This window comes from Mycobacterium sp. NGS39 (assembly GCF_059812765.1).
This window is the reverse complement of sequence record NZ_JCALDH010000014.1, coordinates 55,605-111,551: the sequence shown is the minus strand read 5'-3', so window position 1 is coordinate 111,551 and position 55,947 is coordinate 55,605. Positions and strand designations below refer to the sequence as shown.

General features: G+C 65.8%; 60 protein-coding genes (2 of these 60 running past the window's edge). 29 read left to right on the top strand and 31 right to left on the bottom strand.

What is annotated here, in order from left to right; genetic code table 11:
* Positions 1-235 carry the 5' portion of an NAD(P)H-dependent flavin oxidoreductase gene (locus AC5Y39_RS18820; protein ID WP_500020646.1) on the bottom strand. Its footprint begins 887 nt before the window's first position, so only the first 235 of its 1,122 coding nucleotides appear in the window; it begins with the start codon at positions 233-235; its stop codon lies off the left edge, out of view.
* Entirely contained in the window at positions 235-1,884 is a 1,650-nt protein-coding gene (locus AC5Y39_RS18815; protein WP_500020647.1) for an acyl-CoA synthetase, read from the bottom strand. The genes AC5Y39_RS18820 and AC5Y39_RS18815 overlap by 1 nt, the downstream gene beginning before the upstream one ends.
* Before the next feature lie 49 nt (positions 1,885-1,933).
* On the opposite strand from AC5Y39_RS18815, the gene AC5Y39_RS18810 reads away from it, so the two are divergent.
* Positions 1,934-2,734 carry a crotonase/enoyl-CoA hydratase family protein gene (locus tag AC5Y39_RS18810; protein WP_500020649.1) on the top strand — a complete coding sequence of 267 codons (801 nt, stop codon included), beginning with the start codon at positions 1,934-1,936 and terminating at the stop codon, positions 2,732-2,734.
* A gap of 113 nt (positions 2,735-2,847) precedes the next feature.
* Positions 2,848-3,684, top strand: coding sequence for a type IV toxin-antitoxin system AbiEi family antitoxin (locus tag AC5Y39_RS18805; RefSeq protein ID WP_500020651.1), 837 nt, complete (start codon positions 2,848-2,850; stop codon positions 3,682-3,684).
* 56 nt (positions 3,685-3,740) lie between these two features.
* On the opposite strand, the gene AC5Y39_RS18800 is transcribed toward AC5Y39_RS18805, so the two are convergent.
* The 3 genes from AC5Y39_RS18800 to AC5Y39_RS18790 are packed head-to-tail and all read right to left on the bottom strand — an operon-like array spanning position 3,741 to position 6,756.
* A complete protein-coding gene (locus AC5Y39_RS18800; protein WP_500020653.1) occupies positions 3,741-4,964 on the bottom strand; it encodes a cytochrome P450 in 1,224 nt (407 codons plus the stop codon).
* Positions 4,961-5,680, bottom strand: a complete 720-nt coding sequence (locus AC5Y39_RS18795) for an acetoacetate decarboxylase family protein (protein WP_500020655.1) — start codon at positions 5,678-5,680, stop codon at positions 4,961-4,963. The genes AC5Y39_RS18800 and AC5Y39_RS18795 overlap by 4 nt, the downstream gene beginning before the upstream one ends.
* A 44-nt stretch (positions 5,681-5,724) precedes the next feature.
* Positions 5,725-6,756, bottom strand: a complete 1,032-nt coding sequence (locus AC5Y39_RS18790) for an LLM class F420-dependent oxidoreductase (protein ID WP_500020657.1) — start codon at positions 6,754-6,756, stop codon at positions 5,725-5,727.
* 68 nt (positions 6,757-6,824) lie between these two features.
* On the opposite strand from AC5Y39_RS18790, the gene AC5Y39_RS18785 reads away from it, so the two are divergent.
* The 8 genes from AC5Y39_RS18785 to AC5Y39_RS18750 all read left to right on the top strand — a co-directional run bounded on the left by AC5Y39_RS18785 (position 6,825) and on the right by AC5Y39_RS18750 (position 13,645).
* Positions 6,825-7,817 carry a Zn-ribbon domain-containing OB-fold protein gene (locus AC5Y39_RS18785; protein WP_500020658.1) on the top strand — a complete coding sequence of 331 codons (993 nt, stop codon included), beginning with the start codon at positions 6,825-6,827 and terminating at the stop codon, positions 7,815-7,817.
* 11 nt (positions 7,818-7,828) lie between these two features.
* Positions 7,829-8,893 carry a thiolase family protein gene (locus AC5Y39_RS18780; RefSeq protein WP_500020660.1) on the top strand — a complete coding sequence of 355 codons (1,065 nt, stop codon included), beginning with the start codon at positions 7,829-7,831 and terminating at the stop codon, positions 8,891-8,893.
* Entirely contained in the window at positions 8,893-10,086 is a 1,194-nt protein-coding gene (locus AC5Y39_RS18775; RefSeq protein WP_500020662.1) for a thiolase family protein, read from the top strand. The genes AC5Y39_RS18780 and AC5Y39_RS18775 overlap by 1 nt, the downstream gene beginning before the upstream one ends.
* 5 nt (positions 10,087-10,091) lie before the next feature.
* Positions 10,092-10,973 carry a TIGR03619 family F420-dependent LLM class oxidoreductase gene (locus tag AC5Y39_RS18770; RefSeq protein WP_500020860.1) on the top strand — a complete coding sequence of 294 codons (882 nt, stop codon included), beginning with the start codon at positions 10,092-10,094 and terminating at the stop codon, positions 10,971-10,973.
* Complete coding sequence (locus AC5Y39_RS18765; protein ID WP_500020664.1) at positions 10,970-11,371, top strand: nuclear transport factor 2 family protein; 402 nt, start codon at positions 10,970-10,972, stop codon at positions 11,369-11,371. Before AC5Y39_RS18770 ends, AC5Y39_RS18765 begins: the two co-directional genes overlap by 4 nt.
* 53 nt (positions 11,372-11,424) lie before the next feature.
* On the top strand, positions 11,425-11,919 hold the full coding sequence (locus tag AC5Y39_RS18760) for a hypothetical protein (RefSeq protein ID WP_500020666.1): 495 nt from the start codon (positions 11,425-11,427) through the stop codon (positions 11,917-11,919).
* A gap of 128 nt (positions 11,920-12,047) precedes the next feature.
* On the top strand, positions 12,048-13,196 hold the full coding sequence (locus tag AC5Y39_RS18755; protein ID WP_500020668.1) for a 3-ketosteroid-9-alpha-monooxygenase, oxygenase component: 1,149 nt from the start codon (positions 12,048-12,050) through the stop codon (positions 13,194-13,196).
* On the top strand, positions 13,193-13,645 hold the full coding sequence (locus AC5Y39_RS18750) for a hypothetical protein (RefSeq protein ID WP_500020670.1): 453 nt from the start codon (positions 13,193-13,195) through the stop codon (positions 13,643-13,645). The genes AC5Y39_RS18755 and AC5Y39_RS18750 overlap by 4 nt, the downstream gene beginning before the upstream one ends.
* On the opposite strand, the gene AC5Y39_RS18745 is transcribed toward AC5Y39_RS18750, so the two are convergent.
* The 3 genes from AC5Y39_RS18745 to AC5Y39_RS18735 are packed head-to-tail and all read right to left on the bottom strand — an operon-like array spanning position 13,642 to position 16,703.
* Entirely contained in the window at positions 13,642-14,790 is a 1,149-nt protein-coding gene (locus tag AC5Y39_RS18745) for a sulfotransferase family protein (protein ID WP_500020672.1), read from the bottom strand. The two genes, AC5Y39_RS18750 and AC5Y39_RS18745, sit on opposite strands and share 4 nt — an antisense overlap.
* Positions 14,787-15,572 carry an SDR family oxidoreductase gene (locus tag AC5Y39_RS18740; protein ID WP_500020674.1) on the bottom strand — a complete coding sequence of 262 codons (786 nt, stop codon included), beginning with the start codon at positions 15,570-15,572 and terminating at the stop codon, positions 14,787-14,789. Before AC5Y39_RS18740 ends, AC5Y39_RS18745 begins: the two co-directional genes overlap by 4 nt.
* Before the next feature lie 3 nt (positions 15,573-15,575).
* Complete coding sequence (locus AC5Y39_RS18735) at positions 15,576-16,703, bottom strand: hypothetical protein (RefSeq protein WP_500020676.1); 1,128 nt, start codon at positions 16,701-16,703, stop codon at positions 15,576-15,578.
* 62 nt (positions 16,704-16,765) lie between these two features.
* Between AC5Y39_RS18735 and AC5Y39_RS18730 the strand changes: the two genes are divergently transcribed.
* The gene (locus tag AC5Y39_RS18730; protein WP_500020678.1) at positions 16,766-17,674 is read left to right on the top strand and encodes an IclR family transcriptional regulator; all 909 of its coding nucleotides are present in this window, start codon (positions 16,766-16,768) and stop codon (positions 17,672-17,674) included.
* 62 nt (positions 17,675-17,736) lie between these two features.
* Complete coding sequence (locus tag AC5Y39_RS18725) at positions 17,737-18,264, top strand: hypothetical protein (protein ID WP_500020862.1); 528 nt, start codon at positions 17,737-17,739, stop codon at positions 18,262-18,264.
* A gap of 89 nt (positions 18,265-18,353) precedes the next feature.
* Here the strand turns inward: AC5Y39_RS18725 and dmpG are convergent, their stop codons facing one another.
* The 3 genes from dmpG to AC5Y39_RS18710 are packed head-to-tail and all read right to left on the bottom strand — an operon-like array spanning position 18,354 to position 21,102.
* Positions 18,354-19,394: a 4-hydroxy-2-oxovalerate aldolase gene (dmpG, locus tag AC5Y39_RS18720; RefSeq protein ID WP_500020680.1), complete on the bottom strand. Its 1,041-nt coding sequence runs from the start codon at positions 19,392-19,394 to the stop codon at positions 18,354-18,356.
* The gene (locus AC5Y39_RS18715) at positions 19,391-20,308 is read right to left on the bottom strand and encodes an acetaldehyde dehydrogenase (acetylating) (RefSeq protein ID WP_500020682.1); all 918 of its coding nucleotides are present in this window, start codon (positions 20,306-20,308) and stop codon (positions 19,391-19,393) included. The genes dmpG and AC5Y39_RS18715 overlap by 4 nt, the downstream gene beginning before the upstream one ends.
* An 8-nt stretch (positions 20,309-20,316) precedes the next feature.
* Positions 20,317-21,102 carry a 2-keto-4-pentenoate hydratase gene (locus tag AC5Y39_RS18710; RefSeq protein ID WP_500020684.1) on the bottom strand — a complete coding sequence of 262 codons (786 nt, stop codon included), beginning with the start codon at positions 21,100-21,102 and terminating at the stop codon, positions 20,317-20,319.
* Positions 21,103-21,176: 74 nt separating this feature from the next.
* Between AC5Y39_RS18710 and kstD the strand changes: the two genes are divergently transcribed.
* Together kstD and chsH3 are read left to right on the top strand one after the other, a co-directional pair.
* Positions 21,177-22,859 (top strand): 3-oxosteroid 1-dehydrogenase, encoded by a 1,683-nt coding sequence (kstD, locus tag AC5Y39_RS18705; RefSeq protein WP_500020686.1) that lies wholly within the window; start codon positions 21,177-21,179, stop codon positions 22,857-22,859.
* 1 nt (position 22,860) lies between these two features.
* Complete coding sequence (chsH3, locus tag AC5Y39_RS18700) at positions 22,861-23,721, top strand: enoyl-CoA hydratase ChsH3 (RefSeq protein ID WP_500020688.1); 861 nt, start codon at positions 22,861-22,863, stop codon at positions 23,719-23,721.
* A 140-nt stretch (positions 23,722-23,861) separates the two neighbouring features.
* Here the strand turns inward: chsH3 and AC5Y39_RS18695 are convergent, their stop codons facing one another.
* The 7 genes from AC5Y39_RS18695 to AC5Y39_RS18665 form a co-directional block, all read right to left on the bottom strand.
* Positions 23,862-24,413, bottom strand: a complete 552-nt coding sequence (locus tag AC5Y39_RS18695) for a hypothetical protein (protein ID WP_500020690.1) — start codon at positions 24,411-24,413, stop codon at positions 23,862-23,864.
* A 577-nt stretch (positions 24,414-24,990) separates the two neighbouring features.
* On the bottom strand, positions 24,991-26,175 hold the full coding sequence (gene ltp2, locus AC5Y39_RS18690) for a 17-hydroxy-3-oxo-4-pregnene-20-carboxyl-CoA lyase (RefSeq protein WP_500020692.1): 1,185 nt from the start codon (positions 26,173-26,175) through the stop codon (positions 24,991-24,993).
* Positions 26,175-26,576, bottom strand: coding sequence for a MaoC family dehydratase (locus AC5Y39_RS18685; RefSeq protein WP_500020694.1), 402 nt, complete (start codon positions 26,574-26,576; stop codon positions 26,175-26,177). Before AC5Y39_RS18685 ends, ltp2 begins: the two co-directional genes overlap by 1 nt.
* The gene (locus tag AC5Y39_RS18680) at positions 26,573-27,532 is read right to left on the bottom strand and encodes a bifunctional MaoC family dehydratase N-terminal/OB-fold nucleic acid binding domain-containing protein (RefSeq protein ID WP_500020696.1); all 960 of its coding nucleotides are present in this window, start codon (positions 27,530-27,532) and stop codon (positions 26,573-26,575) included. The genes AC5Y39_RS18685 and AC5Y39_RS18680 overlap by 4 nt, the downstream gene beginning before the upstream one ends.
* A complete protein-coding gene (gene fadE29, locus AC5Y39_RS18675) occupies positions 27,529-28,692 on the bottom strand; it encodes an acyl-CoA dehydrogenase FadE29 (protein WP_500020698.1) in 1,164 nt (387 codons plus the stop codon). Before fadE29 ends, AC5Y39_RS18680 begins: the two co-directional genes overlap by 4 nt.
* On the bottom strand, positions 28,692-29,714 hold the full coding sequence (locus tag AC5Y39_RS18670; RefSeq protein WP_500020700.1) for an acyl-CoA dehydrogenase family protein: 1,023 nt from the start codon (positions 29,712-29,714) through the stop codon (positions 28,692-28,694). Before AC5Y39_RS18670 ends, fadE29 begins: the two co-directional genes overlap by 1 nt.
* Positions 29,714-31,003, bottom strand: a complete 1,290-nt coding sequence (locus AC5Y39_RS18665; protein WP_500020702.1) for a cytochrome P450 — start codon at positions 31,001-31,003, stop codon at positions 29,714-29,716. The genes AC5Y39_RS18670 and AC5Y39_RS18665 overlap by 1 nt, the downstream gene beginning before the upstream one ends.
* 116 nt (positions 31,004-31,119) lie before the next feature.
* On the opposite strand from AC5Y39_RS18665, the gene AC5Y39_RS18660 reads away from it, so the two are divergent.
* The gene (locus tag AC5Y39_RS18660; RefSeq protein ID WP_500020704.1) at positions 31,120-32,283 is read left to right on the top strand and encodes a steroid 3-ketoacyl-CoA thiolase; all 1,164 of its coding nucleotides are present in this window, start codon (positions 31,120-31,122) and stop codon (positions 32,281-32,283) included.
* A gap of 58 nt (positions 32,284-32,341) precedes the next feature.
* On the opposite strand, the gene AC5Y39_RS18655 is transcribed toward AC5Y39_RS18660, so the two are convergent.
* Positions 32,342-32,722: a DUF8021 domain-containing protein gene (locus AC5Y39_RS18655; RefSeq protein WP_500020706.1), complete on the bottom strand. Its 381-nt coding sequence runs from the start codon at positions 32,720-32,722 to the stop codon at positions 32,342-32,344.
* A gap of 23 nt (positions 32,723-32,745) precedes the next feature.
* On the opposite strand from AC5Y39_RS18655, the gene AC5Y39_RS18650 reads away from it, so the two are divergent.
* The gene (locus AC5Y39_RS18650; protein ID WP_500020709.1) at positions 32,746-33,204 is read left to right on the top strand and encodes a nitroreductase family deazaflavin-dependent oxidoreductase; all 459 of its coding nucleotides are present in this window, start codon (positions 32,746-32,748) and stop codon (positions 33,202-33,204) included.
* Between the two features lie 7 nt (positions 33,205-33,211).
* Here AC5Y39_RS18650 and AC5Y39_RS18645 read toward each other — a convergent pair whose 3' ends face one another.
* Entirely contained in the window at positions 33,212-34,111 is a 900-nt protein-coding gene (locus tag AC5Y39_RS18645; RefSeq protein ID WP_500020711.1) for an SDR family oxidoreductase, read from the bottom strand.
* A 12-nt stretch (positions 34,112-34,123) separates the two neighbouring features.
* Positions 34,124-34,903, bottom strand: coding sequence for an SDR family oxidoreductase (locus tag AC5Y39_RS18640; RefSeq protein ID WP_500020713.1), 780 nt, complete (start codon positions 34,901-34,903; stop codon positions 34,124-34,126).
* Between the two features lie 56 nt (positions 34,904-34,959).
* Between AC5Y39_RS18640 and echA20 the strand changes: the two genes are divergently transcribed.
* The 8 genes from echA20 (at position 34,960) to AC5Y39_RS18600 (ending at position 41,790) form a co-directional block, all read left to right on the top strand.
* Complete coding sequence (gene echA20 / locus AC5Y39_RS18635) at positions 34,960-35,718, top strand: (7aS)-7a-methyl-1,5-dioxo-2,3,5,6,7,7a-hexahydro-1H-indene-carboxyl-CoA hydrolase (RefSeq protein ID WP_500020714.1); 759 nt, start codon at positions 34,960-34,962, stop codon at positions 35,716-35,718.
* Positions 35,715-36,596, top strand: coding sequence for a cholesterol ring-cleaving hydrolase subunit IpdA (gene ipdA / locus AC5Y39_RS18630; RefSeq protein WP_500020716.1), 882 nt, complete (start codon positions 35,715-35,717; stop codon positions 36,594-36,596). Before echA20 ends, ipdA begins: the two co-directional genes overlap by 4 nt.
* Entirely contained in the window at positions 36,596-37,342 is a 747-nt protein-coding gene (gene ipdB, locus AC5Y39_RS18625; protein WP_500020864.1) for a cholesterol ring-cleaving hydrolase subunit IpdB, read from the top strand. The genes ipdA and ipdB overlap by 1 nt, the downstream gene beginning before the upstream one ends.
* Complete coding sequence (gene ipdC / locus AC5Y39_RS18620) at positions 37,339-38,400, top strand: (3aS,4S,5R,7aS)-5-hydroxy-7a-methyl-1-oxo-octahydro-1H-indene-4-carboxyl-CoA dehydrogenase (RefSeq protein WP_500020718.1); 1,062 nt, start codon at positions 37,339-37,341, stop codon at positions 38,398-38,400. Before ipdB ends, ipdC begins: the two co-directional genes overlap by 4 nt.
* Positions 38,401-38,410: 10 nt before the next feature.
* Positions 38,411-39,424 (top strand): alcohol dehydrogenase catalytic domain-containing protein, encoded by a 1,014-nt coding sequence (locus AC5Y39_RS18615; protein WP_500020720.1) that lies wholly within the window; start codon positions 38,411-38,413, stop codon positions 39,422-39,424.
* Between the two features lie 68 nt (positions 39,425-39,492).
* Positions 39,493-40,140, top strand: coding sequence for a SatD family protein (locus tag AC5Y39_RS18610; protein ID WP_500020722.1), 648 nt, complete (start codon positions 39,493-39,495; stop codon positions 40,138-40,140).
* Positions 40,137-40,868, top strand: coding sequence for a hypothetical protein (locus AC5Y39_RS18605; RefSeq protein WP_500020724.1), 732 nt, complete (start codon positions 40,137-40,139; stop codon positions 40,866-40,868). The genes AC5Y39_RS18610 and AC5Y39_RS18605 overlap by 4 nt, the downstream gene beginning before the upstream one ends.
* A gap of 115 nt (positions 40,869-40,983) precedes the next feature.
* Positions 40,984-41,790: a cutinase family protein gene (locus AC5Y39_RS18600; RefSeq protein WP_500020726.1), complete on the top strand. Its 807-nt coding sequence runs from the start codon at positions 40,984-40,986 to the stop codon at positions 41,788-41,790.
* 96 nt (positions 41,791-41,886) lie between these two features.
* On the opposite strand, the gene fadA6 is transcribed toward AC5Y39_RS18600, so the two are convergent.
* The 4 genes from fadA6 to ipdE1 are packed head-to-tail and all read right to left on the bottom strand — an operon-like array spanning position 41,887 to position 45,607.
* A complete protein-coding gene (gene fadA6, locus AC5Y39_RS18595) occupies positions 41,887-43,035 on the bottom strand; it encodes a steroid 3-ketoacyl-CoA thiolase FadA6 (RefSeq protein WP_500020728.1) in 1,149 nt (382 codons plus the stop codon).
* A 17-nt stretch (positions 43,036-43,052) separates the two neighbouring features.
* Positions 43,053-43,643 carry a TetR family transcriptional regulator KstR2 gene (gene kstR2 / locus AC5Y39_RS18590; RefSeq protein WP_500020730.1) on the bottom strand — a complete coding sequence of 197 codons (591 nt, stop codon included), beginning with the start codon at positions 43,641-43,643 and terminating at the stop codon, positions 43,053-43,055.
* On the bottom strand, positions 43,640-44,428 hold the full coding sequence (ipdF, locus tag AC5Y39_RS18585) for a (5R,7aS)-5-hydroxy-7a-methyl-1-oxo-2,3,5,6,7,7a-hexahydro-1H-indene-carboxyl-CoA reductase (protein ID WP_500020732.1): 789 nt from the start codon (positions 44,426-44,428) through the stop codon (positions 43,640-43,642). Before ipdF ends, kstR2 begins: the two co-directional genes overlap by 4 nt.
* The gene (gene ipdE1 / locus AC5Y39_RS18580) at positions 44,429-45,607 is read right to left on the bottom strand and encodes an acyl-CoA dehydrogenase IpdE1 (protein ID WP_500020734.1); all 1,179 of its coding nucleotides are present in this window, start codon (positions 45,605-45,607) and stop codon (positions 44,429-44,431) included.
* A 47-nt stretch (positions 45,608-45,654) separates the two neighbouring features.
* Here ipdE1 and fadD3 point away from each other — a divergent pair, with 47 nt between their 5' ends.
* The 5 genes from fadD3 to AC5Y39_RS18555 are packed head-to-tail and all read left to right on the top strand — an operon-like array spanning position 45,655 to position 51,457.
* Positions 45,655-47,223 carry a 3-((3aS,4S,7aS)-7a-methyl-1,5-dioxo-octahydro-1H-inden-4-yl)propanoate--CoA ligase FadD3 gene (gene fadD3, locus AC5Y39_RS18575; protein ID WP_500020736.1) on the top strand — a complete coding sequence of 523 codons (1,569 nt, stop codon included), beginning with the start codon at positions 45,655-45,657 and terminating at the stop codon, positions 47,221-47,223.
* Entirely contained in the window at positions 47,223-48,356 is a 1,134-nt protein-coding gene (locus AC5Y39_RS18570; RefSeq protein ID WP_500020738.1) for an acyl-CoA dehydrogenase family protein, read from the top strand. Before fadD3 ends, AC5Y39_RS18570 begins: the two co-directional genes overlap by 1 nt.
* Entirely contained in the window at positions 48,353-49,306 is a 954-nt protein-coding gene (locus AC5Y39_RS18565; RefSeq protein WP_500020740.1) for an acyl-CoA dehydrogenase family protein, read from the top strand. Before AC5Y39_RS18570 ends, AC5Y39_RS18565 begins: the two co-directional genes overlap by 4 nt.
* 31 nt (positions 49,307-49,337) lie before the next feature.
* Positions 49,338-50,291, top strand: coding sequence for an acyl-CoA dehydrogenase IpdE2 (ipdE2, locus tag AC5Y39_RS18560; RefSeq protein ID WP_500020742.1), 954 nt, complete (start codon positions 49,338-49,340; stop codon positions 50,289-50,291).
* Positions 50,288-51,457, top strand: coding sequence for a pyridoxal phosphate-dependent aminotransferase (locus AC5Y39_RS18555; protein WP_500020744.1), 1,170 nt, complete (start codon positions 50,288-50,290; stop codon positions 51,455-51,457). Before ipdE2 ends, AC5Y39_RS18555 begins: the two co-directional genes overlap by 4 nt.
* 21 nt (positions 51,458-51,478) lie before the next feature.
* On the opposite strand, the gene AC5Y39_RS18550 is transcribed toward AC5Y39_RS18555, so the two are convergent.
* From AC5Y39_RS18550 to hsaD, 6 genes are all read right to left on the bottom strand, one after another.
* Positions 51,479-52,336, bottom strand: coding sequence for a DUF4344 domain-containing metallopeptidase (locus AC5Y39_RS18550; protein ID WP_500020746.1), 858 nt, complete (start codon positions 52,334-52,336; stop codon positions 51,479-51,481).
* 68 nt (positions 52,337-52,404) lie between these two features.
* Positions 52,405-52,833: a hypothetical protein gene (locus tag AC5Y39_RS18545; RefSeq protein ID WP_500020748.1), complete on the bottom strand. Its 429-nt coding sequence runs from the start codon at positions 52,831-52,833 to the stop codon at positions 52,405-52,407.
* A 26-nt stretch (positions 52,834-52,859) separates the two neighbouring features.
* Positions 52,860-53,651, bottom strand: a complete 792-nt coding sequence (locus AC5Y39_RS18540) for a PPOX class F420-dependent oxidoreductase (protein ID WP_500020750.1) — start codon at positions 53,649-53,651, stop codon at positions 52,860-52,862.
* Between the two features lie 90 nt (positions 53,652-53,741).
* Entirely contained in the window at positions 53,742-54,305 is a 564-nt protein-coding gene (gene hsaB, locus AC5Y39_RS18535) for a 3-hydroxy-9,10-secoandrosta-1,3,5(10)-triene-9,17-dione monooxygenase reductase subunit (protein WP_500020752.1), read from the bottom strand.
* A 2-nt stretch (positions 54,306-54,307) separates the two neighbouring features.
* Positions 54,308-55,210, bottom strand: coding sequence for an iron-dependent extradiol dioxygenase HsaC (gene hsaC / locus AC5Y39_RS18530; protein WP_500020754.1), 903 nt, complete (start codon positions 55,208-55,210; stop codon positions 54,308-54,310).
* A gap of 7 nt (positions 55,211-55,217) precedes the next feature.
* Positions 55,218-55,947, bottom strand: the 3' portion of a protein-coding gene (gene hsaD, locus AC5Y39_RS18525) for a 4,5:9,10-diseco-3-hydroxy-5,9,17-trioxoandrosta-1(10),2-diene-4-oate hydrolase (RefSeq protein ID WP_500020756.1). Its footprint extends 164 nt past the window's final position; only the last 730 of its 894 coding nucleotides appear in the window; its start codon lies beyond the right edge, outside the window; its stop codon occupies positions 55,218-55,220.

Here is a 55,947-nt window from a genome sequence, read left to right as displayed (position 1 = left end):
TGCCCTCCGTCGGCACCTTCGCCGGCATCACCACGTCCACGCCGTAGGGCAAGCCGTCGGTGTTGTCGTCCATCCACCGCAGGACGGCTTCGAGATCATCGGGGTCGTTGAACCGCACGCAGCCGAGCACGCCCAGCCCACCGGCTTTGCTCACCGCAGCTGCTACCCGCTCCGACGGGGTGAAGACGAAGATCGGGTATTCGATGCCGAAGCGGTCGCACAGTTCGGTGCGCATCAGGTTTTCGCCCCGACGTGTCGGGTGCTGACCTCGTCGGCCGGGCGGGCCTCGGTCTGCTCTTTGGCCCAGCGGTAATCGGGCTTGCCGGCCGGTGAGCGCTTTATCTCGTCGGTGTACCAAAGCGCCCGCGGCACTTTGTATCCCGCGATCTCGGAGCGTACGAACGCGTCGAGCTCGGCCAGTGTGGGCCGGGTTCCTTCTCGCGGCTGCACGACGGCCGCCACGCACTGCCCGTACCGATCGTCGGGAACGCCGACCACGAGCGCGTCGAACACATCCGGGTGGCCTTTGAGCGCGGCCTCGACCTCTTCGGGGTAGATCTTCTCGCCGCCGCTGTTGATCGACACCGATCCGCGCCCCAGCATGGTCACCGTGCCGTCGGCCTCGACCTGCGCGTAGTCGCCCGGAATGGCATAGCGCACACCGTTGATCACCCGGAACGTCTCAGCGGACTTCTTCTCGTCCTTGTAGTAGCCGACGGGCACGTGGCCTTTTTTGGCCAGTACGCCGCGCACTCCCGAGCCGGGCTTGACCTCGTTGCCGTCTTCGTCGAGCACGACGGTCCACTTGTCGATAGTGACTCGCGGTCCGCCGGTGTGCGCTTCGCCCTTGGCCACCAGGCTGGTGCCGCCGAAGCCGGTTTCCGAGGAGCCGATGGAGTCGGTGATCACCCGGTTGGGCAGTAGGTCCAGAAGCTTCTCTTTGATGCTCGGCGAGAACAACGCCGCGGTGCTGGCGAGCAGGAACAGCGACGACAGGTCGTAATCGTTGTCCTTGGTCAGCGCGTCGAGCAGCGGCCGGGCCATCGCGTCGCCGGTGAAGAACAGCAGGTTGACCTTGTGCTTGTGGACGGTGCGCCAGACCTCTTCGGCGTCGAATTCCGGTGCGAGAACGACGGTTCCGCCAGAGAACAGCGCCATCCAGGTGGCCGACTGGGTGGCACCGTGGATCATCGGCGGAATCGGGAACCGGACCATCGGCGGCCCGGCGGCGGCCTGCTTGGACAGGTCGTATTCGTCCTTGACGTACTCGCCGGTGGCGAAGTCGGTTCCGCCCAGCAGCACGCGGTAGATGTCTTCGTGACGCCACATCACACCTTTGGGGAAGCCGGTGGTGCCGCCGGTGTAGAGGAGGTAGATGTCGTCGGGGCTGCGCTCGCCGAAGTCGCGCTCCGGTGAGCCTTGCGAGAGCGCGTCGTAGAACTCGACGCCGCCGTAGCGCTGGTAGTCGTTGTCGCTGCCGTCTTCGACCACGAGGATCGTCTTGATGTTGGGAGTCTCCGGCAAGACGTTGGCCACGCGGTCGGAATATTGGCGTTCGTGGACCAGCGCCACCATGTCGGAGTTGTCGAAGAGGTAGCGAAGCTCGCTTTCGACGTAGCGGAAGTTGACGTTCACCAGGATCGCGCCGGCTTTGACGATGCCCAGCATCGCGATCACGATCTCGATGCGGTTGCGGCAGTACAGGCCGACCTTGTCGTCTTTCTTGACCCCGTGATCCAGCAGGTAGTGAGCGAGGCGGTTGGCCTTCTCCTCCAGCTCCGCGTACGTGATCTGCTCGTCACCGCAGATCAGCGCGACACGATCAGGCACGGCGTCGATGGCGTGCTCGGCAAGGTCTGCGATGTTCAAGGCCACGGAGCCCAAATTAGAACGTGTTACATTTCATGACAAGTCTGCAGGAAGGTGAGCGACTGTGAGCGAGTCCGACAAAGACGCCGACGCCCTCATTGAGCAGCGCGGACACACCCTGATCGTGACGCTGAACCGGCCCGAGGCACGCAACGCGCTGTCTACCGAGATGCTCTCGATAATGGTCGAGGCGTGGGACCGCGTCGACAATGATCCGGACATTCGCTCCTGCATCCTCACCGGCGCCGGCGGCTACTTCTGCTCGGGCATGGACCTCAAAGCTGCGTCGGCCCGGCCGCCGGGCGAGTCGTTCAAAGACGGCAGTTACGACCCATCCCGCATCGACGCGTTGTTGAAGGGCCGGCGGCTGACCAAGCCGTTGATCGCGGCGGTCGAAGGCCCGGCGATCGCGGGTGGCACCGAGATCCTGCAGGGCACCGACATCCGGGTGGCCGGTGAGAGCGCGAAATTCGGTGTGTCCGAAGCGAAGTGGAGCCTGTACCCGATGGGCGGGTCAGCCGTGCGGCTGCCGCGGCAAATCCCGTACACGCTGGCCGCCGACGTCCTGTTGACTGGGCGGCACCTTACAGCTGCGGAGGCCAAGGAGATCGGACTGATCGGGTACGTCGTGCCGGACGGTCAGGCGCTGGACAAGGCGTTGGAGATCGCCGAGACGATCAACAACAACGGCCCGCTGGCGGTGCAGGCGATCCTGAAGTCCATCCGGGAGACCGAGGGCATGCCCGAGAACGAGGCGTTCAAGATCGACACGCAGCTGGGTATCCAGGTCTTCTTGTCCGAGGACGCCAAGGAGGGCCCGCGCGCCTTCAAAGAGAAGCGCAAGCCGGAGTTCAAGGGCCGCTAGCTCGTCTGCTCTGGCTCTTTCGCCGAGCGTGAGCGCAGTGCGAATTCTCGAAGGTTTTCTCGCAACCAGCTCACGCTCGGCGACGTGTCGGTGGCTGACAGCACACTTCGGCCATGGACGAGCCATTCATTGGGAGCGAGGCCGTCGCATCCGGACGCCTCACGCCGTACCAATTGCGCAGCAGGTTCGTCGCGGTTCATAAAGATGTCTACCTCCCGCGCGGCACAAGGATGACCGCTGTCTCGCGAGCCACGGGGGCGTGGCTGTGGTCGAGGCGGGACGACGTGATCGCCGGCCGGTCCGCTGCCGCGCTGCACGGCGCGAAATGGGTCGACGCGCATCTGCCCGCGGAGGTGTTGTCGGACAACCGACGACCCCCCAAGGGAATCCGCACCTGGTCTGACCGCTGGGCCGATGACGAGGTGGAGTGGAAAAACGGCATCCGCTTGACGACGCCGGCCCGCACTGCTTTGGACATCGCCTGCCGCTATCCCGTGGCTGACGCCGTCGCGGCGATCGACGCGTTGGCCCGTGCCACCCGCCTCGAGATGGCCGACGTCGAACTGCTCGCGGCTCGGTATGCGGGTCGACGGGGGATGCGCAAGGCCCGCAAGGTAATCGAGCTCGTCGACGCCGGCGCCGAGTCACCGCGCGAAACCTGGTTGCGTTTGTTGCTCATTCGGGCCGGCTTTCCGCGGCCGCGAACGCAGATTCCCGTCTACGACGAGTACGGGGTCCTGATTGCAGTCATCGATATGGGCTGGGAGGACATCAAGGTCGGCGCCGATTACGAAGGTGACCATCACCTGGACCGCCGACGGGCCAACAAGGACATCCGTCGCGCCGAGGGCTTGGCCAACCAGGGGTGGATCGACGTTCGCGTGACCGTCGAGGACTGCGAGCAAGACATCATCCGCCAGATCAGGGACGCTCGCGCCCGCCGAGCGTGAGCTGGTTGCGAGAAATCAGCCGCGATTTCGCAGTGCGCTCACGCTCGGTGAAAAGGCTAGGCGCCGACGGGCTTGGTGGGAGTGAAGCGCACCGGCATTTTCTCCAGCCCGCTCACGAAGTTCGCCGGCCGCAGCGGCAGCGGGTCATCGGAGGCCAGCTGCAGATCGGGCAGCCGCTGCAGGAGCTTGGTCTGCATCACCGAAAGCTCAAGGCGTGCAAGCTGATTGCCCAAACAGAAGTGGGTCCCGAAGCCGAACGCCAGGTGGTTGTTGGGATAGCGGTCGATCCGGAAGTTCTCCGGGTCGCCGAACACCTTCTCGTCGAAGTTGGCCGACTCGAACAGCAGGATGACCTTCTCCCCCTGCTTCAACTGCGTGCCGTGGAACTCGACGTCTGCGGTGATGGTGCGCGCCATGTTCTTCACCGGGGAAGTCCAGCGCAACATCTCTTCGATGGCGTTGGGCAGCAGCGACAAATCGTCGACCAACCGCTGGTGCTGATCAGGGTGGCGGAGCAATTGCGCGGTGCCACCGGACAACGTGTGCCGGGTGGTCTCGTCGCCGCCGATCAGAAGCAGCAGCACCTCGGTGACGATCTCGTGGTCGGCAAGTTTCTCGCCGTCCACTTCGGCGTGCACCAGCACACTCACCAGGTCGTCGGTGGGCTCCTTCTTGCGGGCCTCGATCATGCCGGTCATGTACTCGGTGTAGGCCGCGAACGCGTCCATCGAGACCTGGAAGTCTTCTTCTGCGGTCGTGCTGCTCAAGAAGCTCACCATGTCGTCGGACCACTTGAGGAACATCTCGCGTTCCTCGGGCAGCACACCGAGCATGTCGCCGATCACCGCCATCGGCAGCGGCGCGGCGATGTCCCAGACGAAGTCGCATTCGCCGCGCTCGCAGACCGCGTCGATCAACCGGTCGCACAGCGCGGCGATCGCCGGCTCCCTGTCGCGCACCCGCTTTCGCGTGAAGCCGGCGTTGACGAGCTTGCGGCGCAACAGATGTGCGGGGTCGTCCATCGCGATCATCATCGGCGGCGCTTCTTGGTCCGGCCGAATGCCGCCGGCGTTGGAGAACAGCTCCGGCTGGCGCTCGGCGTCGATCACCGCCTGGTAGGAGGCGACGCCGGGCAGCCCGTTGCGATCGCGAAACACCGGCTCGTTTTCCCGCATCCACTTGTAGACCGATCGCGAGTCGCCGGCGTAAAACGCACCGTCGGTCAGATCTACGTCAGGCCTCGTCGCCTTCGGCGGAGCCGAAGAAACGAATTCCGTCACCGCACAACCTCCCGGGCGTCACCAAACGACATCTCGACGTTTTCAACGGAACTGGAGAACATCGCACGCTTTGGCAAACCCAACGAGGCGAGTTCCTTGGCATAGGGATGGTCCCCCAGCCACATTCGAACGCCGCCGACGCGACTGCGTACACCCGTACTCGACATCTCGAATGCTGTCTCGCGCGTGACGCCGTCGCGACACGAGTAGGTGCGTTGCGTTTGGGTCCGTGGAGTCAGCGCGATCGGCAGCCCTCGCCGGAACTCCATGCCGACGACGAACTGCCCGTCGATGTTCAGGTCGAAGCCGAATTGGCGGCCTTCGCGAATCGTGAGCTCGCCCATCACCTTTGGATAGCCCCAGATGGTGGTACCCGCTTCCAGCGTGAATTCCTGGTCGACGGGAAGGTGATGGATGAAAGCACCGGCGGACTGCAGGGCGCGCGGACCGCTTGCGGTCGAGCCGGGTGGGTTGACCATCACGTTGGTGCCGAACTCGTAGTACTGGCCCAGGTCGCCGTCGATGTAGTGCATCAGCATCAGGATCACGACGGCACGGCCGGGCAGCACGCGGCACACCTGAAGGCCGCTGTAGTCGATGAGCCGTTGCGCGGCGTCGGCGTCCACGAAGAACATCGCCATGTGCTGCCGGGCCTTGCGGATCTCGACTGGCATCGTGAGCACCTGGCCGGCGATCGTGTGCTGGGAGGCGGACATGGCGCTCACTGTAGAACGTGTTCTAAATCACCGACAAGCAATAGCTAGATCAACTCGGCGAGGCGCTTGATCTCGTCAGCGCTGCGCGCGGTCACCACCATCATCGTGACGCCGGCGGCTTCCCAGACGGCGACCTGCTTACGCACGTAGTCGGTGTCCCCGACGATCGCCGCGTCGTCGACCACCTCGTCGGGGATAATCTTGGCGGCTTCGTCCTTGCGGTTGGCGCGGAACAGCTTGGTGACCTCGTCCACCACCTCGCCGTAGCCCATGCGGCGGTAGACGTCGGCGTGGAAGTTGGTGTCCTCGGCACCCATGCCACCCATGTACAGGGCGAGGAAGGGTTTCATCGCCTCGAACGTTGCCGCGCGGTCGTCGGTGATCACGATGTTGGCGGTGGCGCACACCTCGAAGGTTTCGCGGGTGCGACGCGCGCCCGGTCTGGCGAACCCTTCGTCGAGCCACTCGTTGTACATGTCCGCCAGCCGCGGGGTGTAGAAGATCGGCAGCCAGCCGTCGCAGATCTCCGCGGCCAGCGCAATGTTCTTCGGTCCTTCGGCGCCCAGAAATATCGGGATATCGGCGCGCAGCGGATGGGTGATCGGCTTGAGCGCCTTGCCCAACCCGGTGGTGCCGTCACCTCGCAGCGGCAGGGGGTAGTGCGGGCCGTCGCTGGTCACGGGCGCTTCACGGGCCCAGACCTGCCGCACGATGTCGATGTACTCGCGGGTGCGGGCCAGCGGCTTGGGGAACTTCTGCCCGTACCAGCCCTCGACCACCTGCGGCCCGGACACGCCGAGGCCGAGGATGTGCCGGCCGCCGGACAGGTGGTCCAAGGTGAGCGCGGCCATGGCGCACGCCGTCGGGGTGCGGGCCGACAGCTGCACCACCGAGGTGCCCAGCCGGAGCCGCTGCGTCGACGAGCCCCACCAGGCCAGTGGCGTGTAGGCGTCAGAACCCCACGCTTCGGCGGTGAACACTGCGTCGAACCCAGCCTCCTCCGCCGCCGCGATCAGTTCGGGGGCGTTCGTCGGCGGCTGCGCACCCCAGTACCCCAGTTGCAAGCCGAGCTTCATGACCCACCTCTCTTGGCCGCCGCCACCGCTTCTTGCGACAGTTCTTAGAACCTGTTCTACTCGTTGGCGTGACTGTCAGCCAAAGTAGTCCGGCCTCGATTGACACATCGCAACCGCCCCTTTCGGCGCCATTGAAACTGGCCTTTGACTACACCCGTTCGGTCGGGCCGGTCCTCGGTCAGTTCTTCACCGCACTACGCGAGCGGCGCATCGTGGGGGTCCGCGGATCCGACGGACGCGTCTACGTGCCGCCGGCCGAGTACGACCCCGTCACGTACGAGCCGCTGCGCGAGATCGTACCGGTGGCAAGCGTCGGAACCGTGGTGTCGTGGACGTGGCAGCCGCAGCCGTTGGAGGGACAACCGCTGCAGCGGCCGTTCGCGTGGGCGCTGATCAAGCTCGACGGCGCCGACGTCCCGCTGGTGCATGCGGTCGACGCGGAATCGCCAGACAACATCGGCATCGGCACTCGAGTGCACGCGCACTGGGTCGACGAGCCGGTGGGCGCCATCACCGACATCGCGTACTTCGCACTGGGCGAGGAAGCCGAACCTGGCGGGCAGAACACCGACGACCGGGACCCGGTGAAGATCGTCGTGATCCCGTCCAGCATCGAGGTCCAACACAGCGCGTCGCATCCGGAAAGCGCATATCTGCGCGCGCTGCGAGAGGGCAAGCTGCTCGGCGCGCGGTCCGGCAAGAACGGCAAGGTGTATTTCCCTGCGCGAGAAGCGGACCCGGCCACCGGGGAGCCGCTCGACGAGTTCGTCGAACTGCCGGACAAGGGCACGGTGACTACATTCGCCGTCATCAACATCCCGTTCGCCGGACAGCGGATCAAGCCGCCGTACGTCGCGGCGTACGTGCTGCTCGACGGCGCCGACATCCCGTTTTTGCACCTGGTCACCGAGATCGACGCGTCGGAGGTCCGGATGGGCATGCGCGTCGAGGCCGTGTGGAAGCCCCGCGAGGAGTGGGATTTCGGCATCGACAACATCGACCACTTCCGGCCCTCCGGCGAGCCCGACGCCGACTACGACACCTACAAGCACCACCTCTAGAAGGACGGCCCGTGACTGAACGCGACATTGCGGTCGTCGGATTCGCGCACGCCCCGCACGTGCGCCGCACCGACGGCACCACCAACGGCGTCGAAATGCTGATGCCGTGTTTCCACCAGCTCTACGACGACCTGGGCATCACCAAGGCCGATATCGGGTTCTGGTGCTCCGGCTCTTCGGATTACCTTGCTGGACGGGCTTTTTCGTTCATCTCGGCAATCGACTCGATCGGCGCGGTGCCGCCGATCAACGAGTCGCACGTGGAGATGGACGCGGCATGGGCCCTCTACGAGGCCTACATCAAGCTGCTCACCGGCGAGGTCGACACCGCGCTGGTGTACGGGTTCGGCAAGTCGTCGGCCGGCACCTTGCGCCGGGTGTTGGCACTGCAGACCGATCCCTACACCGTCGCACCGCTGTGGCCGGACTCGGTGTCGATCGCGGGACTGCAGGCGCGGCTGGGCCTCGACGCCGGCAAGTGGACCCAAGAAGCGATGGCGCAGGTGGCGCTCGAGTCGTTCGCGGTGGCCCAGCGCACGGATTCCGAGAAGCCGGCGAAGTCGATCGACGAGTTGCTCGCGCGGCCGTTCTTCGCCGACCCGCTGCGTCGCCACGACATCGCCCCGATCACCGACGGCGCGTCGGCGATCGTGCTGGCCGCCGGCGACCGGGCCCGCGAGCTGCACGAAAACCCGGCCTGGATAACCGGATTCGAGCACCGCATCGAGACCCCGGTGCTCGGGGCTCGCGACCTCACCACGTCGCCGTCGACGGCGGCCGCGGCGAAGGCGGCGACGGGCGGTGACGCCGGCGCCATCGAGGTGGCCGAGATCTACGCGCCGTTCACCCATCAGCACCTGATCCTGGTGGAGGCGATCGGGTTGCCGTCGTCGACGAAGATCAACCCGTCGGGCGGGACGCTGGCGGCCAACCCGATGTTCTCCGCGGGTCTGGAGCGTATCGGCTTTGCCGCGCAACACATCTGGAATCGCTCGGCGCAGCGGGTACTGGCGCATGCCACCAGCGGGCCTGCGCTGCAACAGAATCTGGTCGCGGTACTGGAGGGAAGAAACTAGTGGCCGGACAACTGGCCGCGGTGCTGGGCACCGGGCAGACCAAGTACGTCGCCAAGCGTCAGGACGTGTCGATGAACGGCATAGTGCGCGAGGCGATCGACAGGGCGCTCGCCGACGCGGGTTCGACGTTCGACGACGTCGACGCCGTGGTCGTGGGCAAGGCGCCGGACTTCTTCGAGGGCGTCATGATGCCCGAACTGTTCATGGCCGACGCCGTCGGCGCCACGAACAAGCCGTTGATCCGCGTCCACACTGCGGGCTCGGTCGGCGGGTCCACCGGTGTGGTGGCGGCCAGCCTGGTGCAGTCGGGGAAGTACCGCCGCGTGTTGGCGATGGCCTGGGAGAAGCAGTCCGAGTCGAATGCGATGTGGGCGTTGAGCATTCCGGTGCCGTTCACCAAGCCGGTCGGTGCCGGCGCGGGCGGCTACTTCGCGCCGCACGTGCGCGCCTACATCCGGCGATCCGGGGCACCCACGCACATCGGCGCGATGGTGGCGGTCAAGGACAGGCTGAACGGCGCCAAGAATCCGCTGTCACACCTGCAGCAGTCCGACATCACGATCGAGAAGGTGCTCAGCTCCCAGATGCTCTGGGATCCCATCCGGTTCGACGAGACCTGCCCGTCGTCGGACGGCGCGTGCGCATTGGTGATCGGCAACGAGGAGATCTCAGATGCGCGGGTGGCCGACGGTCATCCGGTCGCCTGGATCCACGCGACGGCCCTGCGTACCGAACCGCTGGCCTACTCCGGGCGCGACCAGGTCAACCCGCAGGCGGGCCGTGACGCGGCCGCAGCGCTGTGGAAAGCCGCCGGGATCAAGAGCCCGATCGACGAGATCGACGTGGCCGAGATCTATGTGCCGTTCTCGTGGTTCGAGCCGATGTGGCTGGAGAACCTGGGCTTCGCCCCTGAAGGCGAAGGCTGGAAGCTGACCGAGGCAGGCGAAACCGCGATCGGCGGCCGGCTGCCGGTCAACCCGTCGGGCGGCGTGCTGTCGTCGAATCCGATCGGCGCTTCCGGTCTGATCCGCTTCGCGGAGGCCGCAATTCAGGTGACGGGCAAGGGCGAGGCACATCAAGTGCCCGGCGCCCGTAAGGCGCTCGGACACGCATATGGCGGTGGCTCGCAGTACTACTCGATGTGGGTGGTGGGCAGCGACAAGCCGGCCAGAGCCGAAACCACCGCGGCATGACCCGCATGAAGTACACGTGCAGCATCGCGATGGGTCCCATCGACGAGTTGCTCGACATCGCAAGGACCGCCGAGGAAGTCGGCTTCGACTCCATCGCGCTGCCCGACTCGCTGTTCTATATGGAGAAGCAGTCGGCGGACTACCCGTACACGCCTGACGGCTCGCGGATGTGGGACGAGAACACCCCGTGGGTGGACCCGCTGATCGCGGCGGCGGCGATGGGTGCGGTGACGTCGACGCTGCGGTTCTACACCAACGTGATGAAGCTGGGTTCGCGCCAGCCGCTGCTGCTGGCCCGCCAGGTCGGGTCGGTGGCAAACCTGACCAACAACCGCTTCGGGTTTGGTGTCGGGATCGGCTGGGCACCAGAGGAATTCGAGTGGTGCGGGGTTCCGTACCGCAAGCGGGGCGCGCGCGTCGACGAGATGATCGAAGTGATCAAGCTGGTGCTCGGCGGCGGGATGGTGGAATTCCACGGCGAGTTCTTCGACTTCGGCCGACTGCAGATGAGCCCCGCGCCCACGCAGCCGGTGCCGTTCTACATCGGCGGCCACACCGACGTCGCGCTGAAGCGGGCGGCCCGCGTCGGTGACGGCTGGACCAGCGCGATGATGACGGCCGACCAGATCGCCGAGACCGTCGGCAAGCTCGACGCCTACCGCCAGGAGTACGGCCGCGCCGACACGCCATTCGAGATCCAGGTTGTCTGCATCGACAAGTTCGGGGTCGACGGACACCGCGAACTCGCCGAAATCGGCGTGACAGACAACATCGTCATTCCATGGGTTTTCGAGGGGCTGGGCTTCGACGCGCCGCTGTCGGCCAAACAGGATTCGATGAAACGGTTCGCCGACACCTACATCCACTCGGGATGGCAGGAATCATGACGGCCGCCCACATCGCCGGTCAGCGCTCACGAGATGCGGTGGCGGCCCGCGACAAGCAAGCATGGCTCGACGTATTCGCCGACGACGCGATCGTCGAAGATCCCATTGGCCCGTCCGCGTTCGACCCTGAAGGCAAGGGACACCGGGGCAAGGAAGCCATCGCGGCGTTCTGGGACAAAGCAATCGCTCCCACCGATCGGATCGAGTTCAACTTCGTCGACACGTTCCAGTGCGGCAACGAGGAGGCCAACGTCGGGTCCATCGTGATCACGATGGGTGGTCACCAGATCACCGCCGACGGCGTCTTCACATACAAGGCCGACGACGACGGCAAGCTCGTTGCGCTGCGCGCGTACTGGGAGATGGACCGGGCCGCCAAGACTGCCCGCAAGGTCTAGCGCACCGGTTTGCCGCTCCGACCCGTCAACTGTGGCGCTTGATTTGCCAATGCGTGAAGCGACGCATCATTGCTTCCACGACCGATTTGCTGACGGGTCTTGCCATCGGCCCCTTTGACGGCGCATGCTGTTTGCTAGCACGACGACCGCAGGGGGACGACATCATGGCATCTCGACGGCATGGACGTTGGCTGATGTTTGCGGGGTTGGTCACCGCGGCGACTATGGGAAGTGGCGTGTCGGCCGGGTTCGCCTCCGCGCACCCGGCCGTCGAGGATGCCTGCACCAATGCGCTAGGCACCGCCCTGAGCGGCATCCCCTGGATGCCTGACTTGACCAGCCTGTTCGGCCCCGGCTACACCGGCTCGGGCGTGAACGTCAACAGCGGCAACAACATCTCGATCCAGACCGGACCCAACAACGTGACGCCGAGTCAGGTCTCCAGTGTGGGCAACAACACCAGCACGAATGACAGCGCGACTACCTGCTGCATCAACGGCCGCTGCTGCGTGAGCACCGGCGGCGGCCCCACCAGCTGCACGCCCTGACCGCTACTCGGCAATGGGAGTTCGCTGCGGTGGTCGCATATGCAGCATCGCCGGCCTGCGCTTATTGCATCTGCCTCCGGCAAAACTGTAACGTGTTCTAGTTAGAGAACACGACTGGAGGCGCCGACGTGACTACCGAAGCCGCGGGCTACCGCGAAATCGACTCGGGCACCCTGCCGGACAGGTATGCGCGGGGCTGGCACTGCCTTGGACCGGTCAAGGAATTCACCGACGGGCAGCCGCACGCGATCGAGGCGTTCGGCACCAAGCTGGTGGTTTTCGCCGACTCGCACGGGGACTTGCATGTGCTCGACGGGTACTGCCGACACATGGGCGGTGACCTGACCCAGGGCACCATCAAGGGTGACGAGATCGCCTGCCCGTTTCACGACTGGCGCTGGGGCGGAGACGGCAAGTGCAAGCTGGTGCCGTACGCCAAGCGCACCCCGCGGCTGGCCCGCACCCGGTCGTGGCACACCGACATTCGCAGCGGCCTGCTGTTCGTCTGGCACGACCACGAGGGCAACCCGCCGCAGCCCGAGGTGCGGATCCCCGAGATTCCGGAGTGGGCCAGCGACGAGTGGACGGATTGGCGGTGGAACCGCGAACTGATTCCGTCGAACTGCCGCGACATCATCGACAACGTCACCGACATGGCGCACTTCTTCTACATCCATTTCGGGCTGCCGACGTACTTCAAGAATGTGTTCGAAGGCCACATCGCGTCGCAGTATCTGCACAACGTCGGCCGCCCTGACGTGGATCTCGGCGGTTCCGCCTATACGGAATCCCATCTCGATTCGGAGGCTTCGTATTTCGGCCCGTCGTTCATGATCAACTGGCTGCACAACAACTACGGCGGCTATAAGGCGGAGTCGATTCTGATCAACTGCCACTATCCGGTGACGCAGGAATCGTTCATGCTCCAGTGGGGCGTGATCGTCCAGAAACCCAAGGGCATGGGCGAGGACGTGACCGAAAAGCTCGCCGAGGCAATGACGGTCGGGGTCAGCAAGGGCTTCTTGCAGGACGTCGAGATCTGGAAGAACAAGACGCGCATCGACAACCCACTGCTGGTCGAAGAGGACGGTGCGGTCTATCAGCTGCGCCGCTGGTATCAGCAGTTCTACGTCGACGTCGCCGACGTCACCCCGGAGATGACCGACCGCTTCGAGATCGAGGTGGACACCACCAAGGCAAACGAGTACTGGCAGAAGGAAGTCGAGGAGAACCTGCGGCGCCAGGAGACGCAGAAGGCGGAGCAGAGTTCGACGTGAGTGACGACGCGCAACGTCCCCCGGACGTCGACGAGCTCGCTCGCTCGATGCTGCTGGTGCACGGCGCGCACGACGACGACCATCCGCATCCGTCCGGCGGCGGTGGCGGGCCACGCCCGCAGCCGGTCGTCGACCCGCAGCGGGCAGCGCAGTTGCGTGAAGCGACGCAGCGGGACCGCGAACGTTATCTGACGTGGGGCCTGCAGCCGGTGGATTGCCGGTTCTGTCACGTCTCGGTGCAGGTCAAGAAGCTGGGCCCCGGACACACTGCGGTGCAATGGGATTCGGCTGCCACACAGCGGTGCGCCTACTTCACCGAAGTGCGGGAGTCGGGCGGGATGCCCCAGCGCGCACGCACCTGCCCGAGGCTGGCGGACAGCATCGAGCATGCGATCGCCGAAGGGGTGCTGCCACGCGTCCCCATCGCCCCGCCGCCCGGCGACGGCTAGGTCAGGCCCTCGAACCGGGCCTTGACCTGCTCGGCGGTCAGCCCGTAGTCCTCAAGGGAATACGTGTGTTTCGGTGCGCGCGGCCCTTTCTGACTCTCGGCGTGCATGTGCTGCATCGCCGCCAGCGCTGCGTCGGTGAGCTCGATACCGAAGTAGCGGTAGATGGCCTCGACGGTGCCGATCGGGTCGGTGACGAAGTCCTTGTAGTCGACGTCGTAGAACTGCGCCGGATCATGTTGGGCCCGCACCGCGTTGAACCGCTCGAGACCGCGCGCCCAGGTGTCCAGGGAGTCGGCGCCGATCGTGGCGCCGACGAACGTCGTCGACCAGCCCTCGGTGGCGTGCTCGGCCAGCGAGCACATCGATGCCATCAGCGTCTCCGCCGGCCGATGGCATTGCACCACAAGCGCATCCGGGAAGGTGGCCATCAGCGCGTCGAGTGCATGGAGATGGCTGGGGTTCTTCAGCACCCAGCGCTTGCCGACGTCGTTGAGCCCGATCAATTGCAGATTCTTGCGGTAGCGCCGATACGCCGGTGTCCAGTCCTCCTTCGCCAGCCACTGCGCATACGTCGGCAAGTGCGCGAGCGTCTCGTATGCGACCGCGTGGAGCGACTGCCGCAGCAGCTGCCAGCATTCCTCGACCTCGTCGGCGCTCATGAAGTGCAGGCCCATGAACTCCGGATTCTCGACGTGGTGCTGTTCGAACTGCGCGTTGAGCCGCAGGAACACCGGATTGCTGTCCCACGTTTCGCGCGGCGGCCGGGGCTGCGGATATTCAGCCAGCCACATCTGAATGCCTTGGTGCGACGGGTCGGCACTCAACAGCCGATGCAGTGCGGTGGTGCCGGTGCGTGGCAGCCCGGTGACGAAGATCGGCCGCTCGACGGGCACGTCGACGTAGTGCGGGTACTGTTTCCAGCCTGCCTGAGCCAGCAGCCTCGCGGCAAGCGCGCCACGCAGATACACCCGGCAGATCTTGCTGCCGAACGGCGTCAGACCGGCCTCGCGCCGATACGAGTCGAGAATGACGGCGAGGCCTTCGAGGTAGTTGTCGTCGTCGGGTCCGAAGTCGTCCAGACCCACGAGCCGCGACGCCGACTCCAGTAGATCGTCGACGGTGCCGACGTCAGTGCGCTCGCTCACGCCTTGTACTCCCCGCAGTTCACGTCGAGCGTCTGCCCAGTTATCCCGCTCGACAGGTCACTGGCGAAAAACATGATGGCCGAGGCAACTTCGTCCTCGGTGGGCAGGCGCTTGAGATCCGAGTTCGCTGCCGTCGCGGCATAGATCTGTTCCACCGTGGTGCCGTACTTTCCGGCCTGGTGGGTGAAGTAGCCTTTCAGCGTCTCGCCCCAGATATAGCCTGGCACAACGGAATTCACTCGGATGCCGTTTTCGCCGAGCTCGGTCGCCAGCGACTGCGACATCGCCAGCAGCGCCGACTTCGCCATCTTGTAGGCGCCGTACTTCGCCTGGGAGTGGCGGATCACCATCGAATTGACATTCACCACCGAGCCGTTGGCCTCCGAAAGGGTGGGCGTGAAGCCCTGGATCAATCGCAGTGCGCCCAGCACAGTCAGCTCGATGGCGTCACGGATGTGCTGAAATGTGGTGTCAGCCAACGGCTTCATCGAGGGCACCCGAAACGCGTTGTTGATCAGCACGTCGACCCGCCCGTACGCCGCCAATGCGGCCTCGACGAGGTTCTTGACTTGATCGTCATCGGTGATGTCGGTGGCGACGGCCACGGCGCGGCGGCCGGTGTCGCTGATTTGTTTGGCTACATCGTCGAGTCGTTGCGCGGTGCGCGCCGCCAAGACCAGGTCTGCGCCGCTCTCCGCACATCGCCGCGCGAGCGTGGTACCCAGCGCCGGGCCCACCCCGCTGATGCACACGACCTTTCCTGCCAGCAAGCCTTCGGGCATGCCTCACCCCAGCATTCTCGTGGCGATTGCGTGCTGCCGCTGGGCAATCCGCGCGCGCCACTCTTCGTCGGAAATCTTGTTGTGCTCGTAGTACGGCAACGCCGCCGGCACGTCGTCGACGTTCACCACTTCGGCGGTGGGCCCGTCGGCCTCGGTGAGTTCCCGCGACACCCGCTGCCATCGGAACTGGAGAAAGCCTCTGCGGTGCCCGAGCGTCTCCACCCAATTCGTGACACCGGGTTTGCGGTCGGCGACGACGATCCGGATCTTTCCGTCCGGATCCGCCTGCGCCTGAGTGCCATTCAGCGAGGTCTGGTGGTTGATGTAGTCCAGCGAGATGTACCACATGCTGCCGAGCTGGAAACCGAGGTAAGGCGCGTCGGACACCGGGATCGTGATCAGCAGTGCCTGCTCTGACGTCAAGTCGAAGTGCCCCACCGAGGAATACTGTGTCGCCAAACCACCGGGCGTCAGCCGCGGCGGCGTCAGGGTGTTGACGGGCAGGTTCAAGTAGAACCACTGCGGGAACTGCAGCCAGGTCTTGATTCGGTTCACCAGCTGCTTGCCTGCTGTGGCATAGCGCTTTTCGATCGCCTCGCGGGTCAGCGGCGGCGGCGCGGTGCCCGCGGTGTCGACCCGCTTGATCGCAATCGTGCCGCGCCGTTGCGACCAGTCGCCGTACACCTCGCGCACCACCAGCTGCGCCGGCGTCTTCGGCGTGAAGCGCCATTCGAAGCTGCCGTCGGACGCGATGTCGAGCTCGCGATCGTCGAACGCCGCCTCGCTGACCGGCACACCTTCGTCGGTGTATTCACCGCCGAGCAGCTGGAAACTCAGATCTGTCGTTGTGCCACGCACTCCGGAAACGACGTACTCGTGACCGGCTTGTACACGCGTTCCGAAATACAGCGTGTCCGGGTTGTCCAGACCCATCTTCGTGAATGGCCCTGTGCCGCTGAGGAAGAACGGGTGATCGCGGTCGTAGTGGAACGACACGTGCGTGCACGCGGCGATTCCTTGCGCGAGATATTGCAGACCTTCGAGGAGGTCGGCTTCTGTCTCGATGTGAGGCGCGGCCGCGACGAGCTTTTCCGCCTCGGCGATCGCTTCGGTCAACGGGTCGGTGTACACCGGCCTGAGACTAGAACGTGTTCCAACTTCGCGTCAACATATTGATCCGGTACGGTCCATATATGGACCGACCTACTGCTGAGGCGACCGGGCGGGCGTCGCCACCGACCGAACGGGTGGTGCGCATGCTCGACTTCTTGTCGCGCCATCCGCAGGACCGATTCGGCGTCTCGGAACTGGCCCGGCGGGTGCAGCTGAGCAAGCCCACCTGTCTCGGTATGGTCGCGACGTTGACAGAGGCCGGCTACTTGATCAGAGACGAACGAGACAAGACATACCGGCTGGGCCCGGCGCTGATCACTCTCGGTCACCGCGCACAAGAGGCCATGCGGGTCAGCCCTGCCGCACGTGACGAATTGCGCCGCCTGTCAAGACGATTCGGGACGACCGCAGCGTTGTCGGCGGTGGTCGACGATCGGATCACGCTGCTGGAACTGGTGAGCCCGCCGGGCGCGCGGGTGGGCGTCGAAGTGGGGCAGAGCTATCCGTTCGCGCCGCCGGTGGGGTTGATGTTCGTGCTCTGGGACGACGAAGCCGTCCACGACTGGCTGGCCAAGGAACCGACCATTCCGCTGCGCACCGACACCGAACGGCTGCAGCGGGTGATCGCCGAATGCCGAGCGGACGGCTATCTGGTCGAGCGACTGACGCCCAGCGGGCAGCGGCTGTATGCGCTGATGGCTGGGGTGTCGAACAGCTTGCCCGACGAACTTCGCGCGTTGCTCGGCGAGATCGTGTCCGATATCGGTGAACGGGTCTACTTGCGCAGTGAGAACCCTGGCCGACGGCAGCGCCACGAAATCAGCGTGATCTCCGCCCCGGTGTTCGACCACCACCGGCGGCAGGCGATGGTCGCTTCCCTGCACATCGGCCGGGCACTCACCGACGCAGAGATCACCGAGCGGGCGCGCGGGTTGGTCGCCGCCGCCGACGCGCTGACCGCGCAACTCGGCGGAGTCAAACCCTTCTGAGCACCGACCGAGCTGCTCTACGACGGGTGATCGCCCGGCGTTACCCTGCGTCCGTGTCCGCGATGTCCGCCTTTCGATGTTCACCCAGCCTGATCACTCTGATCACGGTGGGCGTCGTGCTGACCGCGTGCGCACACTCCGCCGAGACACCCGCCACGACGCCGCCTAGCCCAACCAGGTCGACCACGTCGCCCACGTCCACGGTGGTCACTCCGCCAAAGGCGCAGTCCAAGAAGTGGATTGACCTCGACGTCGGCGACTGTCTTGCCGATCCGCCGCCGAACGACCCGAGCGTCGTCGCGGTGACAGTGGTCGACTGTGCGACACCACATCAGGCAGAGGTGTACTTCCGCGGACCGCTGACCGTCGACGCGGCAGTGCCTGAAGTGGCAAACCCCAAGTGCCGCAACGAGTTCGCGGCCTACACCGGGCAGTCACCCGATGTCGGCGGGTTTGCGATCACCTACCTGGTGGACTCCAATCAGGACCGCACGACGTTCGCGCCGACGGCAGGGCCCGCGCCGAGCACGGTGATCTGTCTGCTCGAAGCCGCTAACCCGGGCCCCATGACCGGGTCCGCGCGCCGCTGACGGACCGCACGCTCATCAGCCGCGAAGGTGCGCTGCGGTACGGCCCGTCTCGGTGTGTCGGCGTACAGACACGCGCGCTCGCGGAAGGACTAGACAGCCTGCTCGCGCTTGATTTCGAGGGCGATGTCGATGAGTTGGTCTTCTTGGCCGCCGATGAGTTTGCGCTGCCCTGCGCGGTGCAACAGCTGGTGGGCGGGCACGCCGTAGCGCTCGGCCTGGCGGATCGCGTGCTTGAGGAAGCTCGAGTACACCCCCGAGTACCCCATGATCAAGGCATTGCGGTCGAGCAGGCATTCGGCGGGCATCGCGGGACGCACGACGTCTTCGGCGGCGTCGGCGATCTCGAAGAAGTCGATGCCGGTCTTGACGCCGATCTTGTCGAACACCCCGATCAGCGCCTCCACCGGGGCATTGCCCGCGCCGGCGCCGAACCGCCGGCACGACCCGTCGATCTGCTTGGCGCCCGCGCGCACCGCCTCCACCGAGTTCGCCACACCCAGCCCCAGGTTCTCGTGACCGTGGAAACCCACCTGGGCGTCATCACCCAGCTCGGCCACCAGCGCGGCAACCCGGTCGCGCACTCCCTCCAACACCAACGCACCGGCGGAGTCGACGACATACACGCACTGACATCCCGCGTCAGCCATGATGCGGGCCTGTTTGGCCAGCGCCTCAGGCGGGATCGTATGCGCCATCATCAAAAAGCCGACAGTCTCCAGGCCCCGCTCGCGGGCCAAGCCGAAATGCTGGATCGACACGTCGGCTTCGGTGCAGTGCGTGGCGATGCGGCAGATCGACCCGCCGTTGTCCTGCGCCTCGATGATGTCTTCCTTGGTGCCCACCCCCGGAAGCATCAGAAACGCGATCTTGGCGTCCTTGGCCGTCTCGGCGGCCAGCTTGATCAATTCCTGTTCGGGCGTCTTGGAGAAGCCGTAGTTGAACGACGAACCGCCCAGCCCGTCGCCGTGCGTCACCTCGATCACCGGCACACCAGCAGCATCCAGCGCGGCGACGATCGAGCGCACCTCCTCCTTGGTGAACTGGTGCCGCTTGTGGTGGCTGCCGTCACGCAGCGACGTGTCGGTGATCCGGATGTCCCAAATCGGGTTGAAGAAGACATCGGTGCTCATGCTTGGCCTCCTCGGGCCGGTGTGGACAGCAGCTCCTTGGCGATCTCCTCGCCCACTTTCGTCGCCGCCGCCGTCATGATGTCGAGGTTGCCCGCGTACGGCGGCAGATAGTCCCCCGCGCCTTCCACTTCGATGAAGGTGGTGACCAGCGCTTGACCGCCGGAGTTCAGTGACGGCGGGTCGAACTGCGGCTCGTTGAGCAACCGGTAGCCCGGCACATAGGTCTGCACCTCGGCGACCACGTCGTGAATCGACTGCGCGATCGCATCGGTGTCCGCATCGTCGGGAATCGCGCAAAAGATGGTGTCGCGCATGATCATTGGCGGCTCAGCGGGATTGAGGATGATGATCGCCTTGCCCCGCTGCGCACCGCCGATCACCTCCACACCACGCTTGGTGGTCTTGGTGAACTCGTCGATGTTCGCGCGTGTTCCGGGCCCGGCCGACTTCGACGCCACCGACGCCACGATCTCGGCATACGGCACATCCACCACCCGCGAGACTGCGTAGACGATCGGAATCGTCGCCTGCCCACCGCAGGTGATCATATTGACGTTCGGCGCATCGAGATGCTCGCGAAGATTCGCCGGCGGAATCACCGCCGGGCCCACCGCAGCCGGCGTCAGATCAATCGCGCGGATACCCGCTTCGGCGTACTTGGGCGCGGCCGCCTTATGCACGTAGGCCGAGGTGGCCTCGAACAGCAAATCCGGTTTCTCGTCTCGGGCCAGCAGCCAATCCACCCCCTCATGGGTGGTCTCCAGGCCCAGCCCGCGGGCGCGCTTGAGGCCTTCGCTGTCCGGGTCGATGCCCACCATCCACCGCGGCTCCAGCCACTCCGAGCGCAGCAACTTGTACATCAGATCAGTGCTGATATTGCCGGAGCCGACGATTGCGACGCTTGCTTTGGCCATGGGCACTCCTATTCGAAACTCAATCGCACGGACCCCAGCCCGTCGAACTCGGCGACGAACTGGTCACCGGGCCGGGCATCGATCGCGCGGGTGCACGACCCCGGCAACACGATGTCACCCTTGCGCAGTCGCACACCAAAACTCTCCACCTTGCGAGCCAGCCACGCCACCGCGGTCACCGGATTGCCCAGCACCGCGTCGCTGCGGCCTTTGGCCACCACTTCACCGTTGCGGGTGAGCACCGCGTCGATGTTCTTGATGTCGATGTCGCCGGGCGACACCCGCTGAGCGCCGAGCACGAACCCGGCCGACGACGCGTTGTCGGCGATGGTGTCGCATAGCTTGATCTTCCAGTCCGTGATACGGGTGTCGATCAGCTCGATCGCCGGTGCGAACGCTTCGGTGGCGGCCAGTACGTCGTCTTCGGTGCATCCGGCACCGGGCAGGTCCTCGGCGAGAATGAAGCCGACTTCGACCTCCACCCGGGGGTACAGGTATCCGGTCGCCTTGACGGGCTTGTCTTCGAAGACCTCCATCTCGTCAAGCAAATGCCCGTAGTCGGGTTCGTCGACGCCCATCATCTGCTGCATCGCCTTGCTCGACAGGCCTACCTTGTGGCCGACCACGCGCGCCCCTTCAGCGACGCGCCGGCGGATGTTGATCAGCTGGATCTCATAGGCGTCCACCACGTCTATCGTGGGGTTTCGGTCCGTCAGCGGCGCTATGGGGACCCGGCTGCGCTCTGCTTCAGCCAGGTCGGCAGCCAGTTCGTCACGCCGTTGCGCGCTGAGCATCTTCTGGTCGCCCCTTTGGTCGATCGGCGGGGTCGGTGGCGCCCAGCCGGGCCAATTCTATAACGTGTTCTAGTATGACCGATCAGGAGTACGACGTCGTCGTCGTGGGAAGCGGCGCTGCGGGCATGGTAGCCGCGCTCACCGCCGCCCACGAGGGCTTGTCGGCCGTGGTGATCGAGAAGGCGCCCCACTTTGGCGGCTCCACCGCTCGATCCGGCGGAGGCGTCTGGATCCCCAACAACGAGGTGCTCAAGCGCGACGGCGTCACCGATACGCCCGAAGCCGCCCGCACATATCTGCACACGATCATCGGCGACGTCGTCGAGCCCGAACGCATCGACACATACCTGGACCGAGCGCCGGAGATGTTGTCGTTCGTGCTCAAGCACACGCCGCTGAAGATGTGCTGGGTACCCGGCTATTCGGACTACTACCCGGAGGCTCCCGGTGGACGTCCAGGCGGCCGCTCGATCGAGCCGAAGCCGTTCGACGCGCGCAAGCTGGGCCCCGACGAGCCATATCTCGAGCCACCGTACGGCAAAGTTCCGATGAATGTCGTTGTGATGCAGCAGGATTACGTGCGACTCAACCTGTTGAAGCGCCACCCGCGCGGTGTGCTGCGCAGCCTGAAGGTCGGCGCTCGGACCATGTGGGCCAAAGCGACGGGCAAGAACCTGGTCGGAATGGGACGCGCGCTCATTGCGCCGCTGCGGATCGGGCTGCGCGACGCCGGTGTGCCCGTGCTGCTCAACACGGCGCTGACCGAGTTGTACGTCGAGGACGGTGTGGTGCGCGGCGTGTATGTCCGCGACACTACTGCCCCCGAAAGCGCAGATCCGCAACTCATCCGGGCGCGACGCGGGGTGATCCTCGGCTGCGGCGGCTTCGAGCACAACGAACAGATGCGAGTCAAATACCAGCGGGCACCGATCTCAACCGAGTGGACCGTGGGCGCGAAGGCGAACACTGGCGACGGCATCCTGGCGGCCGAAAAGCTCGGTGCAGCACTGGAATTGATGGAAGACGCCTGGTGGGGGCCGACGGTGCCGCTGGTCGGTGCGCCGTGGTTCGCGTTGTCCGAACGCAATTCGCCGGGCTCGATCATCGTCAACATGGCCGGCAAGCGGTTCATGAACGAGTCGATGCCGTATGTCGAGGCATGCCACCACATGTACGGCGGCGAGTACGGGCAAGGGCCCGGCCCCGGTGAGAACGTGCCCGCTTGGCTGGTGTTCGACCAGCGCTACCGCGATCGCTACATCTTTGCGGGGTTGCAACCCGGACAACGCATCCCGAAGAAGTGGCTCGAGTCGGGTGTCATTGTGACCGCCGATACCCTCGACGAGTTGGCACAGAAGGCCGGGTTGCCGGCCGACGCCCTGAAAGCGACGGTCGAACGGTTCAACGGGTTCGCGCGGTCCGGAGTCGACGAGGACTATCACCGTGGGGAAAGCGCCTACGACCGCTACTACGGCGACCCGACCAACAAGCCGAATCCCAACCTCGGCGAGATCAGCCACCCGCCGTACTACGCGGCCAAGATGGTGCCGGGCGACCTCGGCACCAAAGGCGGCATCCGCACCGACGTGCACGGCCGTGCGTTGCGCGACGACGGCAGCGTCATCCCGGGCCTGTATGCCGCCGGGAACGTCAGCGCGCCGGTGATGGGTCACACCTATCCGGGACCGGGTGGCACGATCGGTCCGGCGATGACGTTCGGGTACCTGGCCGCACGGCACATCGCCGGAAAGGACTGAGATGCCGATCGATCCGTCTGTTGCCATCGGCGCGGAACTGCCACCGGCCGAATTCAGCTGGACCAGTAGCGATGTGCAGCTGTACCACCTTGCGCTGGGCGCCGGCGCGGACCCGATGAACCCACGTGAGTTGAGTTATCTGGTAGATAACACCCCGCAGGTGCTGCCGACGTTCGGCAATGTCGCCCAGAGCTTTCATCTCACCGAGCCGCCGACCGTGCCGTTCCCGGGCATCGACATCGAGCTCGCCAAGATCCTGCACGGCGCCGAATCGGTGACCGTCGCCGGCCCGCTGCCGCCATCCGGCACAGCCCGCAGCACCAGCCGCGTCGTCGACATCTGGGACAAGGGCAAAGCCGCGGTGATCCTGACCGAGTCGACGGTCACTACCCTCGACGGCACGCCGCTGTGGAGCACCACACGGTCCATCTTCGCCCGCGGCGAGGGCGGTTTCGGCGGCGAACGCGGTCCGTCGCTGTCGTCCGCGCCGCCGGACCGGCCAGCTGATCAGGAGATCCCGCTGCCGACGCTGCCGCAGCAGGCGTTGCTGTATCGGCTCTGCGGCGACCGCAATCCACTGCATTCCGATCCCGAATTTGCCGCGGCAGCGGGTTTTCCGCGACCGATCCTGCACGGTTTGTGCACATACGGCATTGCGTGCAAGGCGATCGTCGACGCGTGCCTGGACAGCGATGTCGGCCGGGTGCGGTCCTACGGCGCCCGTTTCGCCGGCGTGGTGTTTCCCGGCGAGATGCTGCGCGCGCGGATCTGGGAGGAGGACGACCGACTGGTCGCCGTCGTCACCGCGCCCACGCGCGACGACGAGCCGGTCCTCTCCGGCGTGGAACTGGTTCCGGCATAAGCACTTTCACCGACGGCCCGGCTTGAGGCCTGCCGGAGCTGCGCCGCGGCTGTCGCACAACGCACTGGGCCGCCGGCATGGTGCCGACGGCCCAGTGTGGGTCGCTCCTGCCCCCTCGTCAGGAAGCGAGTCTCAGCCGATCAGCCGGCGGCTCCCGCAGCGACCGAACCGACAGTGGTCGGGCTGTCAGTTGTGGTGCTGGTGTTGTTGCCGGTGTTGGACCGCTGGCCGCCCAGGTTCCCGTTCGCACCGAACACACTGAACTGAGTGTTGATGTTGTTGCCGGACAAGAAGTTCACCGTGTTCGGGCTGTTCGACCCCGTGTTGTTGGCGAATCCGAAGCTCGGGAACGAGAACGGGTTCGGGTTGGCGGCGACGCAGGTCGTCCCGCTGCCGGTGGTGGTGCTGCTGTTGTTTCCGGTGCGTGAACGCTGACCGCCGTTGAGGTTGGCCCCGAGGCCGCTGCCCTGGAAGTTGAAGTTGTTGCCCGAGCCGATGTTGAACGTGTTCGGGCTGTTCGAACCGGTGTTGCTGAACGCCGAGATCCCGTTGCCGCAGGCGGCGTTGGCTTCGATCGGGGCGGCCGCGGTCGACAGCGCGACGCCGCCGAGGGTCAGTCCACCGACGACCAGGCCGCCGCCGAGGGCGCGGGTCAGGGTGATGTGCTTGCGTGCGATCCGGTGCTTGCTCATTGTGGTAGCTCCTTTTGCCTTAATGTGAGCAGCCTTGACTAAGCCGGGATTCGGCCGGCTTCGATAACGGACGAGAAACAGTTGGCGGATGCCAGATCAATTTGCGTTGCTCTGTGATGAGCGCCGAGCAAATCAGTGACGCATCGGCGGCGCCCGACCGGGTAGTGACCGTCGGCGCCTTGCATCGGCCCTGCCTGTGAGCATTTCGACGGCCCCTAACCCTTGGTCTGTGGCCCTCCGGTGAGAGCCCCCCGGTAACTGCTGAGCAAACGATATGGCTTTGCTGAGTCTTGTGTCAAGCATCACAAACGATCGAGTTCAGCGAATCACGATTTGATCACCAGCAAACCTATTGACGCTACTGTCAGGATCGCGTTACGGATTCCGTTGCACACTGGCAAACACTCATAAAGCCGCAGGTAAGGGACTTACATGGGGATTGATCTTGAAATTGCCTGTGAGCGCAATGCGGGCAGCCCGCCAGCTGAGTCCGCTCGCTACGGATCCCAGCAATTGAGGATGTGCTCGCGGCAACGGACACGTAGCACTGCCTCAAGCGGTGCGAAATGTTGCTGAATTAACCCAGGATCAGGCCGGAGGTGGGCACGCCCGTGCCCGCGGTGACGAGAACGTGCTCGACATCTGGCACCTGGTTGACCGAGGTGCCGCGTAATTGGCGCACGCCCTCCGCGATGCCGTTCATGCCATGGATGTAGGCCTCACCGAGCTGGCCGCCGTGGGTGTTGATCGGCAGTCGGCCGCCGATTTCGATTGCGCCGTCGGCGATGAAGTCCTTGGCTTCGCCCCAGCCGCAGAACCCCAACTCCTCCAGCTGAATCAGCGTGAACGGCGTGAAGTGGTCGTAGAGGATCGCCGTTTGGATGTCGGCGGGCTTCAGCCCGGACTGCTGCCACAGCTGTCGCCCCACCAAGCCCATCTCCGGCAGGCCGTCGAGTTCGTCGCGGTAGTAACTGACCATCGTGTACTGGTCGGGGCTGGAGCCTTGAGCGGCCGCCTCGATCACTGCAGGTCGATGCTTGAGGTCCTTCGCCCGATCCAAAGACGTCACCACGATCGCCACCGCACCGTCGGTCTCCTGGCAACAATCCAGCAGCCGCAGCGGCTCGGCGATCCACCGCGAGTTCTGGTGATCCTCGATGGTGATCGGCTTCTGGTAGAAGTACGCCTTGGGGTTCTTGGCCGCATGCTTGCGGTCGGCCACGGAGATCGCACCGAAGTCGCGGCTGGTGGCCCCCGACAAGTGCATGTAGCGCTTGGCGATCATTGCCACCTGTGCTGCCGGCGTCGACAGACCGTGCGGGTAGGAGAACGAATTGTCCACTCCGGTGGAATCGGCGTTTTCGGTCAGCCGGGTCTGCACCTGCCCGAACCGCATGCCGGAGCGCTCGTTGAACGCCCGGTAGGCCACCACGACGTCGGCGACGCCGGTTGCGACGGCCATCGCGGCCTGCTGCACGGTCGCGCATGCGGCGCCGCCGCCGTAGTGGATCTTCGAAAAGAACGTCAGCTCACCCATTCCCGTCGCGCGGGCGACGGCAACCTCGGTGTTGGAATCCATCGTGAACGTCGTCAGCCCGTCGACGTCTGCAGGCGTCAGCCCGGCGTCGTCGAGCGCGTCGAGCACCGCCTCTGCCGCCAATCGCAATTCGCTGCGTCCCGAGTTCTTGGAGAAGTCGGTGGCGCCGATCCCGACGATCGCCGCTTGCCGGGACAGGGGGGACCGCCCGCTTGCGGGGGACATCACGCTCCTCCTACAGCCAACTTGACGGTCGCGATCACGTGGTCGCCTAAGCTGTTGCGGCCCAACACCTTAACGGTGACCAGCCCGTCTTCCACCGCTGTCACCTCACCGGAGAACGTCACGGTGTCGTAGGCGTACCACGGCACACCCAGCCGCAGGCTGATCGACTTGACCAACGCCGACGGGCCGGCCCAGTCCGTGACGAACCGCTCCACCAGTCCGGTGTCGGTGAGGATGTTGACGAAGATGTCCTTCGAGCCCTTGGCCTGCGCCTTGTCGCGGTCGTGGTGGACGTCCTGGAAATCCCGCGTCGCCAGCGCGGTCGAGATGATGAAGGTGGGGTCGCCGTAGAGCTTCAGCTCCGGCAGCCTGGTGCCGACTTCCACAGTTGGCGCACTCATGCGGCCGGCTCCCACGCGTACAGCGTCCACGCCGGCCCGGCATCGCTGGCCGGAAAATCGAGATACGTTGCGCGCACGGGCATTCCGACTTCCACCGCCGACGGGTCGACGTTGCGCAGCTCGCCGAGCATCCGCACTCCTTCCTCGAGTTCGACAAGCGCGATGACGAACGGAAGCGTCCGGCCCGGGACCTTGGGGGCATGGTGCACCACGAAGCTGAACACGGTTCCCTTGCCGCTCGCGACGACGTAGTCGGTGGGTGCCTCTTTGTCCTGCCACACCGCAGGCAGCGGCGGGTGCTGCAAAGTGCCGTCGGGCTTGCGCTGGATGCGAAGTTCGTGCTCCTTGACGCCGTCCCAGAAGAACTGGGTGTCGCGTGACACCGCCGGGCGCATCAACGCATCGGGGTCCAGGTCCTCAGGCACCTCGCTGGCCCGGTCGCGGTCCTTGGGGCGGAATTTGAGGATGCGCCAATTCATTTCGGCGACGTCCTCGTCACCGACCTGCCAGGTGATCCGCTGGTTGATGAAGTAGCCCTCGCCCAGCGCGGTTCGCTTCGGCCCGATCACGTCTGTCAGCTCGGCGGTGACACTGACCCGTTCACCGGGCTGCAGGTAGCGGTGGTAGGTCTGCTCGCAATTGGTGGCCACCACACCGACGTAGCCGGCGTCGTCGAACAAGTTGATGATGCGGCCCAGCGGGTCGTCGTCGGGACGCTGCCCGCCCAGACCGAACATCGTCCAGACCTGAATCATGGCCGGCGGGGCCACGATCCCCGGATGACCGGCCGCCCGAGCTGCCTGCTCGTCGACGTAGATGGGGTTGCGGTCGCCGATCGCCTCGACCCAGTTATTGATCATCGGCTGGTTCACCGGGTCGCGGGCGACGCGCGGCTTGCTGCGCCCCGAGGCTTTGACCTGTTCGACAGCCGCCGCGATGTCCTCGTGCCCGCTCACCTCGGAACCCTCGGCACCTTCAAGCCCGACGCCGCGATCATTTCTCTCATCACTTCGTTCACGCCTCCGCCGAACGTGATCACCAGGTTGCGCTTGGTCTGCTGGTCCAGCCAATAGAGCAGATCCGCGGTGTCGGGCTCGGCGGGGTTGCCGTACTTGCCGACGATCTCCTCGGCGAGCCGTCCGATGTATTGAATACGTTCTGTGGCAAACACTTTCGTCGCTGCCGCATCGGCCACGTCGATGGTCTCGCCCGCCGCAGCCACCTGCCAGTTCAGCAACTCGTTGATACGCCAGGTCGCGCGAATCTCGGCGAGCGCGCGCCGCACGTCGTCGTGGTCGATCGGCGTGACTCCGTCACCGCCGGGTTTGGCCGCCCAGGCATGCACGCGGTCGTAGATGCCGGCGAACTTGCCGGCCGGCCCCAGCATCACCCGCTCGTTGTTGAGCTGGGTGGTGATGAGCCGCCAGCCACCGTTCTCCTCGCCCACCAACATGTCGACCGGGACGCGCACGTCGTTGTAATAGGTCGCGTTGGTGTGGTGGGCGCCGTCGGACAGGATGATCGGCGTCCAGGAGTAACCGGGATCCTTGGTGTCGACGATCAGGATCGAAATGCCCTTGTGCTTCACCGCATCCGGATCGGTCCGGCAAGCCAGCCAGATGTAGTCGGCATCGTGGGCGCCGGTGGTGAAGATCTTCTGACCATTGACGATGTACTCGTCGCCTTGGCGAACAGCGGTGGTGCGCAGCGACGCCAAGTCGGTGCCGGCCTCGGGCTCGGTGTAGCCGATCGCGAAATGAACCTCGCCGGCGAGGATAGCGGGCAGGAACTTCTTCTTCTGCGCCTCGCTGCCGTACACCTGCAGCGTGGGTCCCACCGTCTGCAACGTCACGGCCGGCAGCGGCACATCGGCACGCTGCGCCTCGTTGACGAAGATCTGCTGTTCGATGGGCCCAAAACCCAAGCCGCCGAACTCTTTCGGCCACCCGACGCCGAGCTTGCCGTCCTGGCCCATCCGGCGGATCACGGCGCGGTAGGCCTTACCGTGCCGGTCATTCTCCATCTCCTCGCGCTCTTCCGGCGAAATGAGATTCGAGAAGTATTGCCGCAGTTCGGCTTGCAGCTGCCGCTGCTCGGGAGTCAGGTCGACGAACATTACGCTCCCACGCTTTCCAGACCCGAAAGGACATCGAGACGATGCGACGGGCCGCCCAGCAAGCGGGTCAGGTCCTTGATCGTCGAGTAGTACCGCGGCATCGGGTAGGTGATGTCCATACCCATCCCGCCGTGCAGGTGGTGACAGATTTGCATGACCCGCGGCGCCTGAGAAGTCAGCCAGTAACCGAGCACAGCGAGGTCGTCGTCGGCGTCACGCCCCTCGGACAGCCGCCAGGCCACCGACGTCGACGCCAAATCGATGGTGCGTGAAGCGATGTACACCTCTGCCAACTGCGCGGCGACGGTCTGGAACGTCGACAGCGGCTTGCCGAATTGCTGACGGGTTCCGACGTAGTCGGCGGTGAGCCGCAGCGCCCCGGCGACCAGACCGGCCGCGTACGCGCCGATCATCGCCAGCGCCAACTGGTTCAAGCGCTGCACAGCCGCGCCCTCCAGAACGTCTTCGGATGCGACCGCGACGTCGGAGAACGTGACCACATACTCGTCGCTGCCGTTGGACGTCCGCGTCTCGACCAGCTCGACACCCTCGGCCTTCGGTGACACCACGACCACCCTGCTGTCGGTCGTCACGATCATCCAGTCGGCCTGTTCTGCGTACGGCACACCGATTTTGGTGCCGCTCAACTTGTTGTTGGCGAACGTGGTCGCCGGCCGGTCCGGCAGTGCCGCGCCCGGCTCGTTGAGCGCCGCGGTGAGCAAGGCGCCTTCCGCAACACCGGCCAGGTACCGGTCCTGCTGCGCGTCGGAGGCGAGGTCGAGCAGCGGCACCACCGCCAGGCCGAGCGTCGCCAGTGCGGGACTGATGGTGCCGTGGCGGCCGATCTCGGTAAGGGCCGTCGCCACCTCAGCCAGGCCCACCCCGTCGCCGCCGAGACGCTCGGGCACGGCCAGCGCCGTCACGCCGCCGGAAATCAGTGCATCCCAACTGTTTTCGCGGTCCAGGATAGCGCTGACGACGTCGACCACCGCCTGCTGGGCGGGTTCGAGCGTGAAGTCCATCAGACGGCGCCCGTGTGCGTCGGCGACGCGCCGGCGGCCGTGTGATCCACCGGGCACTTACCCGTGTAGTCGACCTGCCAGTGCTTGATCCCGTTGAGCCAGCCGGACCGCAGCCGGTCCGGCGCGGACAGCGGCTTCAGATCGGGCATGTGGTCGGCGACCGCGTTGAAGATCAGGTTGATCGTCATCTTGGCCAGGTTCGCGCCGATGCAGTAGTGCGCGCCGGTACCGCCGAAGCCGACATGCGGGTTGGGCTGGCGCAAGATGTCGAATTGATGCGGGTTTTCGAACACTTCTTCGTCGAAATTGGCTGAGCGGTAGAACATCACGACCCGCTGCCCCTTCTTGATCTGCACCCCGGACAGCTCGGTGTCCTCGAGCGCGGTGCGCTGGAACGCGGTCACCGGGGTTGCCCAGCGCACGATCTCGTCGGCCGCGGTTTCGGGGCGCTCCCGTTTGTACAGCTCCCACTGGTCCGGGTTCTGCGAGAACGCGATCATGCCGTGGGTGATGGAGTTGCGGGTGGTCTCGTTACCGGCCACCGAAAGCATGACGACGAAGAAGCCGAATTCGTCGTCGGAGAGCTTCTCTCCGTCGATGTCGGCCTCGATCAGCTTGGTGACGATGTCGTCGCCCGGGTTTTTGCTACGTTCCTCGGCCATCTTCATCGCGTACATGATCAGCTCGGCCGACGACTGCGCGGGATCGATGTGGGCGTACTCGGGGTCCTCGTTGCCGGTCATCTCGTTGGACCAGCGGAAGATCTTGTCCCGGTCCTCCTGCGGTACGCCCAGCAATTCGGCGATCGCCTGCAGCGGCAGCTCACACGAGACCTGCTCGACGAAGTCGCCGGACCCCTGCGCGGCCGCGGCCCTCGCGATGTTCTGCGCACGGCGATCGAGCTCATCGCGCAGTCGGCCGATCGCCCGCGGTGTGAACCCGCGAGAGATGATCTTGCGCAGCCGGGTGTGGTGCGGGGCGTCCATGTTGAGCAGGACGTTGCGCTGCAGGTCGATCGCCTCGCGCGTCATCTCCTGAGGCCAGACGGGGATCGCCCCGTTCTGCCAGCTCGAGAAGACGTCGCTGCGCAGCGACACCTCCTTGACGTCTTTGTGCTTGGTGACTGCCCAATAGCCGGCGTCCCGGAAGCCACCGGTGCCGCCCGGCACCTCGACCCAGTGGACAGGCTCCGCCTTGCGAAGTTCGGCCAGCTCAGCGACGGGAAGCCCCTTGACGTTGACATCCGGGTCGAGGAAGTCGAAGTTGGGGGGCAGGTTGGGGCAGGACATCCGCACTCCTTACTGCAACGTGTTCTAGTGCCATTGAAACACGCCTCATACGCAGATCAAAGGCACCGTTGCAAGGCGGCTTGGCATTCTAATGAAACGTGTTCTAGCCTGGCGGAATGGGTAACCCTGTCATCGTCGAAGCCACCCGCAGCCCGATTGGAAAGCGCAATGGGTGGCTGTCTGGACTCCATGCCACCGAGTTGCTGGGCGCTGTGCAAAAGGCGCTCGTCGAAAAGGCCGGCATCGACGCGGGCGAGGTGGAGCAGGTCATCGGCGGCTGCGTCACGCAGTTCGCCGAGCAGTCGAACAACATCACCCGCGTGGGCTGGCTGACCGCCGGCCTGCCCGAGGAGGTGGGCGCCACCACCGTCGACTGTCAGTGCGGCAGCGGCCAGCAGGCCAACCACCTGATTGCCGGGCTGATCGCGGCCGGCGCCATCGACGTCGGCATCGCGTGCGGCATCGAGGCGATGAGCCGCGTCGGGCTTGGCGCCAATGCCGGCCCCGACCGATCGCTGATCCGTGCGGCGTCATGGGACATCGACATGCCCAACCAGTTCGAGGCGGCGGAGCGGATTGCCAAGCGGCGCGGCATCACTCGCGAAGACGTCGACGAGTTCGGATTCGAGTCGCAGCGCAAAGCCAAGCAGGCGTGGGCCGAGGGCCGGTTCGACCGGGAGATCAGCCCGATCGAGGCGCCGGTGCTCGACGAGAACAAACAGCCGACAACGGAGCGGCACCTGGTGAGCCGTGACCAGGGTCTGCGCGACACCACGCTGGAGGGGCTGGCGTCATTGAATCCCGTGCTGGACGGCGGTATTCACACGGCGGGCACGTCGTCGCAGATCTCCGACGGCGCGGCCGCGGTGCTGTGGATGGACGAGGACAAGGCCCGCGCGCTCGGCTTCACGCCGCGTGCACGCATCGTTTCGCAGGCTTTGGTCGGCGCGGAGCCCTACTACCACCTCGACGGCCCGGTGCAGTCGACGGCCAAGGTGCTGGAGAAGGCCGGCATGAAGATCGGCGACATCGACATCGTCGAAATCAACGAGGCGTTCGCGTCGGTGGTGCTGTCGTGGGCGCGCGTGCACAACCCGGACATGACCCGGGTGAACGTCAACGGCGGCGCAATCGCGTTGGGCCATCCGGTGGGATCGACGGGCAGCCGCTTGATCACCACCGCGCTGCACGAGCTCGAGCGCTCGGACAAGTCGACCGCGCTGATCACGATGTGCGCCGGTGGTGCGCTGTCCACCGGCACGATCATCGAGCGGATCTAACGCCGGGCTTCGAGAGCGACGTTTTGCAGACAAAGTACGAGTGGAGGCCTGCAAAACGTCACTCTCGACGAAGGGCCGGCGTCACTCTCGCGCGGATGTGGTGGATCTTGCCGTCGGCAGACGGGATCAGAAACGTCTCGTCGACGTGGGCGACTACCCGGCGGCCGGCGACAGCGGCTTTGGTGACGATCGTGAACGTCGCGTGCACCTCGTCGCCGCGCACGGTGAAGTTCCGATCGGTGGCGGCTGCGATGACGCGGTACTGCAGTCCGCGAGTCAGGCTGCGGCGCAGGTGTTTTCCCGAGAACCCCGTCTTCATCCCGTTCTCGATACGGGTGCAGTCGTCGGCGAACGGGACGGCCGTGGCGTCGTGACTCACCAGCGCGTCGAGGTACTCTTGCGCGGCGGCGATGCGATCGGTGTCGGAAACGGCGACCATCGCATCAGCATAAGATGACGCCTATGCCGAAATCAGCGCCGCGCAACCTGAACCACCCGGTCACCGACTTCATCATCAAGTGGATGTCGCGTGGAAACGCGGCCGTCTACAAGCTCAGCGGAGGCAAGCTCGGCGGCACGTTCAAGAAGGCCCCGGTCGCGCTGCTCACCACCACCGGCCGCAAGTCCGGACAACCGCGAGTCAGCCCGCTGCTGTATCTGCGCGACGGTGACCGCGTCATCGTGGTCGCTTCGCGCGGCGGCTCCGACCGCCATCCGCTCTGGTATCTGAACCTCAAGGCGGATCCGAAGGTCACGGTCCAGATCAAAGACGAGGTGCTGCACATGACGGCCCGCGACGCCACCGACGAAGAGCGGGAAACGTTGTGGCCCAAGCTCGTCGAAATGTATCCGGACTTCGAGGATTACCAATCCTGGACCGATCGGCGCATTCCGATCGTCGTGTGTGAACCCGCGCGCTGACGCGGTGTCAGGCCCCGTACACCGGCACGGGTGGCCTGGCCTTGGCTAGCAGGTCGGCGACGACGGGTCCGAGTTCGGACGGTTCCCAACGCGCGCCCTTGTCCACCTGCGGCCCGTGTGCCCAGCCTTCGGCAACCCGGATCAATCCGCCCTCGACCTCGAAGACTTTGCCCGTCACGTCGCGTGATTCGGCACTGCCGAGCCAAACCACAAGCGGCGAAACGTTTTCCGGTGCCATCGCGTCGAAGCCGTCGTCGGGCCTGGCCATTGTTTCGGCGAACACCTTCTCGGTCATGCGCGTGCGCGCGGCGGGTGCGATCGCGTTGACCGTGACGCCGTAGCGGCCCATCTCGGCGGCGGCGACCAGCGTGAGTGCGGCGATGCCGGCCTTGGCGGCCGAGTAGTTGCCTTGCCCGACGCTGCCCTGAAGCCCAGCACCGGAACTGGTGTTGATCACCCTGGCGTCCACGGTCTCTCCGGCTTTCGACTTCGCGCGCCAGTACTCGGCGGCGTGGCGAAGCGGCGCGAAGTGGCCCTTGAGGTGCACGCGGATCACCGCGTCCCACTCTTCTTCACTGGTATTGGCCAGCATGCGGTCGCGAATGAATCCCGCGTTGTTCACCAGCACGTCGAGGCCGCCGAACTCCTCGATCGCGGTACGGATCAGATTCTGAGCGCCGGACCAGTCGGCGACGTCGTCACTGTTCGCAATGGCTTCTCCGCCCGCCGCGGTGATCTCGTCGACCACTTCCTGGGCGGGACTGGTTCCCGCAGAGCCGTCGAGCGCTACGCCTATGTCGTTGACGACCACCCGGGCGCCCTCCGCGGCGAACGCCAGCACATGGGCCCGCCCGATTCCTCGTCCGGCGCCCGTCACCACGACTACGCGCCCGTCGACCAATCCCATTGACTCACTCCCTTACTTGATCGCACTGGTGGCGGCCAGATACGGCGGTGGTTCGCCACCGCCGTGCACGGCCATCGTCGTACCACTGATGTAAGACGCCGCATCCGACGCTAAAAATGCTGCTGCCCAACCGATCTCAGTGGGCTTGGCCAGCCGGCCGAGCGGCACCGTCGCCGACACCGCGGCCTGCGATTGCGCGTCTCCGTAGAAGAGCTCGACCTGCTCGGTTTCCACCATGCCCACCGCAAGCGCGTTGACGCGCACCTTCGGTGCCCACTCAACGGCCAAAGTGGCGGTCAGGCTTTCCACGCCCGCCTTGGCCGCGCCGTAGGCGGCAGTGCCCGGCGATGGCCGACGCCCGCTCACGCTCGACACGGACACGATTGCGCCGCCAGTCTCCTGGTCCTGCATCACGGCGTTGGCACGTTGCGAAACATGCAGCATGCCAAGCAGATTGAGCGCAATGATCTTCTCGTGGAACTTCGGTGACGCGTCGGCGGCCAGGGCGTACGGCGATCCGCCGGCGTTGTTCACGACGACGTCGAGGCGTCCATGACGGTCGACGATCGCTTCGACGAGCCGGCCGACAGAATCGGGGTCACGCACGTCGCACTCGAGGAATTCATACGGCGATCCCTCGACGGGGCGGCGCGCACAGGTCACCACAGTTGCGCCCTGATCGGCGAAGACGGCACTGATGCCGGCGCCCACGCCGCGGACACCACCTGTCACGAGGACGATCCGGCCGGCGAGCCCGAAATCGAGGGGAACCGCTGGGCCGGGATGAGTCACTGTGCTAGCTTACCAAGCAAGTGCTTGCTTAGGTAGCGACCCCAGGAAGAGTCCCCATGACCATCACGTCTGCCACGGTCGAGCCGGACATCGTCGCCGTCACCGTCGACTACCCACCGGTCAACGCGATTCCCTCCCGCGGCTGGTTCGAACTGGCCGATGCGCTGACTGCCGCCGGCAACGATCTCGACACCCACGTGGTGATCCTGCGCGCCGAAGGCCGTGGCTTCAACGCCGGTGTCGACATCAAAGAGATGCAGAACACCGAGGGGTTCACGGCATTGATCGACGCCAATCGCGGCTGCTTTGCGGCGTTCCGGGCGGTGTACGAGTGCGCGGTGCCGGTGATCGCGGCGGTCAACGGGTTCTGCGTCGGCGGCGGAATCGGCCTCGTCGGCAACGCCGACGTGATCATCGCCTCCGAGGACGCGACGTTCGGGCTGCCTGAGGTGGAACGTGGCGCGCTCGGCGCAGCGACACACCTGTCGCGGCTTGTGCCGCAGCACATGATGCGCCGGTTGTTCTACACCGCCGCCACGGTCGACGCCGCGACCCTGCACCACTTCGGATCCGTGCACGAGGTAGTGCCCCGCGAGCAGCTCGACGAGGCAGCGCTGAAGGTGGCCCGCGACATCGCCGCCAAGGACACCCGCGTGATCCGGGCCGCCAAGGAAGCGCTGAATTTCATTGACGTGCAACGGGTCAACTCGAGCTACCGGATGGAGCAGGGGTTCACGTTCGAGCTCAACCTCGCCGGCGTCTCCGACGAGCACCGCGACGCGTTCGCGGGGACGGCGAAGGGCAAGAAGGCGTGACGGATAAGCTCACCACCCTCGACGACGCGGTTGCGCAGGTGCGCAGCGGCATGACGATCGGGATCGGCGGCTGGGGCTCGCGACGCAAGCCAATGGCCTTCGTTCGCGCTCTGTTGCGCACGGACGTCAAGGATTTGACCGTCGTCACCTACGGCGGGCCGGACATCGGACTGCTGTGCTCGGCCGGCAAGGTCCGGCAGGTGTACTACGGCTTCGTGTCGCTGGATTCGCCGCCGTTCTACGACCCGTGGTTCGCCGCGGCGCGCACCAGCGGAGCGATCCAAGCGCGGGAAATGGACGAAGGCATGCTGCGCTGCGGGTTACAGGCGGCCGCACAGCGGTTGCCGTTCCTGCCGATTCGCGCGGGCCTGGGCAGTTCGGTGCCCGACTTCTGGGAAGGCGAGCTCAAGACCGTAACGTCCCCGTACCCGTTGGCAGACGGGTCGTTCGAGACGTTGATCGCGATGCCGGCCTTGCGGTTGGATGCGGCGTTCGTCCACCTGAACCTCGGCGACGCCCGCGGCAACGCGGCATACACCGGCGTCGACCCATACTTCGATGACCTGTTCCTGATGGCCGCCGATCGGCGCTACCTGTCAGTGGAGAAGGTGGTGTCCACCGAGGAACTGGTGAAGGCCGTTCCGCGGCAGGCGCTGATCGTCAACCGGATGATGGTCGACGCGGTGGTGGAGGCACCAGGCGGCGCTCACTTCACCACTGGCGCAGCTGATTACAGTCGCGACGAGAAATTTCAGCGGCACTACGCCGAAGCTGCGAAGTCGCCCGAATCGTGGGACGCCTTCGTGCGGACCTATCTGTCGGGCAGCGAGGACGACTACCAGGCCGCAGTGCGGCGATTCGCAACGGAGGCATCGTGATTCACGTCAGCCGCGCCGAAGTGTGCGTGACGGCCTGCGCGGACTTGTTCCGCGGCGTCGGCGAGATCATGGTGAGCCCGATGACCACCGTGGTTTCCGTCGGGGCTCGTCTGGCTCGCCTGACGTTCGCCCCCGACATCCTGCTGACCGACGGCGAGGCGCTGCTGTTGGAGGACACCCCCGCATTGGGTGCCTCCGGCGCGGTCGAGGGCTGGATGCCGTTCGGCCGGGTCTTCGAGACGCTGGCGTGGGGCCGACGCTATGTGGTGATGGGCGCCAACCAGATTGACCGGTATGGAAACCAGAACCTGTCGGCGTTCGGGCCACTACAGCATCCGACGCGGCAGATGTTCGGCGTGCGGGGCGCTCCCGGCAACACGATCAACCACGCCACCAGCTATTGGGTGGGCAACCACTCACCACGCGTGTTCTGCGACGCGGTGGACGTGGTCTGCGGAATCGGCTACGACAAACTGGATCGGGGCAATCCGGCGTTCCGGTTCATGGATGTGCGCCGCGTGGTGACGAATCTCGGCGTGTTCGACTTCGGCGGTCCCGATCACACGATGCGCGCGGTGTCGCTGCACCCGGGCGTCGAACCGGACGACGTCCGGCAGGCGACCTCGTTCGAGGTGCACGGCTTGGACTCGGCTGACGTGACGCGGCTTCCCACAGCTGAAGAGCTGGATTTGATCCAGAACGTCATCGATCCTAAGTCGTTGCGGGACAAGGAAGTACGAGTATGAGAATCCGCACCCCGCTCACTGAGCTGGTCGGCATCGCGCATCCCGTGGTGCAGACCGGCATGGGATGGGTGGCGGGCGCACGGCTGGTCTCTGCGACCGCGAACGCCGGCGGCCTGGGCATTCTGGCCTCGGCAACGATGACGCTGGACGAATTGGCCTCGGCGATCAGAAAAGTGAAGTCGGCGACAGACCGCCCGTTCGGTGTCAATATCCGGGCCGATGCGTCAGACGCCGATGACCGCGTGGAGTTGATGATCCGCGAAGGCGTGAAGGTGGCCTCCTTCGCGCTGGCGCCCCGCCAGGAGCTCATTGCGCGGCTCAAAGATGCCGGCGCCGTGGTGATCCCGTCGGTCGGGGCGGCCAAGCATGCCCGCAAGGTGGCCTCCTGGGGTGCTGACGCGGTGATCGTGCAAGGCGGCGAGGGCGGCGGGCACACCGGGCCGGTGGCCACCACGCTTCTGTTGCCGTCGGTGCTTGACGCTGTCGACATCCCGGTGGTCGCGGCGGGCGGATTCTTCGACGGACGCGGACTGGCCGCCGCGTTGTCCTACGGCGCCGCAGGAGTGGCGATGGGCACCCGATTCCTGCTGACGTCGGACTCGACCGTGCCCGATGCCGTCAAGCAGCGCTACCTGCAGGCCGGCTTGGACGGCACGGTGGTGTCCACTCGCGTCGACGGCATGCCGCACCGAGTGCTGCGCACACCGTTGGTGGATCGGCTCGAAAGCGGTTCGCGCGTCAGGGGTTTCGCCGCGGCAGTGCGTAATGCCGCCAAGTTCAAGAAGATGTCGGGCATGACGTGGCGCACGATGGTGCGTGACGGGCTGGCGATGCGGCACGGCAAGGACCTGACGTGGTCTCAGGTGTTGATGGCCGCGAACACGCCGATGTTGTTGCGGGCGGGGCTGGTCGAGGGCAATACCGAGGCCGGGGTACTGGCGTCGGGCCAGGTGGCCGGGATTCTCGACGACCTGCCGTCATGTGCCCAGCTGATCGAGTCGATCGTCGCGGATGCGGTCAAGCATCTGCAAGCCGCTGCCGCGCTGATCGAGGAGTAGCTTGGGCTGAGTGGCCACACACCACGCGGTTCTCGTCAAGTCCACTGGGGGCCAGCTGCAGGTTGGTGATGTCCAGACACGATCTCCGGGCCGCGGTCACGTCCGCATCGACGTCGCGGCGTGCGGTGTCTGCGGCACCGACCGCGCAATCGTCAACGGCGCGTTTCCGGGCGTCACCTTCCCGCTGACACCCGGGCATGAGATCGCCGGTACCGTCGCCGAAATCGGCGAGGACGTCGAGACTTTCTCGGTCGGTGACCGCGTGGGCGTCGGCTGGTTCGGAGGTCACTGCGGTCACTGCATTCCGTGCCGCAAGGGGCTTTTCATTCATTGCCAGTACGGCCAGATTCCCAGCGTGGACTATCCCGGCGGGTACGCCCAGTCGGTGATCGTGCCGGCCAACGCGGCGGCGCGCATCCCCGACGAGCTCTCGTTCGCCGAGGCGGCGCCGATGGGATGCGCAGGCGTCACCACTTACAACGCGCTTCGGCACACCAGCGCGGTGCCCGGTGAACGGGTAGCCGTTCTGGGCGTCGGTGGTCTGGGCCACCTCGGGGTGCAGTTCGCGCGGGCGATGGGCTTCGAAACGGTCGCGATCGCACGAGGCCCGGACAAAGCCGAGGATGCCCGCGCGCTGGGCGCGCACCACTATGTCGACTCCACCGTCGGCGACGTCAGCGAAGCGCTCCAGGCGCTCGGCGGTGTGGCGGCCGTGCTGGCGACGGCGGGAAAAGCTGCGGCGATCGGACAGACGGTCGGGGGCTTGCAGCCGCGCGGGCAGCTCGTGGTCGTCGGTGTCACGGCTGAGCCGTTGCCGATCAGCTCTGCGCAGTTGATCCAGCCGGCGCTCTCCGTCAGCGGCCACCCGTCCGGTACCGCACGCGACGTCGAAGAAACCATGCATTTCGCTGTCCTCTCTGGCGTTCGCGCCCGCATCGAGGAACGACCGCTTGCCCAGGCCGCCGATGCGTACGCGGCGATGGAGCAAGGCCGGGCACGCTACCGCATGGTGCTGACGATGTGACCTGGCTTCTCGACCAGCAAGGTTAAGAGAATAGCTGAAGTCACGCTGAATTAAGGTATAGTCTTCATATGTCGCGGATGAAGACTACAGCTTCAGCGCAGCGGTGCGCTGCCCTGATCGGCGACGTGGTTGGATCGCGACAAGCTACGGACCGCGCCGAGTTGCACCGCCGGGTGGCCGCCGCGCTGCGCTCCGTTGCCGCGGCGGCGATCGATGCGCCGGCCTTCACGGTCGGCGACGAATTCCAGGGAAGCTACCCATCCGTCGGCGCCGCGATCGACGCCGCACTGCGCGTGCGGCTGGCCGTCGCACCTTCGATCGACGTGCGGTTCGGAATCGGGTGGGGCGAGGTGCGGGTGCTCGACGAGCGGGCGCGGATCCAGGACGGACCGGGCTGGTGGGCGGCGCGCGACGCGATCGAGCAGACGGCCGCAGCCCAGCGGCAACCGGGCCTCGCGATGGTGCGCACGACGTTTCGCGCCGCTGACCGCGATGACGTGGATGCGGTCAACGCGGCGCTGATGTGTCGGGACCATCTGCTTGGATCACTCGACGACCGATCGCTGCGAATTCTCAGGGCGCTGATGGACAACCAAGCGAAGAAGGACATCGCCGCCGCGGAGGGCATCAGCCCGTCCGCGGTGTCACAGCGCGCCGGCCGCGACGGGCTCGATCTGATCGTCGCGGCGTCACAGCATTTGCGGGGCATCTCGTGAGCGTGTTGGCGGTCATGCTCATCGCGATCGGCCTCGCCGATGCGCTGCGGGGTTTTCAGCGGGTGGCGATTGTGGTCGGCCCGCTGGTGGTGGCCGCGGTCGCGGCGCTGTCGGCGCTGTGGCACGCCGGCGATGTCGTGCTGCTGCTCGTCGCCGCGGTGGCGACCGTGGTGTGGCAGGTGCTGTGTCGACGGGCCGAGCGCAGCGGCACGCACGTGCTCGCGCCGCTGCTGACATTCTTCGGGTCAGGCTTGCTGTTGATCGTGTTGTCCGGCTGGGCATCTCCGGTGCGCGGCGTGGTGGCGCGCTGGGCTCACTGGACTGATCTGCCCCTCGGTGGCATTTCGCCGACCCAGCTGCTGATGACCGTTGGTGTGGTCCTGTTGCAGCTGGTCACCGGCAACCAATTGGTGCGGCTGGTCCTGGGTTCCGTTGGCGCAGTGCGGCCGGCCGGTGTGCCGCAGCCGTCAGATCGACTCAAAGGTGGGCGGCTCCTCGGGCCGATGGAGCGGCTGCTGATCCTGGGGCTGGGCGTGAGCGGTCAGCTGGCGGCCGCCTCGGCGGTGGTGGCCGCCAAGAGCATCATCCGGTTCCCGGAGATCAATGCGCAGAAAGCCCGCGAGAACGGCACCATTGGCATCGACGACGTCACCGAGTACTTTCTGGTCGGCAGCTTCGCCAGCTGGATCGTTGCACTGGGCGGCGTGTGTCTCGTTCTGGCGCAATGAGTTTCGTCACTTCTCGTGCTCCCGCCGCCGAGCGGCGACCGCAGTTCACCCAGCGTTTATATACCGTTGACCTTTAGGGTCGCGGCCGTCAACACCGTGTGCCAGCATGTCCGCCGTGGGCAGAGGCCATTTCATCTTCATCGGGGGTGCCACCGCGATCGCAGCGGCACTGAGCCCGATCGGACCGGCGGCGTCCGCTCAACCGTGCCCGGACGTCGAGGTCGTATTCGCGCGAGGCACCACCGAGCAACCTGGTGTCGGCTACACCGGTCAGGCCTTCGTCGACGCACTGCAAGCCCGCGTCGGCCCGAAATCGATCCGGGTGTATCCCGTCGACTACCCGGCCACCACCGACTTTCCCACCGCGGTGGACGGAATCACCGACGCACGAACCCATATCACGTCGATGGCGGCGAACTGCCCCGCGACGAAACTGGTGCTGGGCGGATTCTCCCAAGGAGCGGCAGTGATGGGTTTCGTCACCGCCGCGGTCGTCCCGGACGGAGCGCCCGAGGGAGTGCCCAACCCTATGCCGGCCGACGTCGCCGACCACGTCGCCGCAGTCGCCTTGTTCGGCAAGCCCAACAGCCGGTTCATGCGGGCGATCAACCAGCCGCCGATCACAATCGGGCCGCTGTATGCGGACAAGACCATTGATCTGTGCGTCGACGACGACCCAATCTGCTCTGCTGGCAGCAACTTCAACGCGCACATGCACTACGAGGAAGCCGGGATGGTCGACCAAGCAGCGACTTTCGCGGCTGGCCACCTCACCACCTCGACGCCGGCGCCCAGCGCACCACCACCGCACGGGCCCGCAACATCGCCGGCTCCCGCTGCGCCGCCGCCGCCGCATTCGCCGCCGCCGTCCGGGACGTTGTTGTTGTGCTCGACGACGTGCCGTGTCATCGGACCGGAATAGCATCAGCGTGCGTAACCTTCGCCGCGACCGTGCGCCGATGTACGGAATTCCTCGGCGTGTTGCGTACCGACACGCACGCTCGCGGTACTGCGGGGATTACAGCCGCTCGATGATCGTGACGTTGGCGGTGCCGCCACCCTCGCACATGGTCTGCAAACCGTAGCGGCCGCCGACGCGCTCGAGCTCGTTGAGCATGGTCGCGAAAAGCTTTGCGCCCGTTGCGCCCAGCGGATGGCCCAATGCGATCGCGCCGCCGTTCGGGTTGACCTTCGCCGGGTCTGCCTTGGTCTCCTTCATCCAGGCCATCACCACCGGCGCGAACGCCTCGTTGATCTCGACGACGTCGATATCGTCGATCGACAGCCCCGTCTTCTCCAGCGCGTACCGGGTGGCCGGGATGGGGCCGGTGAGCATGAACACCGGATCGGCGCCGCGCGCGCTGATGTGGTGAATACGGGCGCGGGGCTTGAGCTTGTGGTCGGCGACAGCCTGCTCGGATGCCAGCAGCACCGCACTGGCCCCGTCGGATATCTGGCTGGCCACTGCTGCGGTCAACCGGCCGCCCTCGGAAAGCGTTGGCAGCGCGGCCATTTTCTCCAGCGACGTCTCGCGCGGCCCCTCGTCGACGCTGAACCCGTTGACCGGGATGATCTCGTTGTCGAAATGCCCCGCACGGATCGCGGCCAGCGCACGCTGGTGGCTGGTCAGCGCATACTGCTCCATTTCCTCGCGCGACAGGTTCCACTTCTCGGCGATCAGCTCTGCACCGCGGAACTGCGAGATCTCCTCGTCGCCGTAGCGATGCCGCCAATTCTCCGACTCCCCCGTCGGCGACGTGAACCCGAACTCTTTACCGACCACCATCGCCGAGGCGATCGGGATCTGGCTCATGTTCTGCATGCCGCCGGCAAGGATGACGTCTGCTGTGCCGGACATGATCGCTTGCGCGCCGAACGAAATCGCCTGCTGGCTGGAACCGCACTGCCGGTCGACGGTGACACCGGGCACCTCTTCGGGGTACCCGGCGGCCAGCCACGCGTTGCGGCCGATGTTGCCGGCCTGTCCGCCGATCGCGTCGACGCATCCGACGATCACGTCGTCCACAGCCGCCGGGTCGATGTCGACCCGATCGAAGATTCCGCGAAATGCGTGCACGCCCAAGTCAATTGGATGCACTTTGGCCAGTGCGCCGTTGCGCTTGCCGACGGCGGTGCGCACAGCATCGACGATGTATGCCTCGGGCATGTTGAGACTCCTCACCCTTACTGCTCGGCTTCGATTCCGCCGAGGACGATCGAAAGATACTGGCGGCCAACCTGTTCGGCCGTCAGAGGTCCGCCGGGCTGATACCAGCGCACCGAGACCCACGTGGTGTCACGGATGAACCGGTACACCAAATCGACATCGAGGTCGGGCCGGAAGTAGCCCTCCTTGATGCCCTGCTGCAGCACGTCGACCCACATCTGCCGCTGCTGTCGGTTCAACTCCTCCAGGTAGGAAAACCGTGGCTGCCCCAGCAGGCGCTTGGCCTCGTCCTGGTAGATCACCACCTGGGCGTGGCGATTCTCGATCGCGTCGAACGACGCCATGAACAGGCCCTTGAGCCGTTCCAACGGATTCGGCTCGGTGTCGATGATGTGCTTATAACGCGCGAACAGCCAATCGAGGAAGTCGCGCAGCACCTCGTCGACCATTTCTTCTTTCGACGCGAAGTGGTGGTACAGGCTGCCCGAGAGGATGCCGGCACGGTCCGCGATGTCGCGAACCGTGGTCGCGCGCAACCCCCGCTCGGCGAACATGCTCGCCGCGAGCTCCAGGAGCTCGTCGCGTCTGCTGACCTGCTGCTCACTCATGGATGCTGGCTCGACACCGAAATCACTTCGCCGGTAAGGTAATTCGAGTAATCGCTGGCCAGGAAAGCGATCGTCGCCGCCACCTCCCACGGCTCTGCTGCGCGACCGTACGCCTCACCGGCGGAGAGCCTGTCCAGCAACTCGGGCGAGGTGACCTTGTCCAAGAACTTGTGCCGCGCGATGCTGGGCGCCACCGCGTTGATCCGCACCCCGAACTCCACCGCCTCGATCGCCGAACAGCGGGTCAGCGCCATCACCCCGGCCTTCGCGGCCGCGTAGTGCGCCTGGCCGTACTGTGCCCGCCAGCCCAGCACGCTGGCGTTGTTGACGATCACACCGCCGTGCTTGGCCTCGCGGAAGTAGGCCAGCGCCGCACGGGTGGCACGGAACACCGAGTTCAGCGTCACGTCGAGCACGCGGTCCCATTGCTCGTCGGTCATGTCGACCACGGGTGTCTCACCGCCCAGGCCGGCGTTGTTCACCAGCACGTCGAGCCGGCCCATCCGCGCCGTCGTCGACGCGATCAGCGCGTCGACCTGAACGCTGGACGTCACATCGCACAACACGCTTTCCACTCGCCCCAGGCCCAGCGCGGTCAACTCGTCACGGGTCTCCTCGAGCCGGCGCTCGTGGTAGTCCGACACCACCACGTCGGCGCCTTCCAGCAGGGCTCGACGGGCGGTAGCCGATCCGATGCCAGTGCCCGCGGCAGCCGTCACGACGACGACCTTGCCGGTCAGAAGCCCGTGTCCCTCAATCTCTTTCGGGGCATGCGTCAACGTCATTCAGCCCTTCACCTCCCGGGGCAGCCCGAGCACCCGCTCGGCGATGATGTTGCGCTGGATCTCGTTGGACCCGCCGTAGATGGTGTCTGCGCGCGAGAACAGGAACAGCCGCTGCCATTCGTCGAAGTCGCCGTCCCGCTTGACCATGCCCGCCTTGCCGGCGATGTCCATGGCGAGCTCGCCGAGATCGCGATGCCAGTTGGCCCACAACAACTTCGACACATTGTCTTGGCCCTTGTAGATGTCGCCGGCCATCCGGCTCCCCGGACGCTCCACGTCCATCGTCGCCAACGCGTAGGACCGCATCGCGCGCAACCCGGCCCACGCGCGGGCCAGCCGCTCGCGGATCAGCGGGTCGTCGGCAGCGCCGTTGCACTGCGCCAGCTCGGCGATCCCGGACAGCTCGCGGGCGTAGACGATCTGCTGGCCCAATGTCGAGACGCCGCGCTCGAACGTCAGCGTGCCCATCGCGATGCGCCAGCCGTCGCCAGGTTCGCCGACCACCAGATTCGCGTCGGTGCGCGCGTCGTCGAAGAAGACCTCGTTGAACTCTGAGTCGCCGGTGAGCTGGTTGATCGGCCGGATGTCGACGCCGGGCTGGTCCAGCGGCACCAGCAGATAGGACAGGCCGGCGTGACGCTTGGAGCCCTTCTCGGTACGCGCGACCACGAAGCACCATTGCGCCCACTGCGCCAGCGATGTCCAGATCTTCTGGCCGTTGATCACCCACTGGTCGCCGTCGAGCACCGCGGTGGTCGACACATTGGCCAGGTCGCTGCCGGCGCCGGGCTCGGAGTAACCCTGACACCACAGCTCGGTGACATCGAGGATTCTGGGCAGGAACCGCTTCTGCTGTTCAGGCGTTCCGAACTCGATCAGCGTCGGCCCCAGCAGTTCTTCGCCGAAGTGGTTGACCTTGGCGGGCGCGTTGGCCAGCGCGTACTCCTCGTAGAACGCCACCCGATGCGCCACCGACAGGCCGCGGCCACCGTGCTCCTTCGGCCACCCCAGGCAGGTGAGCCCGGCGGCGGCCAGTCGCCGGTTCCACTCGAGTCGTTCCTCGAACGCCTCGTGCTCTCGGCCTGGACCGCCGAGCCCTTTGAGCTGGGCGAAGTCGCCGACGAGGTTGTCGGCCAGCCAGGCGCGCACCTCGGCCCTGAACTCCTGGACCTCGTTCACCCCTGTAGGCTAACCTACCAAGCACTTGCTTTGTTAGAGGAGCGTCCATGACGTGGGCCCACGCCCGGAAGGCAGGGGACGATCCGCTCACCGTTCCGGCGGTGCTGGAGCGGATGGCACGACAGTTGCCCGATCACGAGGCGCTGGCCTCACAGGATCGCCGCTTCACGTTTCGACAGTTGCGCGCCGAGGTGCGACGCGCCGCGGCGGCAATGATCGCGCTCGGCGTGCAGCCGGGTGACCGGGTCGCCATCTGGTCGCCAAACACCTGGCATTGGGTGGTCGCGTGCCTGGCCGTCCACCACGCCGGTGCGGTGATGGTGCCGCTCAACACCCGCTACACCGCGAACGAGGCGGCCGACATACTGGCCCGCACCGGCGCGCCGCTGCTCGTCGCAATGGGCCCGTTTCTGGGCGCCGACCGGGTCGCCGGATTGCCGACGGACGCACTGCCGTCGCTGCGGCACATCGTGCGAGTTCCGGTCGAAGGCCCCGTCGCAGATCACCTTCCGTGGGACGAGTTCGTCGCGCTCGGCACCGACCTCGACGCCGTCGACGCCCGGGCGGCGAACGTGCGCGGCGACGACGTCAGCGACATCTTGTTCACGTCCGGCACCACCGGGCGCAGCAAAGGAGTGCTGTGCGCGCACCGGCAGTCGCTGTCGGCGTCGGCTGCGTGGGCGGCGTGCGGCAAGGTCACCAGCGACGACCGCTATCTGTGCATCAACCCGTTCTTCCACAACTTCGGTTACAAGGCCGGCATTTTGGCGTGTCTGCAGACAGGGGCCACCCTGATTCCGCAGCTGACGTTCGATCCGGTGCAGGCGATGCGGGCGGTGCAGGACCAGCGGATCACGGTGCTGCCCGGGCCGCCGACGATCTATCAGACACTGCTGGACCATCCGGGCCGCGCGGACTTCGACCTGAGCTCGCTGAGGTTCGCGGTGACGGGCGCGGCCACGGTGCCGGTGGTCTTGATCGAGCGCATGCAGTCCGAACTCGACATCGACATCGTGCTGACGGCGTACGGGCTCACGGAGGCAAGCGGATTCGGCACCATGTGCCGTCCAGAGGACGACGCCGTGACGGTCGCGACGACGTGCGGTCGCCCGATCGCCGACTTCGAGCTGCGCATCGACGCGCCCGACGAGACGACACCGGGTGAGGTGCTGCTGCGCGGGCCGAATGTGATGCTCGGCTATCTCGACGACCCCGAGGCCACTGCGGCGGCGATCGACGCCGAGGGCTGGCTGCATACCGGGGATGTCGGAACCCTGGATGCGGCGGGGAATCTGCGGATCACCGACCGGCTCAAGGACATGTACATCTGCGGCGGGTTCAATGTGTACCCGGCTGAAGTCGAGCAGACGTTGATGCGCCTGGACGGGGTCGCCGACGTGGCGGTGATCGGCGTGCCCGACGAACGCCTCGGCGAGGTGGGCAAAGCGTTCGTGGTGCGCCGGCCAGGTGCCGACCTTGTCGAGCAAGACGTGATCGCTTTCAGCCGAGAGCATTTGGCGAACTTCAAGACTCCGCGGTCGGTGGTGTTCTGTGACTCACTGCCGCGCAACCTGGGCGGCAAAGTGCTCAAGACACAACTGCGAGAGATGGCGTGATGGATCTGGATTTCGACGAAGCCACCGAAGACTTCCGCGCTGAAGTCCGCGACTTCCTGGCGGCCAACAAGGCGTCGTTTCCGACGAAGTCGTACGACACAGCCGAAGGGTTCGAGCAGCACCGGCATTGGGACAAGGTGTTGTTCGACGCCGGGCTGTCGGTGGTCACATGGCCCCGAAAGTATGGCGGCCGCGACGCCAGCCTGCTGCAGTGGCTGGTGTTCGAGGAGGAGTACTTCCGCGCGGGTGCGCCGGGACGCGCCAGCGCGAACGGCACGTCCATGCTGGCGCCCACGCTGTTCGCGCATGGCACCGAGGACCAACTCGACCGTGTGCTGCCGAAGATGGCCAGCGGCGAGGAGATCTGGGCTCAAGCATGGTCCGAACCGGAGTCGGGCAGCGACCTCGCGTCGCTGCGGTCGACGGCCACCAAGACCGACGGCGGCTGGCTGTTGAACGGCCAGAAGATCTGGAGCTCACGAGCGGTGTTCGGCGACAAGGCCTTCGGGCTGTTTCGCTCCGACCCACAGGCCGAACGGCATCGAGGATTGACCTATTTCATGTTCTCGCTGCGCACCGAAGGTGTGACAGTGCGGCCGATCGCACAACTCAACGGCGACACCGGGTTCGGCGAGATTTTCCTCGACGACGTGTTTGTGCCAGACGAGGATGTGATCGGCACACCGCATGACGGCTGGCGCGCGGCGATGAGCACGTCGAGCAACGAGCGCGGCATGTCACTGCGCAGCCCGGCCCGCTTCGTCGCCGCCGCCGAACGGGTGGCTCAGCTGTGGAAAGCTAAGGGCGGCAACGAGTTCGGTGCGCGTGTTGCCGACGCGTGGATCAAGGCGCAGGCCTACCGACTGCACACGTTCGGCACCGTGACGCGGCTGGCCGACGGCGGCGAGCTAGGTGCCGAATCGTCGGTGACCAAGGTGTTCTGGAGCGATCTCGACGTCGCAATACACCAGACCGCGCTCGACATTCAAGGCGCCGATGGCGAGCTTGCCGATCCGTGGAACGAAGGTCTGCTGTTTGCGCTGGGCGGCCCGATCTATGCGGGCACCAACGAGATTCAGCGCAACATCATCGCCGAGCGGTTGCTCGGTCTGCCGCGGGAGAAGGCCAAGTGAGATTCGCTCTCGACGAACAACAGCGGGACTTCGCCGCAAGCATCGACGCTGCCTTGGGCAGCGCGGACATGCCGTCGGCGGTGCGGGCGTGGGCGGCCGGCGACACCGCGCCCGGCCGTAAGGTGTGGGTCCGGCTCGCCGATCTCGGGGTCACCGCGCTCGCCGTGCCGGAGCGGTTCGGCGGTATCGAGGCACATCCGGTAGACCTCGTCGTCGCGCTCGAAAGGCTGGGCCGTTGGTGCGTACCAGGGCCGGTTGCGGAATCCGTTGCGGTGGCGCCGGTTCTGATGGCCGACGATGACCGCGCCGAACAGCTGGCGGCCGGTGAGCTGATCGCGACGGTCGCCTTGCCGCCGCTGGTACCGCGTGCCGTCGACGCCGGGGCGGCGGGTCTGACATTGCTGGCTGCGGACCGCGAGGTCAGCGATGCGTCACCGCAGCAAGCGCACGATTCCGTCGACCCGAGCCGCCGGCTCTACGACGTGACGGCGACCGGTGAGCGCCGGCCGGCCGACGTCACCCGGGGGTTCGAATTCGGGGCGCTGGCCACCGCCGCTCAGCTGGTGGGCGCCGGGCAGGCCATGCTGTCGATGGCGGTGGACTACGCCAAGCAGCGCAGCCAGTTCGGCCGGGTGATCGGCTCGTATCAGGCGATCAAGCACAAGCTCGCCGACGTGCACATCGCGCTCGAGATGGCTCGGCCGCTGGTGTACGGCGCCGCGTTGTCGGTGGCCGACGGCTCAGCCGAGGCCGCCCGGGACGTCAGCGCCGCAAAGGTTGCGGCGACAGATGCGGCGACGCTGGCGGCGCGCCACGCGCTGCAGACCCACGGGGCGATCGGTTTCACAGCGGAGCACGATCTGTCGCTGTGGTTGTTGAGGGTGCAGGCGCTGCGGTCGGCGTGGGGCGACTCGGCATTCCATCGGCGGCGCGTCCTGGAGGCATTGTGATGAACCGCTTGCGCACAGAACGGATAGAACTGTGAGCGACGAACGGGACCTGTTGCGCGAAACGGTGCGCGGGCTCGTCAGCAAGCACGCCGGTCCCGAAGCGGTGCGTGAGGCGATGGCGTCCGAGCGCGGATACGACGAGTCGCTGTGGAAGCTGTTATGCGAGCAAGTGGGTGCCGCGGCTCTGGTGATTCCCGACGAGCTCGGCGGCGCCGGTGGTGAACTCGCCGATGCCGCAACGGTGTTGTCCGAGCTGGCCCGCGGACTGGTGCCCACACCGCTGCTCGGTACCACCCTGGCCGAACTCGCATTGCTGGCCGCCGACGAGGTGGACGCCGACACCTTGGGCCGGCTTGCTGAGGGCGCTGCGATCGGTGCGGTGGTGTTCGACGCGGACTACGTGATCAACGGCGACATCGCCGACGTTGTGGTGGCCGCGGACGGTGAGCGGCTGGTGCGGTGGACGACGTTCAGCGCCAACCCGCTCGACACGATGGATCCCACGCGGCGGTTGGCGCGGCTGATCGCTCAGGACACCGCAGTGTTGGGCACCGATCCGGGGCTCGCGGATACCGCAGCGGTCCTGGTGGCGGCCGAGCAGATCGGCGCCGCCGAGCGGTGCCTGGAATTGACGGTCGACTACACCAAGCAGCGGGTCCAGTTCGGCCGGCCGATCGGCAGTTTTCAGGCTCTCAAGCACCGGATGGCCGACCTGTACGTCGCCGTATCGGCCGCGCGAGCCGTCGTGGACGACGCGGTCGCCGACCCGACGCCGACCACCGCCGCACTGGCCCGTGTGGCCGCTACCGAGGCGTTCGATGCTGTTGCCGCAGAAGCCATTCAGATGCACGGCGGTATCGCGATCACCTGGGAGCATGACATCCAGCTGTACTTCAAACGGGCACATGGCAGCAGGCAGTTGCTCGGGCAGCCGCGAGATCACCTACGGCGGCTGGAGTCCGAGGTGTTGAATAGCCAAGCGTGAGTACTCAGGTCGCGCTGCGCGCTGGTGTGCCGCCGTTCTACGTGATGGACGTCTGGCTGGCCGCCGACGAGCGCCAGCGCACCCACGGCGACCTGGTGAACCTGGCCGCCGGTCAGCCAAGCGCCGGTGCACCCGGCCCAGTGCGTGCGGCCGCCGCGCAAGCGCTGGAACGCAATCAACTCGGCTATTCCGTCGCATTGGGTATCCCCGAGCTGCGCAGCGCGATTGCCGGCGCGTACCAGACCCGGCACGGCATCTCCGTCGACACCGACGACGTCGTGGTGACCACTGGGTCGTCGGGAGGCTTTCTGCTGGCGTTCCTGGCTTGCTTCGACGTGGGCGACCGCGTCGTGGTCACCAGTCCAGGCTATCCGTGTTACCGAAATATCTTGTCCGCGTTGGGCTGTGAGGTCGTCGACCTGCCATGTGGCCCGGAGACCCGGTTCCAGCCCACCGCGCAGATGCTCGCCGAGCTGGCGCCGCCGGTGCGCGGAGTGGTGGTCGCCAGCCCCGCCAATCCGACCGGCACGGTGATTCCGCCCGACGAGCTCGCCGCGATCGCAACGTGGTGCGACGAGACCGGGGTGCAGTTGATCAGCGACGAGGTGTACCACGGCTTGGTCTATCCGGGCGCGCCCGAAACCAGCTGCGCATGGCAGACGTCGCGTAACGCCGTTGTGGTGAACAGCTTTTCGAAGTACTTCGCGATGACGGGCTGGCGGATCGGCTGGCTGCTGGTGCCTGCGGCGCTGCGGCGGGCGGTGGACTGCCTGACCGGCAACTTCACGATCTGCCCGCCGGGGCTGTCACAGTTCGGCGCGGTGGCTGCGTTCACGCCGGAGTCGGTGGCTGAGGCCGACGCCCGCGTGGACCACTATGCCGTGAACCGGGATCGGCTGCTGAACGGATTGCGGGCGATCGGCCTGGACAGACTGGCGCCCACGGACGGCGCGTTCTACGTGTATGCCGACGTCTCGGACGTGACGACGGACTCGTTGTCGTTCTGCTCGAAGCTATTGGCCGACACGGGTGTGGCGATCGCACCGGGCATCGACTTCGATACCGTGCGCGGAAACTCGTTCGTGCGCTTGTCCTTCGCCGGTCCGACCGAAGACATCGACGAAGCGCTGCGAAGGATTGCGCCGTGGCTCGCGGCGCAGCGCTGAGACCGAGCGAACATAGTTGCGCTACTTCATATGTGGGCCGAGCATCTGGTCCCAGGCTGCCGACATCTTGTCGAACTCGTCTTCACAGCCGTCGGCCCGGTCCTGCGGGAGCAGACCGTCGGTAACGATGTTCTTGTTGTCCGCCGGATCGGATCCGTAGATCCAGCACTCGAAGTTGTACATGCGCGTCATGTCGAACGAATGGGTGTCGTAGAACGGGAAGTCGTTGGCGTCACCGCCGGATTCGTCGTTGTAGCCCTTGAACATTCGCGCGAAATCGGTGGCGATGCGAACCCCGTTGGGATCAGGCTTTCCGTCACTTCCAGGCGCCAGCAGCATGAACGCCGAGAGCTGGTCGGCCACATCCTCTTCCCGTCCGGTGAAGGGCAGGTCGTATATGTCGAGGACGGCATGTCCGAGCTCGTGGTAGTAGGTGGCCACTTCGGAGTTGACCGCCGATGTCACCGGGTCTTGGTCGCCGTCGCCGACGAAGATCCGGTAGCTGTGTTCCAGATCCTCGTAGCACAGGGTGATCGTCTTGTCGTCGGAGCTCCAGAACGCGTTCTCGTCGTCGCACTGCTTGCCTACCACCGGCACGTCGAAAGGCAGCTTCAGAATGTCGTTGGTGTTCTGGGTGACGTCCTCGAGAAGCTTCGCATCCGTCATGAGCTGTCGGCCGTGGACCGCCTCGGGCGACGACGCATCCTCATACCTGAACGTCATCGCCCCGGGGCTCGGTGAATCGGTGCTGCTCGCCGACGCCGCGCTGGGCGTCGATCGCGTCGGCGCAGCATGCGGTGCGCCGTCGTCGGATCCTGCGCAGCCGGCCGCAAACAGCGCCACGCAAACAGCTGCCGCGCCCCTGATCCCTCGACCCACGCGTGGGCTCCCTCCGCCATGCCGTGCATTGCTAACTCATTCGGTTACATACCATTTCGGCGGACTGACTAGGTGTGCTTTCGCGGCGCGATCCAACCCACGTATGTCAGATACAGCCCGGCAAGCGCCAGGCAGCTGAAGAACACCCGCACCAGTGCATAAGCTGTCGGGCTGGTGAGGGCGTCAGCCGCTTGGTTGACCGGTTCGGGAACCGCCAGCAGGAGCACACCGCGGATCGCGAGGAACCAGCCCAGTGCGGAGACCACGATGGCTGCGGCGCCGCGCCAGTATTGATGAAGGGCGATGATCACCAGGCCGCCCATGAGAAGGAACGCGCCGAGGACCCACGGCCACATCGGGTTTGCCTCGTAGGCAGCCAGGAGTGTCCGCATGTGGGCCGCGCGTGCCGCGACGATCGCGGGCACGATCGTGAAGAACGGCCCGAGCACTCGGGCGAACTCGCGTGTTCGGGCTTGGGTGTCCAGCGTGTGATTCATTGCGTCTCCGTCCACGGGCCCGAAGGTTAGCTTTCGTCAGCGGTCACCGGAATCAGCTCGACATGCACGGTGTGGCCGAACTTCTTGCGCATCAGGCGATGCATCAACGGCACCATGACACCGTGCAGGAGCGGATATTTGCGCCGCAGCAGCCGCGCCGCCCTCCGGTATTCTTCGCCATCGAGCAGCCTGACCCGCGCGGGTTGCGTGGGGCCGGTCGGCTTGCCCGAGCCCGTGGACGGGCCGAACTCCACCTTCGGGTCGCGGCGCATCCGGCGCACTTTGATCGCCCGATCGAAACTGCGGAAGTATGCGCGGTCACCGTCGACGGCGATGCTGACCGGGCTGCTGCCGGGTGTGCCGTCCTTGCGGAAAGTGGTGAGGCTGATCGTCTTCTGGCGGACGAACGGCGCCAGAGTGCGGTCGGTGGCGTAACTGACGACGCCCACCACGAAGCCGAGTTGGCGCAGCCGCAGGACGAACGCGACCGCCAGGGCGACGGACACTGCCGCGAGCAGCCACACCTGAGCGACGGATCCGCCGAGGTCGAGGTCCATCACGTGGTTGACGGTGTGGACGGTGTTGGCGACGAAGAAGCCGGCAATGGCCGTGGCCAGCGCGTCTCCCCAGATCAGCGCCAGAAGCAGCGTGACGCCAAGGCCGATCTGGAACGCCCCGACGTCGTGCAGGAAATGCTCGTGTTCTTCGAAGTCGACGAAGTGGGCGAACGAGCTGGGGTCGACCAAGCACCAGACCCCGATTCCGAAAGTGACCGCTCCTACCAGCGCGGTCACTGTGTACACATACCAGCGAGCCATGTTGCCGTCCTTGATCGGATGTTGTCTTCCGCTATCTAGACGCCGGACGGCACCGGTTTGTGACACTCAGCTAGCGACGCGCGAAACCGGCTACAGCCAGGTGTCGCGCGTGGTGGCGGTCAAGAACGCCTCGAGGTCGTCGCGCCATTGCGCAGGGGTGTTCTTGTCGGGCTCGATGCCGGTGTACTCGCCGCGGTAGAACAGCAGCGGCCTGGGCTTCTTCTTGGGTACTTCCGACAGTGATTGCACCGCACCGAATACCACGAAGTGATCGCCACCCTCATGGACCGAGGCGACAGTGCAGTCGATGTGCGCCAGCGAACCGTCGATGATCGGGGAACCCAACGGCGAGGGATGCCAGTCGATTCCGGCGAACTTGTCGGGTTCCTTGGAGCCGAAACGGGCCGACACGTTCTTCTGCTTCTCGTGCAGGACGTTGACGCAGAACCGCCCGGTGGCCTCGATCGCCTTCCATGACCGCGAAACCTTGGTGGGGCAGAACAACACCAGCGGCGGCTCCAGCGACAGCGCCGCGAACGACTGGCACGCGAATCCGACCGGACGGTCCTCGTGCACCGTGGTGATCACCGTGATGCCGGTGCAGAACTGTCCGAGCACACTACGGAATGTGCGCGGGTCGATCGGCGCGGACAAGCTCAGGCCTTGAAGCCGACGCTGAAGTCGTGCCCCCACAAGCTGACGGCCGTGCTTTCCCGAGCGATCCAGTCGCGGTCGTCGACTTGGCGTCCCTCGCAACCGAATTCGATGTCGAAGCCGCCGGGGGTCTTCATGTAGAACGACAGCATCAGGTCGTTGACGTGGCGCCCGAGGGTGGCCGACATCGGCACCTTGCGGCGAAGCGCGCGGTCGAGGCACAGCCCGACGTCGTCGGAGTTCTCCACCTCGACCATCAAATGCACGATGCCGCTGGGCGTCTCGCCCGGCATGAACGCCAGGCTGTGGTGCCGCGGGTTGCAGCCGAAGAAGCGCAGCCACGCCGGAGGACCGTCGGCGGGCCTGCCGACGAGTTGCGGGGGCAGCCGCATCGAGTCGCGAAGGTAGAACCCGAGCACGTCGCGGTAGAAGTGCAACGATTCCGCGTCGTCGCGGGTGGTCAGCACAACGTGGCCCAGGCCCTGCTCCCCGGTGACGAACTTGTGGCCGTACGGGCTGACGACCCGCCGATGCTCCAGTGCCGCACCGTGGAACACCTCGAGGCAGTTGCCCGACGGATCCTGGAACCGGATCATCTCGTCGACCCGGCGGTCGGCGAGCTCGGCGGCCGTCGCCTCCTTGTACGGCACGCCTTCCACGTCGAGGCGGTTGCGAATCTCTTGCAGCTCAAGGGCATTCGCGGTTTCCCAGCCGGACTCCAGCAGCCGGTCGCGCTCCCCCGGAACGATCACCAGCCGCGCCGGGAAGTCGTCCATCCGCAGATACAGCGCGCCGTCGGTGTGGCCCTTGCCCTCGACCATGCCGAGCACCTTCAGGCCATAGTCCCGCCAGGCCGCGACGTCCGTCGCCTCGATGCGTAGATACGCCAGTGACCGGATGCTCATCCGTACCTCACTCCCCCAGGAAATCGATGGTGAGCTTGTTGAATTCGTCGAACTTCTCCAACTGCGCCCAGTGTCCGCACTGGCCGAACACGTGCAGTTGCGCGCGGGGGATGGTCTTGAGCGCCACCAGCGCACCGTCGAGTGGGTTGACGCGGTCCTCGCGACCCCAGATCAGCAACACGCGCTGGCGCAACTTGTAGGCCTCGCGCCACATCATGCCGAGCTCGAAATCCGCGCCCGAGAACGACTTTCCCATCGCCCTGGTGGCCGCCAGCGATTCGGGTGTGCTGGCCAGCGCGAAGCGTTCGTCGACGAGTTCAGGGGTGATCAGCTTCTGGTCGAACACCATGATCCGCAAGAACTTCTCCAAGTTCTCGCGGGTGGGTTCGACAGAGAACTTCCCGAGCAGCTTGACGCCTTCGGTGGGGTCAGGCGAGAACAGGTTGACGCTCAACCCACCGGGGCCCATCAGCACCAGCCGCCCGGCTCTGTCGGGGTAGTCGAGCGCGAACCGCACCGCGGTACCCCCACCCAACGAGTTGCCCACGAGAGCAGCGCGCTGTAAGCCCAGATGGTCGAACAGTCCCGCCAAAGCTTTTGCACTGTAACGGTTGTACTGCTCGTGTTCGGTGTGCTTGTCCGACAGGCCGTAGCCGGGCTGATCGACCGCCAGCACATGAAAGTGCTTGGCCAGCACCGCGATGTTGCGCGAGAAGTTCGACCAACTCGACGCGCCC

Coding starts and splice junctions, on each gene's coding strand:
- AC5Y39_RS18805 (WP_500020651.1), top strand. CDS start 2,848: ATGGACGAGCCATTCATTGGGAGCGAGGCCGTCGCATCCGGACGCCTC.
- AC5Y39_RS18795 (WP_500020655.1), bottom strand. CDS start 5,680: ATGTCCGCCTCCCAGCACACGATCGCCGGCCAGGTGCTCACGATGCCA.
- AC5Y39_RS18790 (WP_500020657.1), bottom strand. CDS start 6,756: ATGAAGCTCGGCTTGCAACTGGGGTACTGGGGTGCGCAGCCGCCGACG.
- AC5Y39_RS18770 (WP_500020860.1), top strand. CDS start 10,092: ATGAAGTACACGTGCAGCATCGCGATGGGTCCCATCGACGAGTTGCTC.
- AC5Y39_RS18765 (WP_500020664.1), top strand. CDS start 10,970: ATGACGGCCGCCCACATCGCCGGTCAGCGCTCACGAGATGCGGTGGCG.
- AC5Y39_RS18740 (WP_500020674.1), bottom strand. CDS start 15,572: ATGCCCGAAGGCTTGCTGGCAGGAAAGGTCGTGTGCATCAGCGGGGTG.
- AC5Y39_RS18730 (WP_500020678.1), top strand. CDS start 16,766: ATGGACCGACCTACTGCTGAGGCGACCGGGCGGGCGTCGCCACCGACC.
- AC5Y39_RS18725 (WP_500020862.1), top strand. CDS start 17,737: ATGTCCGCCTTTCGATGTTCACCCAGCCTGATCACTCTGATCACGGTG.
- dmpG (WP_500020680.1), bottom strand. CDS start 19,394: ATGAGCACCGATGTCTTCTTCAACCCGATTTGGGACATCCGGATCACC.
- AC5Y39_RS18715 (WP_500020682.1), bottom strand. CDS start 20,308: ATGGCCAAAGCAAGCGTCGCAATCGTCGGCTCCGGCAATATCAGCACT.
- AC5Y39_RS18710 (WP_500020684.1), bottom strand. CDS start 21,102: ATGCTCAGCGCGCAACGGCGTGACGAACTGGCTGCCGACCTGGCTGAA.
- kstD (WP_500020686.1), top strand. CDS start 21,177: ATGACCGATCAGGAGTACGACGTCGTCGTCGTGGGAAGCGGCGCTGCG.
- chsH3 (WP_500020688.1), top strand. CDS start 22,861: ATGCCGATCGATCCGTCTGTTGCCATCGGCGCGGAACTGCCACCGGCC.
- AC5Y39_RS18695 (WP_500020690.1), bottom strand. CDS start 24,413: ATGAGCAAGCACCGGATCGCACGCAAGCACATCACCCTGACCCGCGCC.
- ltp2 (WP_500020692.1), bottom strand. CDS start 26,175: ATGTCCCCCGCAAGCGGGCGGTCCCCCCTGTCCCGGCAAGCGGCGATC.
- AC5Y39_RS18685 (WP_500020694.1), bottom strand. CDS start 26,576: ATGAGTGCGCCAACTGTGGAAGTCGGCACCAGGCTGCCGGAGCTGAAG.
- fadE29 (WP_500020698.1), bottom strand. CDS start 28,692: ATGTTCGTCGACCTGACTCCCGAGCAGCGGCAGCTGCAAGCCGAACTG.
- AC5Y39_RS18670 (WP_500020700.1), bottom strand. CDS start 29,714: ATGGACTTCACGCTCGAACCCGCCCAGCAGGCGGTGGTCGACGTCGTC.
- AC5Y39_RS18665 (WP_500020702.1), bottom strand. CDS start 31,003: ATGTCCTGCCCCAACCTGCCCCCCAACTTCGACTTCCTCGACCCGGAT.
- AC5Y39_RS18660 (WP_500020704.1), top strand. CDS start 31,120: ATGGGTAACCCTGTCATCGTCGAAGCCACCCGCAGCCCGATTGGAAAG.
- AC5Y39_RS18655 (WP_500020706.1), bottom strand. CDS start 32,722: ATGGTCGCCGTTTCCGACACCGATCGCATCGCCGCCGCGCAAGAGTAC.
- AC5Y39_RS18650 (WP_500020709.1), top strand. CDS start 32,746: ATGCCGAAATCAGCGCCGCGCAACCTGAACCACCCGGTCACCGACTTC.
- AC5Y39_RS18645 (WP_500020711.1), bottom strand. CDS start 34,111: ATGGGATTGGTCGACGGGCGCGTAGTCGTGGTGACGGGCGCCGGACGA.
- echA20 (WP_500020714.1), top strand. CDS start 34,960: ATGACCATCACGTCTGCCACGGTCGAGCCGGACATCGTCGCCGTCACC.
- ipdC (WP_500020718.1), top strand. CDS start 37,339: ATGAGAATCCGCACCCCGCTCACTGAGCTGGTCGGCATCGCGCATCCC.
- AC5Y39_RS18610 (WP_500020722.1), top strand. CDS start 39,493: ATGTCGCGGATGAAGACTACAGCTTCAGCGCAGCGGTGCGCTGCCCTG.
- fadA6 (WP_500020728.1), bottom strand. CDS start 43,035: ATGCCCGAGGCATACATCGTCGATGCTGTGCGCACCGCCGTCGGCAAG.
- kstR2 (WP_500020730.1), bottom strand. CDS start 43,643: ATGAGTGAGCAGCAGGTCAGCAGACGCGACGAGCTCCTGGAGCTCGCG.
- ipdF (WP_500020732.1), bottom strand. CDS start 44,428: ATGACGTTGACGCATGCCCCGAAAGAGATTGAGGGACACGGGCTTCTG.
- fadD3 (WP_500020736.1), top strand. CDS start 45,655: ATGACGTGGGCCCACGCCCGGAAGGCAGGGGACGATCCGCTCACCGTT.
- AC5Y39_RS18570 (WP_500020738.1), top strand. CDS start 47,223: ATGGATCTGGATTTCGACGAAGCCACCGAAGACTTCCGCGCTGAAGTC.
- AC5Y39_RS18545 (WP_500020748.1), bottom strand. CDS start 52,833: ATGAATCACACGCTGGACACCCAAGCCCGAACACGCGAGTTCGCCCGA.
- AC5Y39_RS18540 (WP_500020750.1), bottom strand. CDS start 53,651: ATGGCTCGCTGGTATGTGTACACAGTGACCGCGCTGGTAGGAGCGGTC.
- hsaC (WP_500020754.1), bottom strand. CDS start 55,210: ATGAGCATCCGGTCACTGGCGTATCTACGCATCGAGGCGACGGACGTC.